Below are 56450 nucleotides of genomic sequence, written 5' to 3'. Positions count from 1 at the left end.
GCAGACGGTCATGATCGTCGACGACGAGCCCACTATCCGCATGCTGGTGTCCGAGGTTCTCGAGGACCAGGGCTATATAGCGATCGAGGCGGGTGAGGGTGCGTCAGCGCTCCGAGTGCTGGAGTCGGACGCACGTATCGACCTGTTGGTTACGGATGTCGGCTTGCCGGGTGGCATGAATGGTCGACAATTGGCCGACGCAGCGCGCGTTCTGCGCCCAGGCTTGAAGGTGCTGTTCATCACCGGTTACGCCGAAAACGCCATTATCGGCAATGGCCATCTGGACCCTGGCATGTGGGTACTGACCAAGCCCTTTACCATGGAAGCGTTCGCCAGCCGCATTTACAAGATGATCGACGCCGAGGACTGACGCGATTGGCGTCGATCAGCGCGCTGGCTGGACCTGGAATTCGCCTTTGGAAAGGGCCTGGACGTCATTGCCCATGCTGTCGCGGATACTCAAGTCAGCACCTTGATCGGCCAGTGCCTTGAGCACTTCGGTGCGTTTGAACAGGGCCGCATACATGGCAGCGGTCTGCCCTGCGTTGTTCGTCAGGTTGGGCCCGCAATCGGCTTGCACCAGGCGTTTGGCAATGCTCAGCTCGCCTTTGAAGATCGCGCCCATCAGCGCAGTATTGCCGCGATTGTCCTTGGCGCAAGGGTCTGCACCGGCATCAATCAGGCGCACGACCGAATCTTCATGGCCGTGATAGGCGGCGAGAATCAGTCCGGTATAGCCCTGTGGGTCTCGAGTGTTGAGGTCGTAGTGAGCCTCGATGAAGGTGTCCAGCATCGGGTTGTTGCCTTCGCGCGATGCGTCAAAGAACAGCGTACGCAATTGGCTGGCGGTCTGTTCGGCGTTGAGTTGCGAAGGTGCTGCAGGGTCGGCAGCGCTGACGACAGTGGCACACAACAGCAACCCATAAAGGAAGGTTCTCACTGGCATTCTCCTGCTCTGGCCCGCCCCGGCAGATGGCCGGAGCGGGACATCAGATCATCAGTCTTTGAGGTTGGCGGCCAATGACTTGACCTTGCTCAGGTCACCCTTGGCCACTTCAGTGACACGGGTGCCATAAGACGGGTCTGCCTTGTAGAGGAACGACAGGATGATGTTTTTGCTCTCAGTGTCGGTGTCGGCCAGTGATTCACCGAAACTCTGCACCAGGTCGGTCTGCTCTTTTGCATTGTAAGAGCGATACAGATCGCCAGCCTGCTTGAAGTTCTGCTCACGCGTGATCTTCGCTTGCTGGGTGGTGCCGCTGACCGGCAGTTGGCTGTAGCGCGCTGTGTCATCGGACGGGCGCGGTTCCAGACGGCTCGGCTCGTAGTTCACACCGCTGGTGGTGTGCCCGGTGTTCAGCGCGCCGTCCTGATTGCCGTTGTTGACAGCCACTCGCGGCTGGTTCACCGGCAGGCTCATGCCGTTGGCACCCAGGCGATACATTTGGGTGTCAGCGTAAGAAAACACTCGGCCCTGCAGCAGGCGGTCTTCGGAGGGTTCGATACCTGGCACCAGGTTGGCGGGTGCCATGGCGACCTGCTCGGTTTCCTGGAAGAAGTTGTCGACGTTCTTGTTCAGGACCATCTGACCGATTTTCTTCTCGGGAACATCAGGCCAGATCTTGGTGGCATCGAGCGGGTCGAATTCGAACTTCGCCAAATCTTCAGGCTTGAGCACCTGCACATACAGGTCCCATTTCGGGAAGTCACCTTTCTTGATTGCGCCGACCAGATCGTTGGTCAGGTGGCTGTAGTCCTTGGACTGGACCTTGGCCACTTCTGCCGGATCAAGGTTCTTGATGCCTTGCAGGGTCTTCCAGTGGAACTTGACGTAATGCACTTCGCCCTTGGCGTTGACCAGTTTGTAGGCGTGAACACCGTTGCCGTCCATGAAGCGATAGCCTGCGGGTGTCCCTTCGTTGGAGTACAGCAGGGTGAGCGTGCGGGTAGCTTCCGGGACATGGGAGAAGAAGTCGAACCGGCGCGAGTCATTGTCCAGGTTGGTGCGTGGGTCAGGCTTGAAGGCGTGCACCATGTCCGGGAATTTGATGGCATCGCGGATGAAGAACGTCGGGAAGTTGTTGCCTACCAGATCCCAGTTGCCATCGGCGGTGTAGAACTTGGTGGCGAACCCGTGCGGGTCACGCAGTGTTTCCGGCGAGTGATTGCCGTGCACCACGGAAGAGAAACGCACGAACACAGGGGTCTTCTCACCTGACTTGAAGACGGTCGCCTTGCTCAGGTCACTGATGTCTGCGGAAGCGGTGAACTCGCCACGTACACCGGTGCCGCGTGCATGCACGACGCGCTCTGGAATACGCTCGCGATCAAAGCGTTGCAGCTTTTGCAGCAATTGTACGTCTTGCAGAAGCACTGGGCCGGTCGGGCCAGCGGTCTGAGAATTCTGATTGTCCCCAACCGCCGCGCCATTGTCGCGGGTCAGGGTATCGGCTGCATGGGCCGTCGGAATTGCTATCAAGCCGACTGCTGTTAAACGAACCATGTGTCTGGACCAGTTTAATAACGGCATTTTGAATCCCTCATATTTTTTTAGTAGGCCCGGTAATCTTATGCGCGTGCGAAAGACGGGATGATTATAAAAATTTATCGCTGCGATTAAGATAAATAGTAGGGGTGAAATGGAACTGAAAAACGAGGGTTCTTATTTTTGCAACCTGTTGAAATTATTGGTTTTGTCTTATATGTTTTGCATCATTCTTCATTATTTGTTAAAGAATTTTTGCTGCGAAATGGCATCATAAATCTGTTATTTTCAGGGGGTTCGTATCCATTTATTTCCACTTTATTTCAGAACGACCGTACTAAATTGGCAGATTTCAAGTGTGGGCAATGGCTAAATGATACTGTCTTTCGGCGCAACTAATGGCTTAGTGCAAGCATGTAGAGAATAAAAACCGGTGGTATTCCTTAGTTGCCATCACCGGCGCAAGTCAGTGCCAGCACCGCTGCCGGATATGCACTCAGGCACCTCGCATGCCGCTATTCGGTCCTCTTCTGCCTGAAGCGTTATCATGTCCGGCCCATGCTCATTCTTCGGAGTCCGACGTTCCATGCCCACCATCATGCTGTTGCAAACCCCGCCGCCGGAATTCATTCGCAGCCAGATCCAGCAGATGATCGTGGACTATGTCACCGACGTCAGCCTGGTCGCCATTGCGCCGAGCAACCCGCTCTACAACCTGTACCAGTACGGTGTCGGCTACGAAGTCCACCTGTACCTCAACGCAATGGATGGCTCGAAAGACCTGGCTGTCGAGCTGATTGTGGCGCTTGACGACGAAGACCCTGAAACGGTGCTGGGGTTTCTCTTGTATTTACCTGTGCAGAACGATCCTGACGCCTGCGCCGTGGCTTACATGGCGGTGCGCCAAAGTCACCGTCGGCAGGGCATCGCGCGCCTGATGATCGAGAAGATGGTCGGCCGTTATCCCCATGCCGAGCTGTATTGCGTAGTTGGCAAGGTGCCGTATTTCACCTCGATGGGCTTTCAAATGCTTGGCGCGCGGGGGCCGCAAGTCATCATGAACACGCGTGACCACGGCACCAATGGCTTGCTGGCTGTCATGGACATCGCCCCGATCTACAGTTCGGTGGAGGTGCGGCAGATTCACGCTTATCTGCTCAAGCAGCATGGTCAGCGCGCAATGGCGGACGCGGAGAAGCAACGCGATCGCCAACTGGACCAGATGACGCGCAAGACCAAGGACTTTGTCGACCAGTGCCTGGGCCAGAATGGGGCGTCTGACGAGGCGAGCGAGCCTGTCCGGATCCACTGACAAGGCGTGGTCAGGCGCTGATTTGAGCGAGCAAGAAAATAAATCGTTGAACGAAGTGGAACGAAGGAAAAGGTGTGAAGTCATTATGACATCACTGATATCTGAAAGACATTTCAGCATAGACCCCAATCCCGGAATTTCAACGAGCACGCCGCATGAATCTTCTCCGTCAGTCCAAGTTTTCGACCAAGCTTCTCTCAGCATTCATCATCTGTGCGCTGATCACCATGGCGGTAGGCGGTCTGGGTATGGTGGGGATCACCCGCCTGGCAAGCGCTCTGGAGCAGACCTTTACCAATAATCTGGTCTCGGTCGGCAATACCAACGAGACACTGACCAGCCTGACTGCCCACAACCGAGGCCTTTATCGTCTGCTGGATGCACAGGACGGTGGCGTCTCCGAAACTGACAAGGAGCGTGTGCGTCAGGCACTGGCTGATGACATGGCGCGCGCTCAAAAGGTGTTTGCAATTTACCGCGCCACTCCGCTTGAGGATGACGAGCGCGTCGCTGGTGACCAGCTTGAGCAATTGCTGCCAGGTTACGTTGCCGGTTCTCAGCAAGTGATCGAGTTGATGAGGGCGGGTGACTACGGCAACGCCCGCAGCCGCTTGAACACGCTCTCCACCGAGATGTTCACCAAGGCCCGTGGTTACCTGCGGACCATGATCGATTCCAACAACCGTCAGATCAAGGAAGGGGCAGCCGCTGCCGCCGAACTCAAGGCGCATTCGATGTGGATGATGGAATTGGGCATCGTGATTGCATTTCTGGTGGCCATCTCGCTGGGTGTGATGATAACCCGCATGATCACCCGTCCTCTGGCTGTTGCAGTGGCAAGCGCGCAGCGCATTGCTGGCGGTGACCTGACACAGCCTATCTCGACTGATCGCGGTGACGAAGCCGGGCAGTTGCTCAACGCGCTGTCGGACATGCAGACCGGACTGAAAAGTACGATCACCCAGATCGCCAGTGCAGCTGATCAACTGGCCTCGGCTGCCGAGGAACTCAGTGCCGTGACAGACGAGAGCACCCGTGGCCTGACCCGTCAGAATGACGAAATTCAGCAGGCGGCGACTGCGGTCAACCAGATGACTGCGGCCGTCGAAGAAGTGGCACGCAATGCCGTGTCCACCTCTGAAGCATCGAAGACTGCTACAGAAGATGCGGTTGACGGTCGTGGACAAGTCGATCATACCGTCAGGGGCATCACCACGATGGTGAATGAAATCACCGAGTCGACGGGCGCGGTATCTGAACTGGCCGGGCATGTGCGTGAAATCAGCAAGGTGCTGGACGTGATTCGCAGCATCGCCGAACAGACCAATCTGCTGGCACTCAACGCTGCCATTGAAGCTGCTCGTGCTGGCGAACAGGGTCGCGGGTTTGCGGTGGTCGCCGACGAGGTTCGCGCACTGGCCCACCGTACCCAGGCGTCGACTGTAGAGATCGAAGGCATGATCAGCACCGTTCAATCGGGCGCCGACGGTGCTGTAGCGGCCATGGGCAAGAGCCTTACGCTGGCCACCAGCACTCAGGAACTGGCTGAGCGTGCCGGTGCTGCGCTGGAGAAAATCACTCAGGGCGTCGCTACCATCAACGAGCGCAACCTGGTCATCGCCTCTGCTTCCGAAGAGCAGGCACAGGTTGCTCGTGAAGTGGACCGCAATCTGTTGAACATTCAGGACCTGTCGACGCAAAGCGCTGCCGGTGCCAACCAGACCAGCGCTTCCAGCCAGGAACTGTCACGTCTGGCGACCTCGTTCAATACGCTGGTGGCGCAATTCCGTATCTGACCCCGTCCATCTTGAGCTGAAACCTGCGTCCCGGGATCCGGCAGATTTTGTGCCGGTACCGGATGCAGTGACCAGGTCTTCTGCATTTCCTACTGAAACCTGTCTCGATGTCAAAAAGGTCTTGCGCTGGACAGGGCGGAATCGCGCATCATAAGTGCACTTGGCCCAGTGGAGTCTTTCATGCGTTTCATCTCATCCGTTTTGCGCTTGACCACCTTGTCATTGGCAATGGTTTTCGCTGGCACGGCGCTGGCGACCGATGAAACGCAATTGGTCGATTCGATCAATGCCTATCGCGGACAGTCGCAGCGTTGCGGCGAGCAGGTCTCGATGGAGCTTCCGCCGCTGGTCAAGGACGCCCGCCTGATATTGCCTGCCAGTGGCGGTGTCGACCTCCAGCAGGCACTGGCGCGCGCTGCCTATCCCATGGTGACTGTACAGGCCATCACTCTCTCCGGGCCGCGTGATGCAGCATCGGCCATGCAGGCTGTGCAGGAAAGTTTCTGCCATGTCGTGCTCGACCCACAATTCACAGATGTTGGCGTGAGCCGGGACGGGCGTGATTGGCGCGTGGTGCTCGCGCGCTCGCTGGTCGCTGCGCGGCTGGGCGATTCGCAGGCAGAAGGACAGAGGATTCTCGAGATGGTCAACACTGCACGAACCCAGGCCCGTCAGTGCGGGGCTCAGTCCTTCACCGCGACGACGCCGCTGGTGTGGAACGCGACATTGGGTACGGCAGCTCAAGGTCATTCACAGTCCATGGCCAACAATAACTTCTTTGACCACAAGGACCGCGATGGACGCACGCCGGGTGATCGCGCCGAACTGGCCGGTTATCTCGGCCAGCAGATCGGTGAGAACATTGCCGCTGGCCAGGATACCGCGCGCAAGGTAGTCGACGGCTGGCTGGCCAGTCCCGGACACTGCGCCAACCTTATGAACGCCGGTTTTCGTGAGCTTGGTGCAGCGTATGCCATTGACCCGAAGAGCGACGCCGGCATTTACTGGACCGCCATGTTCGGCACTCAGGAGTAGCGGCAAGAGTGCCGATGTCCGGGGTGGCTAAGCGGTAACCACTAGAAGCGGAACGCCTGACGGCCGATCAGCAGCCATTGGCCTTTCTGTTTTTGCCAGATCTGGAAATTTTCGATTTCAGTCGGTACGACCTTGCCGCTGTTGACCGCCTGCGCCGAGAAGTGGTTACGCACCAGAGCTACGTCACCGGAAAGAGTGATCTTCTGGTTAAGCATCTTCAGATCGTTGAAGGCGCTCTTGCCCGTTTCGATGTCTGCAATGAACGCCTGCTTGTCCTGAATGTTGCCGCCTGAATGTCCATAGGTCAGGTTCTCGGCGGTCAAGGCGTTGAGTTGCGCTATATCCTTGTGCCACATGGCTTGAGTCAACTTGTCGACCGCCTGCGCGACATCCGCCTCGTCCGTAGTCGCCGCCATTACAGAACCGGTGAACAGGCATACAAAACCCACAAGCAGTTTCAGCTTTTTCATGAGCGTTCCTTTTTTAGGTGCATTGCTGGCGCTATGCATCACAACAGATGATTACATTCGTCTGTCGTCGTACAACATAGCCTGAGGTTGAAGGGCTGACAAGGTGGGCAAGGCTGAAACGGTGAGGGGGGTGATACGCCGGTGATAGCGCCCGGCGTTATCAGACAGGACTCAAACCCTGAATTGCTTGGTCAAGCGGTTCAGGTCAGCGGCGAGGGACGACAGCTCGGCGGTGGCAATAGCGGTCTGGTTCGAGCCTTCCGAAGTCTGGCTCGACAGGTCGCGGATGCTGACCAGGCTTCTGTCCACTTCGCGGGCGACTTGAGCCTGTTCTTCGGCAGCCGTGGCGATCATCAGGTTACGCTCGTTGATCTGGCTGATGGAACGGGTGATTTCGAGCAACGCCTTGCCAGCACCGTTGGCCATTTCCAGAGTCTTGTGTGCCTGAACGCTGGTCTGATCCATGGCTGTCACGGCGTTGCTGGTGCCGGACTGGATCGAGCTGACCATCTGCTCGATCTCGCGCGTGGATTGCTGGGTACGGTGCGCCAGTGCGCGGACTTCATCGGCTACCACGGCGAAACCACGACCCGCTTCACCTGCGCGTGCCGCCTCGATCGCGGCGTTCAAAGCCAGCAGGTTGGTCTGTTCGGCGATGGCGCGGATTACGTCCAGCACTTTGCTTATGTCGGTGGCCATGACTGCCAGGCCCTGCACTTCGGTCGAGGTAATCTGGACTTTCGAAACCATCAGATTGATGGCGGTTACCGTCTCGTCGACCTGCGTGCGTCCCGCCATGGCGGCCGAGCTCGACTGCGAGGTGACCTCCGAAGCCGATGCCGCGTTGCTGGCCACTTCTTCGACAGCCGCGCTCATCTGGTTGACGGCGGTGGCAGCCATCTCGATCTCGTTGGTCTGGCGCTGAATAGTGCGCGAGGCATCCTCGGTCACTGCATGCATCTCTTCGGAGGTCGCCGCCAGTTGCGTGGAGGAGTCGCCAATCAGGCTCAACGCGCTACGCAGATTGGTCTGCATGGTCGCCAATGCGGCAATCAGCTTTGCAGACTCATCGCTCCCTTGAACCGTGATGTTTCTGCTCAGGTCGTTGCTGGCGATTCGTTGCGCGATATCCAGCGATTCGCCTATGGGTACGGTCAGACTGCGGGTGTAGAGCACGGCCAGAAAAAGGGTCGTGGCAACGCCCAGCGCGATGAAGATACCGACCGTCCACAATGTCTCACTGTAGGCTTTCTCGGCACTGTCGCCGGCACGTTGAGCTTTGGCGTCATTGATACCTATCAGCTTTTGAAGGGTCGCCTCTACCTGATCTGCCGCGTTTTTCATTTCGTTGTTGGAAATGGCCACGGCGGCTTCCAGGTTGCCGTCTGCCACAAATGCAAGGTAACGGTCCTGGGCAACCTGATAATTGGCGTTGGCTTTATTGAGGGTTTCGAAAACTGCGCGTCCCTCGTCGGTGACGAGATAGGTGCGCAATGTGTCCGAATATCGGGTAATGAGCGAGCGCGACTGCTGAATATCGCTCAATGCCTTCGTTTTGCGATCCTGAGGCTCTATCGGGTTACGCACACGTGCATTGTTGCCCCGTATGCTGACAAATTCGCGATCAAGCTGACCCAGCACCTTCACGCTGGGCAGCACATTGGTCTCAATAAATTTTTCAGCTTCGTTGAGTATGGCCGCCTGCCTTAATGACAGAAACCCCAGTGCAACGATCATCAAACAGAAAACACCAAAACACAGTGCCGAGCGAGGGGCAAGATTGAGTTTCCGTAGGATCATGGTGTTTCTCCATAGGTGAGTAACAACCTATCGCCTGCGGCTGGCTTTTCTTGATCGGATGGCCGGTTTGACTCGACCGTCCATCTGAAACGTTTCCGTGGTAAGTACGCCGCCCTCGTCTGTATTTCTTGTTCGTGGTCAGCGTTGCGCCATACCCAGCATAAAAGTGTCCACTGCCCGGCTGACCATCAGATGAATGTTCTCGGCGCTTAGCGGCTCGGGTGATTGCTGGTAGAGGCGAATTTCGGTTTCGGCCGTCAGCAACGCAGTCAGCTGAAGTGCGGCGATCTCCGGATCAGCGGCACGCAGTTGTCCGCGCTCCATCGCGAAGGTCATGAGCGTGGCGATCGTCTGCAGGCATTCTCTGGGTCCCGACTCGTAGAACATCATGCCGATGTTCGACCGGCCAGACTCTGCGACGACCATGCGGTAAACGTCCAGGGCGGTGTTGTCGTTGATCAGCACCATCAGCATGCGTTCGCCAAAACGAACGAGAATGTCGCGCAGGTCAACCTCACGCTCGTTGTAAGTTGACAGTTCTGACACTGCGTCGGCCAGGTGCGAAGTGGCATGCCTGTTCACGACGGCGATGAAAAGATCTTCTTTGGAAGGAAAGTAACTGTAGATCGTCGCTTTGGAGCCACCCATTCGTTTGGTGACTTCATTCATCGAAGTACGCTCGTAGCCCATTTCGAGGAAAACGCTTGCCGCCGCATCAATGATGGCTTCACGGCGAGCTTCTGTACGCACCTTCATTTGAATCCTCAATCCTGCAATGAACCAACCCATGCATATTAATGCAAAATCAAATGGACTAAAACTGAACCGTTCGGTACGATTTATTTCGTCTCTGTGGAGCTTACTGGAAATGAGGCTTCAGATAAACGTCGCACGGACGCATTGGCCAGATGGCGAAACGATTTCATGCAGTTTTGCCCTTTTCTCTGCGTTTGAACGAACCCTGGAGTGAGCCGACCGATGAACATTATTGATTTCAAAAAGCCGCGCAGTACCTCCAATCGCGAGGTGGCCACGATCAAGGCGCCTGCGCTGCAAAAGGTATTGACCGTCATTCTGCGGACCGATGCGCCGACATTGATGGGTATCTGCAGCGATGGATTGCGTAGCAACAGTTCGATTCTGGGTGGCGAGTTTCATGGCGAAGATGTCCGAGGTTCGGTGCTTCCCGGCGGCAGTGACCTCTTTGTGGAATTATCTGGCGAACTCGCCTTCTTCAACGCACGTTTTACGCTGCGCACTCAGTTGGGTGAGTTGATCAATGTCGAGAACAGAGGCGTCCTGCTGATGGACGAAATCGGACAGGACCAGCTGCAAAGCGGAGTCTGGCCGATTACCGAAGGGCATTACCAATGCACTTGTACACCGCAGTTCCAGGTGTCACTGGGACCGAACGACTGGCTTGAAAAAAGCGTGTTCATCGGCAAGGTCGAATACGTCTATCCCAATGAAACCCTGATCAATTTCTACCGGATAAAGTTTTAAGCGGATCAGTTGTCCAGATGTCGCGAGCAACAAGCGGATCAAAGATTTCCGGGCTTTGGTGCACACCGCTGACGGACTCAGCGGCGTGAGGTCGAGTTGACTCACTCGGTTGGAAAGGATCTTGTGCGCAGCGCGTCTGGACAGGCAGTCGGCAAAGGGGTTGATCTGATCTTATCGCGCCGCGTTTGCATCGGGTGCCGAAGCAGGCCTGGCAAAGGCTGCTCCGGCGACGTGCGTCAGAACGTGACGCTGGCGCTCAGGCGAGCCGTACGCGGCTCGCCAACGTTGACCTGCAGTTGGCTGCCGGTGCTTGAAGGGTAGTACTGTTTGTCGAACAGGTTGTCGACGTTGAGTTGCAGGCGGGTCTTGTAACCGGCCACAGGCACATCCCAGCGCAGGAAAGCATCGGCCACGGTGTAGCTGCTCATGTAGAACGAGTTGGCGTCATCACCAGCACGCTCGCCGACATATCGCGCACCGCCGCCCGCATGCCAGTCGCCAGGACCGGATGGAATTTCCAGATGATGGGTCAGATACAGGCTTGCGGTGTGTCTGGGTGCTTGGCTCAGACGATTGCCTTTGTTACTGGGGTCGTCCAGCACTTCGGTATGGGTGTAGGCGTAGGTGCCGATCATGTCCCAGCGCTCTGCGATACGGCCCGTTACGTCAAGCTCTATACCTTGTGAGCCGACTTTGCCTGCGGCTTCGCTGACACCCGTCACGCCGGTCGGGGTCACGACGTTTTTCTTCTCGATATCGAACACCGCCAGATTGAAATCCAGGCCTGGTGCGAGCGCATATTTGGCGCCGACTTCATAGCTGCGACCTTCTTCAGGGTCGAACGTTGTGCCGTCGTCATTGACCTCTTCGTTGGGCACAAACGAGCGGCTGTAATTGCCGTACAAAGAAAGGTCTTCAGTGACTTTGAACACCAGACCTGCCATGGGCAGGAATACATCATCACTGGTATCCAGGTTTACGGCACGGTTGCTGCCCAGACCTTGAGCGATGTACTGATCGTAATGCTGATAGCGGCCGCCCAGTATCAGGATCCAGCGTTCATTCAGGTGCCAGTTGTCCTTCAGGTAGAGCGATGACGAGGTCAACTGATTGCTGAGGTTGCTGGTGGTCTGACTCACGACGCTGGGCTCGGGCAGGCTGCCATAAGCCGGGGCAAAAATGTTGAAGCCGTTCTGGGCAGTGTTGCGGTAGGTCTTGCCGCGAAACTTGTCGGACTCCTCCTGTTCTGCCCCTATCAACAGGTCATGTTCCTGGCCCAGGATCGTCTGTTTTCCCATGAAGTCCCAGCTGGCATAGCGGGTTTCATAGTCGTAATGGCCACCGTTGGCCTGACGGCGCAGTACGCCGGTGCTCGACAGTGTGCTCGGTTGAGCTATCGCAAGGCTGTATCGATCGTTGTTCCAGCCGTAGGTCAGGCGGGTTTTCCAGTCGTCACTGAGCTGGTACTCGAAGCGTGCGGTGGCGGTTTCGCTGATACCCACCGTGTCGGCCCATTTTTCATCCAGACGTTTGTCGTAACTGACGTCGGCCGGGTGACCGCCGCTGAACACGGTGCCGCGGTCAAACGGGCTGACGTAATCGTTGTATTCGTAGGCCAGCGTGAGGCTTGCGCGTTCGCCGGTCCATGACAGGGACGGGGCGATCAAGGTGTGTTGGTCAACGCCATAGTTGCGCCAGTAGTCTTCGCTCTGGCGCTCGGCGACCAGCCGATAGGCCAGTCCGGTGTCGCCCAGTGGGCCTGTGGTGTCGATACCGAAGTTGCCGCCACCTTCACTTAATGCCGAGCCGCTGAGCGTAGTGCTTTGCACGTACTGAGGCTGCTTGCTGATGACGTTGATCACGCCGCCCGGTTCCATCGCGCCATAGAGCAGCGAAGCCGGGCCTTTGAGGACCTCGACCCGGTCGGTGGTGGCGCCGAAGTTTTTCGAAACCACCGAACGTACGCCATCGCGCAGGATCGAGCCGTCGTCATTGGTGCCGAAGCCACGCTTGACCAACGAATCCTTGGTATTGCCCAGTGTGTTGCCCTGACTGACCCCGCTGACGAACTTCATGGCGTCGTCCAGTGAGCGCACGTTGTAGTCGGCAATGGTCTGCGGTGTCACGACGTTGACGGATTGCGCTTCTTCCTTGAGCGGCACATCGCTTTTGCTGGCAGTGCTGGCACTTTTTGCGCTGTAGCCTTCCTCGGTTTGAGTGGACGCAGCGGATACCTGCGTCGCGGGCAATGTCGCCGCCTCGACAGCGTAAGCGTTGCCGCTGGACCACATGGCCAGCGACAGCGCAGACAGCAGGAAGGGACCGAAACGGCAAGAGTGCAAGGAGGAGGTGTTCAAGAGGAAGGCTCTGTTGTGACGTTAATAGCAATAATTGTAATTTGATATTAATTCTCATGTAAATGCATGAATTATCCGCCTGCTTGCCCGAACTGAAACATGAGCACGTTTTGACGCGCCATCGGGCTGGTCAAGCGAGGATCAGACGGCTCATTCGACATTCACGTCGAGACGCTTGCCCATGCTGATGTGATGTTCCTGGTTGTAGCCCAGTGTCTGATAAAAAGCTTTTACGCCTTCGTTGGCTGCACGAATCTGCAGATTGATCTTCATGCATCCACGCTCGGTCAATGCTGCCTCGGCGTGCTTCACCAGCGCGCTGCCCAGGCCCTTGCCCCGATGCTCTGGATGTACCGCTACCGAATACAGCCAGCCCCGATGACCGTCATAGCCAGCGATGATCGTACCGGCGACGTCACCCGCTTTGACAGCTATGAAAAACAGCCGATCGGCGACGGCCAGCTTCTTGTCGATTGACAGAGAGGGCCGCTGGTGCGGCAGCGTGTCATTGAACACGGTTTTCCAGAGCTGAATGACCGCCTGGCGATGCTGTGCGTCTGAATACTCGACAATGGTGTTCACGGTGCAACTCCTGATGGGTTACACCAACGCTACTGCCTTGCCATTGCAGTTGTCCAACGTGACACATGAATCCACCCGAAAGGCCTACCCAGCCTGTTTGCTCTGGGCCGGCTTTTGGGAGACTCGAGGCAGCGCGGCGGGGTTCTTGAGCAACATCTGGATCGCTTGACCATAGGCCTGCCTGCCAAGACGCATGCTGTTGTTATGCGTGCCGCCTGGAACGAGCAACAGCTTTTTCGGCTCTTGAGCGGCTTCGAACAACTCCTCGCTGAAACGCGCAGGAACGTAACGGTCGTCGGTGCCATGCACGATCAGGACGGGCATATGAATGTCGGCGATCTTGTCGAGGGAATCGAATTTTTGTGACAGCAACCAGCGCACTGGCAGCGAGGTGTTGGCCACAGCAGTAGCGACATCTGCCAGATTGGTAAAGGTCGATTCGATAATCAGGCCGCGGGCCTGAAGCGGCGCGTTGTCCTTTTCGGCATCCTTGCCCAGTTCGGCAGCAAGGTCTACGGCAACTGCACCGCCGAGCGAGTGCCCATAAATCAGGCGACGTTGAGGATCGGGCTGCAGTTGCTTGAGACGTTCCCAGGCAATTCGCGCATCTTCATAGACCGACTGCTCGGACGGTAACTGGCCCATGCTCTGGCCGAAGCCTCGATAGTCAATTGCCAGGATCGAAAAGCCCAAGGCTCGCAATTGCTCGATGCGAAACAACTGTCCGGTGAGATTCCAGCGCGAACCATGCAGGTAAAGCAGGGCAGGGGCATCCTTGCGTGAAGCAGGCCACCACCACGCGTGAATGTTCTGCGAGGTACCGAAGGATGGGGCCTTGAGTTCGAGTTCCTGCACATCGGCCGGCAACCCGCTGTACCAACTGGCCGTGCCAGGCTCGATACGAAACACCAGCTCGCGCTCTTTATGCTCCAGCACGGCACAGCCTACTGGCAGGCCGACGATGAATGCCGCCAGGCATGCCCAGCGTATTGGGCGGGCCTTGAAACGGGCCAGGGAGAAAATCGGCATGGTGCTGGCGTTCCGGTAAGCAAAGGGAGATAAATGCCGGTTATCGCAAACTGTTGCAAGGCTCTACGGCGATTATCGGTTACAGAATATTGCACGCGAACCAGCAGCTCTGGAGCGCTTGAGGAGGGTTTCAATGAAAAACCGCGTCCTGGATCAGGACGCGGCCTGGACGTGATTGGCGGCCGATCGCCGATCAACCGCGTCAGTGCATGAACAACGCAATCAGGATGATGATCGGGATAGGAATGCCGAGCATCCACAACAGTATCGAGCGCATGGTGTATCTCCTTGTTTGAACGTGGCAATACGTATTGAATGATGTTTCAGGGCTTTAAGCAGGCTCACCGACTGTGACCGCCGCGTCGCGACGACGTCCGCCAAAAATGGCAGCGAGGCTTGCGCAGAATGCTCCACACAGAAGAGTGACGAAGGTCCAGAGTGCTGTCGCAGCGGCAACTTTGGCGGCGGTGTCAGCAGCCTGTTTGGCCTTGACCTTGGCGTCTTCTATCGACTTCAAGGCTTGGCCGTAAACGTCATCGACACGGCGCTCTGCATCCTGCTGGCTGATATTGGTACGTTGCGCTATCAGTTGCGCAAGATAGCTCCGGTCTTCCGGGCTCATCTGACCATCGTTGTCTAGGGTGCGGCTGAAGACACGCAGCACCACTGCATGTACCGATTGGTCATCGCCCGCTACCGGGTTATCGGTGCGAAAAAGTCGGTCGATGTAATAGTGATAGTCCTGACCGTCGCTGTTTCCCGCAGCACTTCCCGCTGCCTGGGAAACTGCACCTGCTGCGCCAGAAGCCACGCTGGCCCCCGCTTTTACGCCGCCTCCGATGACACTGGCTGCCGAACCGGCGATCAAGGTAGCGGCCAGCAGCGTGGCAACGGTCCACGCCAGAAAACCGTGCGCAGTGTCGCGAAAGTAGACTTCGTCATTATGCACGTTGGCCCACTTCACCCGCAGACGACCAGCCAGATAACCACCGATGCCAGACGATAAAATCTGGACGATTATCAGCCAGATGACTGTGGTCACTCCCAGGCTTTTAGCGCTGATGCCTTCGTCGGCCCACGGTGACATCGCCGAAAAGCCCAGCCCCAGGCCAAGCATGAGAAGCAGCATTGAAGCGACTGCCGCCGCCGCTGCACCTGCGAAAATAGCACCCCATGACACGCCCGAGACGTTACCGGCGCTGCTCTCTGCGGCTACATAAGTATTACTGGGTAAGGCCATGGTGTTGACTCCTGCGAAGCGATTCAGGGCTTGTTTGGAGATGTATTGCAGGCTTGGTGCCAGTGTCCTGTTTTTTATAAAAGTATTTTAAAACAATGTGTTGGGTTATTTTTGAGATCCGGAGTATGTGCGTTTTGCACTGCAGGCCTGAGTCAGGGCGGGCGTTCTGCATGAAGGTGTCATCGTTTCATAGGTGTCATTCAGGGCTGCAGAGCAGATCACTGCCAGGCTTTGGAGCGCCGCGGTCAACCGATGTGTCTTTGGTCTGGTTTGTTACAGCGGTAGCTCTTCTTGACACCTGCGGCTTATGCTGTGCATGTGTGACACAGGCAATCGAGCCCTTGGCTATGGGTTGATTCGCCGGTAAGAGGTCATCCTCATCGGCGTTTTCTTCAATTTCTTCAAAAGGTTACCGTTCAATGTTTCTACATCGTCCCCTGGAAGAAAAAGACATCCCCATCGTGTGTGCGCTGCCGCAAAATGCCGACGAACTTTTTTACATGTTTCCACGGGCGACCTACCCGCTATCGCCTGCGCAATTGCTGGACGCATTGGAAACCCGTTATGACTCCACCGTGATTGAAATGAATGGGGAGGTGGTGGGTTACGCCAATTTCATGCGATGTGATTTTCGTGGCCGCTGCTCATTGGGCAATGTGATTATTGCCCCGGCCGCCCGTTCGCGCGGTGTGGGCCGATACATGATTGGCTGCATGATGGAAATCGCCTTTGACAAGCATGAGGCGTCCGAGCTCACGGCCTCCTGCTACAACCACAATGTGCCTGGGCTGTTGTTCTACCCACGTCTGGGGTTTCGTCCTTATGCGATCGAAGAACGGCTTGATAAACAAGGTGCTCGGGTGGCGCTGATCCACTTGCGCTTACCCAAGTCGGTCGATTGACAGATAAACAGGGTGGCCGTCGAGCAATAGCTCAGACCACCCATTGAATTTGCGGCCAAGGTTCAGTTGTCGATCCGCAATGGATCAGAGCTGCTTCATGTGCAACGTTTACGACCGTTCGTCATCTCGCCGCCCGTTTATAAACGGGAATGTCTATACGTATTGATGCAGATCACGATCTTCTTCGCTTGATAACCTACAGTGAAACGATTCTTCTGCTATTAATTACAAATAGTTACGTTTCAGCGCTTTTGGCAGTGCCTTTAAGTGCATTGCTTAATGCGTCAGTGAACGCGTATAAAGGTGAAAAGGTATTCCGGAACTGATGAGAAGTAAGGTCAGGCAAGGATATGCCTGGGCTTAGTTGTAGGGTTTCAATTGTCAGTATTTATCTGCCCGCCTGTGGCAGTGCTTATACAATAAGGAGATGGAAAATGATCGCGTGTGGACTGTCTACGTTAGAATTACGGAATATTATTGAGCGTGCGTTTTTACCGCAGCGTTGCACCTGCACGGTAGGGCCTGATCGTTCAATGACGGTGCAGGTGACTGATCCGGAATCCGGCCGAATAGAACTGTTGGTGACTGGTATTTCCCTGGAACGGCTCAATACCAGCCGAAGTATCTCTGACCTGGTGGCAGAGTTGCGTGTCGAGCTCGAGGAACATCGTTCACCGGCCCCACGCTACCGAACGGCTTGATACCCGTCTTCCGAAAGTCAGACCTCGTTCAGCTGCGTCTGACTTGAGTTATCAACGATCGCGAGGTGCTTCTGCCCAGAAGCACCTCGCGTTTCTTTGTCTGTCGTTCAGGCATGTCGATACGTAAAATGCTGCGCGTGGCCGGCCAGTCAATTTATCGGCGCTGGTTTCCTGCGGTTTTAAAAAAGGACGATGAGAAAATACAAAATGAATGGCGAGCTGGTTTGTAAAGCCCGTTGTTGGAGCAGGCGTAGGATTTAATGGAATAGGTCCGGTTTATCAAGGGTTTGTAAGTCGTGGCGCATTGAGTGCCATAGCCGGGCTGCAATTTGACACTTTGGCGTTTCTTTGCAACTATCCAGTGACTCTTTCTTTTCGAGTACGTTCCGCAAGTTTTCTGATTTCAGACAAACGTGTCAGGTCAACTCTGATCTGGCGGTAGCGTACCTCGCGTTAATTGCAGACTTTGAAAATCTCTTCGCTCGGCCTGTTTAAACAGGCTGTTGTGCTGCTGTTTCGCTGCGCTTTTTTTTGGCAAAGGTCTGCAGGGTGGTTTGTTCAGAATTTATTTCAATTTATTTCAATTACCTCGCTTTTAAACCGTGCATGGACGCTGGTTCGCTTTAACCGCCAGGCATTCGATCATCCAGAACTTCTGGACTGCACCAACGTAGGGAATGACGATGGAGCATCATTATGTTTAAAGACTCTTCGGAAACGGTCTGTAGCTGCGTAGTAGGCGGGGCTGGCCTGGCAGGCATGGGTTTTTTGTTCAATGCCTTGAAAAGTGGAACGATGTCCGAGATTGCCAGCGGCGGGTTGATTGTCATTGATTCAAGCGCTCAGCCGGGCGCGGGCATGCTGGGGCATTACCGAATCACGGCGAATTCGATGGGGGATGTATTCATCGATTGTCTGCGAGACCCGGCGTTGCGTGAGATCTTTGAGCCGCTGGAATATTCGCCCGCTTACTGGCGCATCCGTGGGCAGGCGCAAAGCGCACCACAACTGTCGGATGTCGGCCAACTCATGATGGAAGCGTCGCGGTTGGTTCTGGACCATATCGTCCTCCACTACGGCGCGAAGATCTGGCACAGCACTACCATCACCGAAGTCACCAGCAAGAACGACGAGTTTTACGTCGCGGTAGAAACCGAAGGGTGCGTCAGGCAAGTCAGATGTCAGACATTGGTACTCAATCTGGGCGGTCGTCAGGACAGTCGTCACCTGATCAACAGCCTGGCCCAACAGGAACTGGCGCTTCCAGAGGCGGTGAACATCCAGAGCGCTGACCGGCTGTTGCGTATGAACGCTGTCCAACTGCGTGAAGTGTTCGCTACGGCACTCTCCAGCGACGGTCGAATTGTCGTGGTGGGCGGGTCCCACAGTGCTTTTTCCATGCTTGAAAACCTGGCAGATGCGTTGGAGTTTGCCGGTCTGCAAGCATTGACTCTGGTCCATCGGACCCCGATCCGGTTGTTCTATGAGAGTGCAGAACATGCGCTAGCAGCCGGTTACGCTTTTGATCCACAACTCGATGTCTGCCCGATTTCGGGACGTGTAAACCGCTCTGGCGGCCTGCGCTATCGGGCGCTGGATGTCGGTCGTGAAGCGCTGTTGAATGGCCGTGTCGGTAAAACGGGTGTACGGGTGCAGTTGCTTCAGACAAACGGCGAACGTCCAGGCGAGCTTGAATCGGCACGCCAGGCGCTGGCCGAGGCCAGCGTTGTGGTGCAATGCTCGGGGTATCAACCGAGGTTGCCGACATTGCGTTACGGCGATGGCAGCCTCATCACGTTGCGCGAGACCAAAGGTGGGCTTGATTCGGACCCTGCAGGTTGCCCCTTGGACCAGAGCGGCCGCCGCTTAAAAGGACTCTACCTGTTTGGACTGGGCGCCGGGTTGGCGGCGGATCCGCAGTTGGGCAGCGAACCGTCTTTCGATGGGCGGATCTACGGTGTATGGCAGTTTCACCACGACGCGAGCCGTGCTGTCATTCAGGCGATTATCGCCCGTCTGCGTTATAAGGCCCTCGCTATTGAGGCCCCGCGGTTGCCCGGTTTCGCACAGCTTGAGAACCTGAGTGGTCAGAGCTGGCAGCTCCCATGAGACAGATCGAACGGGTACCCGCCACGAAGGTCGAAAAAAGTTCTGAGCGTCAGGCTGGTGTGGCCTGATGTCCATAGCATCGATCAGGGTTTCCGGGCACGGGAATACAGTGCATTCAGTGAATAATCCCTCGATCGCCTGCCCCGTGGAGCCGCGCTGGAGTATCGAGTCTTCAGGGCGTCCTTTTGATTTCAAGTAGACATTTGGAGGTGCTACTCATGCCCGTCACACACGATTTATTCGCAGACCTGAAAGTGTCCAAGGACGAAGTCATCGAACGCAGCAAGGCAGACGCAACCTTGCAACGTCTGCTGAGCGATTACGATCAGGCCGACGCAAAGGTAGTGGAAGCCGAGAAGGGGCCAGCTGGAGGGGCAGGTGACGATGAGCTCAAGAAACTCAAGGAAGAGCGTTTACTGGTAAAGGACAAGATCGTCCAGCGTCTTTCTTGACCATGGGGGATCTCTCCCGCTGAGTAGTCTGTACCCAGCCAGGAACGGCCCCATCAAGGGGCCGTTTTCATTGTCGGGCCGTCAGCCAAGCCCTGGCGTCGCGCCGAAGGCTGTAGCCGTCGGCGGTGGGCGCAAGGATGGATCGCTGACACTACTGCGTGTTCCGGACGGATTGCCGTGGTCGGCATGTGTCCTGCTCGGGGTGCTCGAAGATTGCGAATGAGCCGAATCGACAGCGCCTGAACGGGTCAGCTTGTCCTTGGCCTGATGGATCAGGCGCTTTTCCTGCTCAGTGGCAGGCAGTGCGGCCCCGATCACGGCACCTATAGCAATACCGATGGCAGCAAGCGCCAGCGGCTGCTCATTCAGCAAGGTGCGAGTGCTGGACTGAACGTATTTTCGCTGCTCGTCACAGGTTTGGCTCAAGGACGAATGCGTGCTGCTGGAGAAGGTATCGCTGATTCGGTCCTTCACATGTGTCGCCTCATCCTTCATATGGCTTGCCTTGCCTTTCAGATGACTTGCGACCTCTTGAACCCTGGCCTTTGCGCTGCTCAGGCCATCAGTCACATCGCCCTTCATTTCGCTGAGGTGCTCACCGGTCTTGTGCAGCGCAGAGGGTCCGGCAGCAGGCGTGCGGTCGCCCATCATCAGCCAGAACACGCCGACGGTTGTCAGTACGGCGGGCACGGGGTTGGCCCTGACCTGGCTTCCCAGGTTGCCGAAAAACTCCCCGCCATTCTCTTTCACGTAACCCAGGGCCTGATCGACCAACTGACCTGGAGACATCTTCTTTTCCAGCGCATCCACGATGCTGCCGATACTTGAACGTTGCTGGTCGATTTCTCGCTCAAGAGTTTCCGGGCTTTTCCGGGATTCCAGTTCACTGTCCTGGGGTGTATCGAAGCGGCTGTCAGTGTTCATGAGACTTTCCTCTGAAGAGCTTCCTTGTCTTTGTGCAGGGTGCTGGCAGTACGTTCAGGCACAAGGTTGGTCGGTTCGAGTCTTTTCTTGCCCGCCTGGACCATGAAAAAACCGATGACCAGAGCCGCAACGCCGACCAGCAGAGCCGCAAGCCACGGTGCCAGCACCTGACTCAGGGCGTACACAGCTGCCAACAGGACCATGACCAGCCCGCCGAGCATGACGATGGCGCCAAGGCCAATGGACATCACGCCTTGTCGGGTCGCCTGAATCGACTCGCGGAGTTCGGCCTTGACCAAGGCGATTTCCTTGGTCATCAATGCGGGCACTTCATGCGCAAGTTGCCTGATCAGGCTGACTACGGACGTATCATTGTCGTTTGAAGGATTGGATTGAGTGCCAGGGGGCGTATTGGGTGAGATAGCCATTACACGTCTCCTTTTGGTAGGCCTGATCTTGGCAGACCGTCCCGGGTCAGATCGCCGCCTATGTCATCGGTGAAACCGTTCGGGGTATCCGGCAGTCGTTGCCCAGACCGCGTACTGTGCGAGAGCGTTTCTTCGTGTGCGTGCGTCGCTGCCAATTCCTCGGCGCCCAGCGCCGCAGGGCTGATTGGATCAGCAGGCTGAGACGAGTCAGTGGCCGACAGGTCCTGATTCTTGGCGGTCGATGACGGTGAGGTGTTCGAGCCGTGAGTACCTGAAGCGGACATGGTCGGGCTGGCAGCGCGCGAATCCTCAGCCCCTGAGGTGCTTGCTGAAGTACCGGATGCTTTCAGAAGACGCGACAACCCAAGGCCAATCGCCACGCTTGCGCTGATGAACAACACAGGATTTTCCTTGGCCAGTCGGCCTGCGTCCTGCAACAGTTGTTCAGCGTTCTTGTTGCGCAGGTTTTCCGCCAGTGTGGTCATGCTTTGTGCGATGTCATTCACGTAATGCGATACGCCAAGCGTATCGTTGCTGTCGATTTGCTCTGCCGCTGACTGGGCGTTCTGTGCAAGGTCCTCGATGGTCTGCGCTGCGCCTTCACGGTACTGCTCAAACTGCGCGGCTTCGTGCTGTCCGACATTTTCGGATGACGCGCTGGTGCGGTCCGTTGACCCCTGATAAGGATCCCGGCCCGGCTGGCCGTTGGTGTGGGTACTACCGCTCATGGATGCTTCGTGGGTGATTGCCATCTGTGTTCACCATTTTGTCTTTCACCAAGTAGAAAAATGCTCGGCTCACTGCTTACTACGGGCTGGCATCGGAAAAGGTTGCCGGTACGCACAGGGCGCGTTAACCGACAGTAACCTCTTGGTGGACGTCTGGTTTTTTGGGGACGTTCCGAAAGAATGACAAATGGCTCATGTCAACCGATGGGGAGGGGGGAGAGGGCGGGAATGGACGCGCATAAAAAACGGCGCCATGGAGGCGCCGTACGACCGATCCGCCGGAACGGCGGCAGATCAGCATTGAATAAGGGACGTTGTGTCGGTGTTATTGTGGGTCCTGGTTCGGAGCCAGCTCTGCCTGGATGCGTTTGTAGATTTCTTCACGATGTACAGAGACGTTTTTCGGTGCATTGATGCCCAAACGAACCTGCAGCCCTTGAACGCCAAGAATTGTCACGGTGATCTCGTCACCGATGTTTATGCTTTCGCCGACTTTGCGAGTGAGTATCAACATAATCTTTTCCTTGATGGCCTCTTGAAAACGCCTCTCTCAAGAGGCTGGCGTTTGCCTTTGCGTGGTGATTGTTGCCGAGTGCATCCAATTACATCCGTCATGAGACGTTGCGGTGGTGAATTTAATTCCCTCGGTTCATTTTCTTGTCATCGAGATTTGCATCAGCGATACGACGAGTGCGCCAATTCTGCCCGTTTTGACGTGAAAATACCCGTATTTACTGGTGCAGCTTAAAAGTAACGTAATCAAAGGCAAATACCTGTTTCGCTATCGACGTGATAGAGAACGCCGACCTGTCCGTCCTCAAGGTGTTTGTAAGCGTAGGCATGACTTCGAGACCTTGCCTCTGCTTTCTGAAAATTCAATTGAAAGTGCGTTACATGACGTAGGAAATTGCGCGCATGGAGCTTTGAAGCGCGGCGGCGGGGACGTGTGTATTGCGTTTGAAGCGTCAGTGGGCGGGGTGCGGGGGAGGGGGATTTAAACGCGGCGGATGAAGCGGGATAAACCTGTGCGGGCCAATGGACCCGCACAGGTATCAACAGTCAATACGTCAGAGCGCCATCGACAGCAACATGATAAAGATCAGGCCAACGACCGACAGAATGGTTTCCATGACGGTCCAGGTCTTGAAGGTTTCAGCGACCGTCATGTTGAAGTACTGCTTCACCAGCCAGAAACCAGCGTCGTTCACGTGAGACAGAATCAAAGAGCCTGCACCGGTCGCCAGTACCAGCAGCTCGCGATTCACGCCCGGGATCAGGCCAACCACCGGAGCCACGATACCTGCGCCGGTGATGGTGGCGACGGTCGCTGAACCTGTCGCCACGCGGATCACCGCTGCTACCAGCCAGGCCAGCATGATCGGGTTGATCTGCGCTTGCACTGCCATATGACCGATTACATCGCCCACACCGCTGGCCACCAGCATTTGCTTGAAGCCGCCACCTGCGCCCACGATCAGCACGATGGCCGCGACTGGCGCGAGACTCTGGTCCAGCAATTTCATGATTTTTGCGCGATCAAAGCCACGTGCCGCACCGAAGGTGTAGAACGCCAGCAACAGGGCCGCGAGCAGGGCAGTGATCGGGTGACCGATCAGGTCCATCCAGATGCGGAACACGTTGGTGTCTGGCAGTACCACGTCAGCGAATGTCTTGAGCAACATCAGGAACACAGGCAGCAGGATAGTCACCAGCGTGATGCCAAAGCCCGGCAGGTTCTCGGAGCTGGACTCCTTGGCGATCTGGTCCATCAATTCCTGGGAAGGAGTGCCCGGGATGTACTTGGAGATCCATTTGCCATAGATCGGACCGGCAATGATCGCGGTAGGCAGAGCGATGATCAGGCCATAGAAAATGGTCTTGCCGATGTCTGCGCCAAAAATACCGATGGCCAGCAACGGACCCGGATGTGGCGGAACCAGACCATGAACCGCAGACAGGCCGGCGAGCAGTGGGATACCGATCTTGACGATGGAAACACCGGTGCGACGGGCAACGATGAACACCAGCGGGATGAGCAGCACGAAGCCGATCTCGAAGAACAGCGGAATGCCCACCAGGAACGCGGCGAACATCATCGCCCAGTGCACTTTCTGCTTGCCGAACGCGCGAATCAGGGTTTGTGCGATCTGATCAGCGCCACCCGAGTCTGCCATCAGTTTGCCGAGCATGGTGCCCAGACCAAGGATGATGCCGACAAAGCCCAGTACGCCGCCGAAGCCGTCCTGGAAGGATTTCATGACCTTTTCAACGGGCATCCCGGACGTCAGACCGAGAAAGCCTGCGGCCAGAGTCAGCGCTACAAAAGGGTGAACTTTGAACTGGGTGATCAGCAGCACAAGGCCGATGATGGTCACCAGGGCGTCGACGAGCAAAAACGTCTCATGGGTCATACCGAACATGGGTGTCTCTCCGGTTATTATTTTTCAGCCGCTACTGCGAGCGCTGTCCTTCTTTTCTCGTGCGTGATTGCCAAAGACAGCGCTGTCTTTGGCGGTCACGCCTTTAACGGATCAGGCTTTGGAGTCTTCCCACCATTGCGAGGCTTGCAGGCCGATTTCCTCGATGGACTGGGTAGCATCGACCACCAGGGTCAACGGTTCGCCTTCAGGCGATTCAAGCGTTGCGAATTGGCTGTCCACCAGGCTGGCAGGCATGAAATGCCCAGGCCGATGTGAGCAGCGATCCACCGCCACTTCCTTGGTCAGCTCCAGAAAGACAAAGCCCAGGCCCGGTACAGCGTCACGCAGACGCTGTCGGTAGATGAGCTTCAGGGCAGAGCAGGTCAGGATGGGCCGCTCGCCTCGGGCCAGTGCCGCGGCCAGTTCTTCACCCAGACGGGTCAGCCAACCGGCACGGTCGTTGTCGTCGAGTGGGTTTCCGGCGCTCATCTTGTCGATGTTCGCCTGAGGGTGAAACGCGTCACCTTCTATCAGGCGTCCGCCAGTATTGAGCGCGATCTGGGCACCGATTGCACTTTTGCCGCAGCCGGAAACACCCATTACCACGATGGCAGAAATAGCAGGATTCGCAGTTGTCACAGTAGGCACCTCATCTGGAGACAGCGCTGTCTTCGTCCGGTGGACATAAAGCTCAGCCTGGGCTGTTCCAGTTCTTGTCGTTGTTTTGAGTTCAACACTTAACATCGGAGGCTGTTCTCCGTAGCAACCTGGCAATGGGTGCGAATGTGAAACCCGCGATAAAGCATTGTCACGGTCCGTGAGACAGCGCTACCTTATTGGTCATTCGACACATTTGGCAACCCCTATGTTAGTTGGCAACGCATGATGCGCATTGGTTCCCGCTCTACCGGCCGTCCGACCCTTAACGAAGTTGCACGTCTTGCTGCTGTTTCGCCGATTACTGCCTCACGTGCGCTGCGTGGTATCAGCACCGTCTCGCCAGAGCTGGTGGAAAAGGTTCGAGCGGCGGCCCAGAGCCTTGGCTATGTCGCCAACGCGGCTGCTCGGGCGTTGGCGTCGTCATGCAGCCAGACCGTCGTGGTGCTGGTGCCTTCGTTGTCGAACCAGTTGTTCATCGAAACCCTGGAAGCGATTCAGGATGTGTTACGCGTCCGGGGGCTCGACGTGGTGATCGGCAACTACCACTACTCCCCCGACGAAGAAGAAAAGTTACTGCGCAACCACCTGGTCAATCGTCCGCGGGGCATCCTGCTGACCGGGTTTGACCATACTGCGGCGTCGTTGCAATTGCTGGAAGCCAGCGGCTTGCCCTGCGTGCACATGATGGAGCTCGACACCCGGCGCGGCGCCTATTGTGTCGGGTTCTCCCAGGAGCAGGCAGGCGCAGCGGCGGCGACGCACCTGTTGGGCCGCGGTCGCAAGCGTCTGGCGTACATGGCTGCTCAACTCGATCCGCGCGTACTGCAGCGAGGAGCGGGGTTTCGCCGGGTTCTGGAAGAAGCCGATCTGTTCGATCCGCAGTTGCAGGTCATGTCGCCGTTGCCGTCGTCGATTGGCCTGGGCAGCGAACTGTTTGCCCGTTTACTGCGCGAGCATCCGGATGTCGACGGGGTGTTTTTCTGCAACGACGACCTGGCTCAGGGCGCTGCCCTTGAAGCACTCCGTTTGGGTGTCAGCATTCCGGAGCGGGTATCGCTGATGGGTTTCAATGACCTGCCAGGCTCGGCTCACATGGTGCCGCGCCTGACCTCCATCCGCACTCCGCGGCAGGAGGTTGGCCAGCGCGCGGCGCAACTGCTGCTTGGGCTGCTGGATGGCCTCACTCAGCATCCGCAAGTGGATCTGGGTTTCGAGCTCGTGGTGCGGGAAAGCTCCTGAAAGCCGCTTTCATCACGCTGACCAGTGGTTGCCACTCACGATCAGGTCCGGCCTGCTCATCCGCAGGCCGTGACGGGTCTGCATCTGCGTGTTTTCATGTCCTCTTCCAGCGGGTCCTGCGGGGTTCTGACTGTCATTTCTGACAGTACCCAAGCGGTGTCGTCGAGTATTCAATGGGATCACGTTTTTGGATCCGAGCGGCATAAGAGCCTTGGTCGCATCGTTCGTGGGTGGGGTTGCATCTTGTTATCTGTGCCCCACCGTGGCGGTCTTGCAGACCTATTCATTGGTGAGTGACATGCACAAAAAAGCACCCCAGTACGTCAGAGCTCAGAGTCAGATGGCAGATGCGATTGGTATGGAGGTCCCGCTGGATATCGCCTGGCTGACAAGCATCATTCCGCTTGATTTCGTTCCTCGGGAAATCGAAGTAAGCACGGACGAGAAAACCCTCTACGTGGCGCATGAAACCGGCAACGAAATCAGTGTGTTCAGCCTCGTCGAGCCTTTTTACGTGCGCTCCATCAAAGGCGCGGGCGCGGGGGATATCACGCTCAGCCCGGACGGGAAGCGCCTGTACTCGGTGGGCAGCAAGAAGTGTTATGTGATCGATACCGAAAACCTTACCGTGATCCGGACTCTCGCGTCCGCCAAGGTAAACAGGATCGTCTGCAGCCCGGATGGCTGCTTCATCTGCCTGTCGTTTCAGGACATGCCGGGTGGGTTGATCCGGGTGATCAGGACCGATGACTATCAGGTCGAAAACGATTTTGATCTTGGCGCCTTGTCCAAAGCCTCGCTCGCGCTGGCCGTCAGCCCGCAAAGTGACCGGATCTTTGCATCGGTACTGGCGGACGGTATTGCGCTCAGTGCGGTGTCTGTGATCGACCCGGTCGGCTATGGGCAGGACGACATTCCGGGTTTTGCCGACCCTCGTTCGATGGCGATCAGCAGTGACGGCTTGCGGCTTTACGTGGGCGGGATCGATGAGGTGTACATCGCTGACGGGACCAGCGGCAGAATGTATTACCGTGAAAAAATCGGTTGTCAGGGATATCCGGTCAAGATCATTGGCATCACCCCGGATGATCGCTATGTCTACGTCGTCTACACCTGCAACTTCGATGTGTACCGGGTCGATACGGTCAAGGGTACGGTAAGCTGCATTGCCTATTTTCCGTCGGTAGGCGGGTCGGTGCTGAGCAAGGCGGGTACGCGTCTGTACACCACTCATTCGGACATGAGTTGGGTGTCGATCTATCAGTTGTAAGTTCTTTCGTCCGGTTCGGACGCTCCTCTCGCATGTTCTCTGAAGCCTGGCAATCAACGGCGTCCCGCATGACGAATTGCCGTTGATGCCTGCTTTCTTCCGCGCGCTGAACAAAAGGCTTGTTGGGTGCCGGTTACTGTTTGTCCTTGAACGTCAGGCGAAACTCATGCAGCAAGGGTTCGGTATAGCCTGCCGGTTGCTCGCAGCCCTTGAACACCAGCGCACACGCCGCCTGAAACGCCACAGAGTGTTTGAAGTCCCTGGCCATGGGCCGATAGTGGGCGTCACCGGCGTTCTGCTTGTCCACCACCTTGGCCATGCGCTCCAGCACGCTGCTGACGTACTCCCTGTCGACCACCCGATGTTGCAACCAGTTGGCCATGTGCTGGCTGGAAATACGCAGTGTCGCCCGGTCTTCCATCAAACCGACGTCGTGAATGTCCGGAACCTTGGAACACCCCACACCTTGTTCGACCCAGCGCACCACGTAGCCGAGCAGGCCTTGTGAGTTGTTTTCGAGCTCTTCGCGAATCTGCTCCAGGGTCCACTGCGGTTCGCTGACCACCGGGATGGTCAAGAGATCGTTGAGCAACTGCTCGCTGACGTCGGACAGCTTTTCCTGTTGCAGTTTCTCCTGCACGGCCTGTACATCGACCCGATGGTAATGCAGTGCGTGCAGCGTAGCGGCGGTGGGCGAGGGTACCCAGGCGGTTGTCGCGCCGGATTGTGGATGAGTGATTTTCTGCTCGAGCATATCGGCCATGCGGTCCGGCATGGCCCACATGCCCTTGCCAATCTGCGCCCGCCCGCGCAAGCCGCAGGCCAGGCCGACCAGCACGTTGCTGCGTTCGTAGGCTTTGATCCACGGCGCGTTTTTCATGTCGCCCTTGCGTAACACCGGCCCGGCCTGCATGGCGCTGTGAATCTCGTCGCCGGTGCGATCCAGAAAACCGGTGTTGATAAACGCGACCCGCGCAGAAGCGGCGTTGATGCAGGCCATGAGGTTGACGCTGGTGCGACGCTCCTCATCCATGATGCCCATTTTCAGGGTGTGCCTTGGCAGCTTGAGCAGGTCCTCGATGCGGCCGAACAACTGATCGGCAAAGGCGACTTCGTCGGGGCCGTGCATCTTGGGTTTGACGATGTACACATTGCCCGCGCGTGAATTGCCACGGCGTTTACGGTCGTGCAGGGCGATCAGGCTGGTGAGCACACCGTCGAGTATTCCTTCGGGTATTTCGTGGTCGTCCTTGTCGACGATCGCCGGGTTGGTCATCAGATGGCCGACGTTGCGGATGAGCAGCAGCGAACGCCCGCGCAGTGTCAGCTCGCCGCCACTTGCAGCCTTGTACGTGCGGTCAGGATTGAGGCGACGGGTGATCGCCTTGCCGCCCTTGTCCAGCGTTTCGGTCAGGTCGCCCTTCATCAGGCCGAGCCAGTTGCGATACACCGCTACCTTGTCATCGGCGTCCACGGCCGCCACCGAGTCTTCGCAGTCGACGATGGTTGAGAGCGCTGATTCGATCAACAGGTCCTTGATGCCGGCGGCGTCGGTGCTACCGACCGGGTGTTTCGGGTCGATCTGGATCTCGATGTGCAGCCCGTTGTGCTTGAGCAGGATTGCGTCCGGCTGACCAGGCTCGCCCTGGAAGCCGATGTACTTTTCCGGCTGCTGAAGGCCGGTGTGGGTGCCGTCGGCCAGCGCGATGTGCAACTGGCCGTCTTCGATGCGATAGCTGCGGGCATTGACATGGCTGCCCTTGGCGAGCGGCGCGCTGCTGTCCAGCAGTTCGCGTGCAAAGGCGATCACTTTGGCGCCGCGCAACGGGTTGTAGCCAGCGCTGATCTCTGCGCCGTTAGAGCTTGATATTGCGTCTGTTCCATACAGCGCGTCGTACAACGAGCCCCAGCGCGCGTTGGCAGCATTGAGCGCATATCGCGCGTTGATCGCGGGCACGACCAGTTGCGGCCCGGCCTGTTCGCTGATTTCCAGGTCAACGTTGGCAGTGGTGGCGCTGACATGATCCGGCACGGGTTGCAGATAGCCTATCGAGTGCAGGAAATCGCGATACGCAGGCATATCCTTGATTGGGCCTGGATGCGCCTTGTGCCATTTGTCCAGTTCGTGTTGCAGGCGCTCCCGCTCGGCCAGCAGGTCGCGGTTGCGTGGGCCTAGTTCGTGCACCAGTGCATCGAAGCCTTCCCAGAAGCTTTCCGGGTCCAGGTCTGTGCCCGGCAGGACTTCATCCTCGACAAAACGCTGCAGGTTGACGGCGACCTTGAGACGGTGACATTTGACGAAATCGGTCATGAAAAGCGGCTCCTGTGAGTTCTTTAAGGCTGTGACACTGAGGGATCAGTCGGCATTCAGCGCAGCAATACCGGCCTTGGCCACTTGAGCGTCCTGATCGGCCTTGACGCCGGATACACCCACCGCGCCGATCACTTGACCGTCAACAATGACGGGTACGCCCCCTTCAAGAGACGTCAGCAGTGGGGCGCTGAGGAATGCGGTGCGACCGCCGTTGACCATTTCTTCGTAACCCTTGGATTCACGCTTGCCCAGCGCCGAGGTGCGCGCTTTTTCAATCGAGATATAGCTGCTGATCGGTGACGCATCGTCCAGACGTTCGAAGGCCAGCAAGTGACCACCGTCGTCGACGATAGCAATGGCAACCGCCCAGCCGTTGGCGTGGGCCTCATCGCGAGCGGCGGCGAGCATCAGGCTGACTTCGGTCTGGGTCAGAACGGCTTTGATTTTCATGAAGTGCTCCATTGAGTGTCTGGTGGATAAATATTCAGTTGTGAGGCGTCAATCAGGATCAGTCTTGACCAGGCGCACTCAGCGCCTGGTCAACCAGCTCGATCCAGTGCCTCACGGGCGTCCTGTTGGCGCCTGAGAGGTGGGTCTGGCAGCCGATATTTGCGGTGGCGATCACCTCGGGTTTGTCGCTTTCCAGTGCGTTCATCCGGTTGTCCCGTAACTGCCGCGCAAGCTCGGGTTGGGTAATAGAGTAGATGCCTGCCGAGCCGCAACACAGATGCCCGTCCGGCACGCTGGTCAGGTTGAAGCCCAGACGAGACAGTACCCGTTCGACCTCGCCACCCAGCTTTTGTGCGTGTTGCAACGTGCACGGGCAGTGGAACGCCAATCGTGTTTCGCTCTTGATGCCCAGCGTTTCAAGGGGTTCATCACGCATTACTTCGACCAGATCCCGGGTGCAGGCGCTGACGTAGGCCGCTTTCGAGGCGTAGTCGGGATCATCGCGCAGCAGGTGGCAGTAATCCTTGACGAATGCCCCGCAACCGCTGGCGGTTTGAATCAGGGCGTCGGCTCCGCTCTGCAAGGCGGGCCACCATGCATCAATGTTGCGTCGGGCACGATCCAGCCCCGCCTCCTGTGCGTTCAGGTGGTAATCCACTGCGCCGCAACAACCGGCTTCGGAGATCGGGCTGATGCTGATACCCAGGCGGTCGAGTACACGTGCAGTTGCAGCGTTGGTATTGGGCGAAAGGCCCGGCTGCACGCAACCTTCAAGCATCAGCATCTGACGCGCATGCCGACGGTCCGGACGAACCCCGGCCGGGTGAATGGTCGTCGGCAACTTGCTTTTCAGCATACTCGGCAGCAAGGGGCGAAAGGTGGTGCCAAGCCGGGTCAGAGACGTAAACAGCCCTGCATTGGGAACGATACTGCGCAAGCCCTCACGCAACAGCCGTTGACCCAGCGGGCGGGGAACTGCGGCATCGACGGCGGCACGGCCAATGTCCAGCAGGTTGTGATAATCCACTCCCGAGGGGCAGGTGGTTTCGCAGTTGCGACAGCTCAGGCAACGGTCCAGGTGCAGTTGGGTCTTTTCGGTGACTTCGTTGCCTTCCAGCACTTGTTTGATCAGGTAGATCCGGCCGCGTGGGCCGTCCAATTCGTCGCCCAGCAACTGATAGGTCGGACAGGTCGCGTTGCAGAAACCGCAATGCACGCAACTGCGCAGGATGCGCTCGGCTTCTTCGGCGCGGGGCAATTGTCTGGCGTGTTCGCTCAACGTGGTCTGCATGGTTCAAAGCTCCGCGTACATTCGGCCAGGGTTGAAAATACCCTGCGGGTCGAGCCCTGACTTGAGCTGCTGGTGGTAACGCAGCAACGGTTCGGCCAGCGGCTGGAAAGGGCTTTGCGCACAACCGGGGCCATAGCAGGTCGCGTGGCCGCCTGCCGCTACGACAGCGGCCCGAATGACCTCGCCGTCAGCGTCGGACTTCAACCAGCGCTGCGCGCCGCCCCAGTCGATCAGTGGATCACCGGGCAGGTCCAGCGTCGGGGTATTGGCCGGTACGCAGATTCGCCAGAGCGCGCGCTTGTCGTCGAAAAACGGCAGGCGCTGTTCATTCAACTGCTGCCAGTAGGCCGGGTCCAGCGCATCGCCACCCAGCCGCTCATGCGCCGACGCCACCGAGCCTTCACCGCCCTCCAGGCGCAGGTGCAACACCCGGCCATCATGGCTGGCGGCACTGATCGGAATCGGTTGCTGGCCCCATTCCGCCAGGCAGATCAACGCGCGGGCCGGGCTCATCTCCAGCGCAATACTGCTGCACAGCCGTGGCTTGGGCAGCACTTTGAGTGACACCTCGGTCAATACGCCGAGGCAGCCAAAACTGCCTGCCATCAGACGGGAAACATCGTAACCGGCAACGTTCTTCATCACTTCGCCACCGAAACGCAGATGTTTGCCGTGACCGGTAATGAGCCGCGTGCCGAGCACGAAATCGCGTACCGAACCACTCCACGGCCGACGTGGGCCGGACAGCCCGGCGGCGACCATGCCGCCCAGGGTTGCATGACCAAATGTTGGCGGCTCGCAAGGCAGCATCTGTCCCGCATCGTCGAGCGCCTGCATCAACTCGTTCAGTGGCGTACCGGCGCGAGCGGTGATTACCAGTTCAGTCGGGTCATAGCTGACGATGCCGCGATGGCTACGGGTGTCGAGTACTTCACCGCTCACATCACGACCGAGAAAGTCCTTGCTGTTGCCGCCCTGAATGCGCAGCGGGGTCGCTTGCTGCAACGCCTGATTGACCTGTTCGAGCAATGCCTCGCTGGTGTCCCTGTCCGCTGTGGTCATCAAAAGCGCTCCAGTTCAGGGAAGGACAATTGCCCGGCGTGTACATGCATGGCGCCGAATTCTGCACAGCGGTGCAAGGTTGGAATGTTCTTGCCCGGATTGAGCATGCCGCTGGCGTCGAAGGCAGCCTTGATCGCGTGGAAAAAAGTCAGTTCATCGCTGTTGAACTGCGCGCACATCTGATTGATTTTTTCGCGCCCAACGCCGTGTTCACCGGTGATGCTGCCGCCGACCTTGACGCACAGTTCAAGGATTTTGCCGCCCAGCGTCTCGGCGCGCTCCAGTTCGCCGGGCTGATTGGCATCGAACAGGATCAACGGGTGCATGTTGCCGTCTCCGGCATGAAATACATTGGCGACGCGCAAACCGTACTGCTCGGACAACTCGTTGATACCGCGCAGCACTCCCGGCAATTCGCGGCGCGGGATGGTCCCGTCCATGCAGTAGTAGTCGGGTGACAGGCGGCCGACTGCCGGGAACGCGTTCTTGCGCCCGGCCCAGAAGCGAACCCGCTCGGCTTCGTCCCGCGCCTGGCGCACTTCGGTCGCCCCGGCAAGCGTCAGTACCTCACGAACCGTTGCGCAATCGTCGTGCACATCGGCTTCCACGCCGTCCAGTTCGCACAGCAGAATGGCCTCGGCGTCGACCGGGTAACCCGCATGAATAAAGTCTTCCGCCGCGCGGATCGCCAGGTTGTCCATCATTTCCAGCCCGCCGGGGATAATGCCTGCGGCAATAATGTCGCCGACGGCACGACCGGCTTTTTCGACCGAATCAAACGCCGCCAGCAAGACCTTGGCTACTTGTGGCTTGGGCAGCAGTTTGACCGTGACTTCGGTAATGATGCCGAGCATGCCTTCGGAGCCGGTGAACAGGGCGAGCAGGTCGAAACCGGGCGAATCCAGTGCATCGCTGCCCAGCACCATGTGCTCGCCTTCGACAGTGAGAATGTCGACGCGCAGCAGGTTGTGCACCGTCAGGCCGTACTTGAGGCAGTGCACACCGCCAGCGTTTTCAGCCACGTTGCCGCCAATGGAACAGGCAATTTGAGAGGAGGGATCTGGCGCGTAATACAGACCGTGCGGTGCGGCGGCCTGGGAAATAGCAAGGTTGCGTACGCCTGGCTGGACGCGCGCGAGGCGGGCGGCAGGGGCGATGTGCAGAATCTGGTTGAAGCGCGCCATGACCAGCAGCACGCCTTTTTCCAGCGGCAGGGCGCCGCCGGAAAGCCCGGTGCCTGCGCCGCGAGCGACCACCGGCACGTGCCGTTCATGGCACAGCTTGAGCAGCGTCTGGACCTCTTCCATATGACGCGGCAATACCACCAGCATCGGTGTGGTGCGGTAGGCCGACAGCCCGTCGCACTCGTAAGGCCGAAGTTCTTCCGGGCGGTGCAGGATATCCAGGTCTGGCAACTGCCGTTGCAGGTCTTGCAGCAGTTGCTGCTTATCGACGGCAGGAAGCACGCCGTCGAGACGTTCGTCGTACAGAATATTCATGTGCAACCCAGTCTTGTTGTTATCGGGCCAGCGGTTGGCTTGCATCATTGGGTCTGGCGGCCTTACTGTCCATGTATGGATGTGCTGGTCGAACCAGTTTTTTCAGGGAGTAAAACAAAATTGGATTTATAAATATATTTAAATCAATGACTTATTTTATTTGTGATCTGGGTTGCTGAGTCGTCTTCTGTCTGGTCATACCAGTGATATTGATGTTTGCAGAGCTGTTGGCGTCGTATGGGTCTTCTGGGAGAGTGCCATCATCAATGAATCGAACGTGCGCCCGTCTCAGGTCGCGGACGTGGTGTGTGAACGCATCGAGCGCCTGATCGTCGACGGCGTCCTCAAGGTTGGCCAGTTGTTGCCCTCTGAGCGGCGTCTCACGGAGAAACTGGGCGTATCGCGCACGGCGTTGCGCGAGGGTCTGAAGCTGTTGCGGGCGCGGGGTATCATCGAAACCCGGCAGGGCAAAGGCTCATTCGTCGCGCAGATGAACGCGCCTCAGCACACCTCGGCGCTTATGCACCTGTTCGGCTCGCAGCCCCGCACGCTGTATGACCTGTTCGAAGTGCGCAGCCTGCTGGAAGGCGAGTCTGCACGACTGGCCGCGTTGCGTGGCACGGACGCAGATTTTGTGCTCATTACCCGTAGCTATGACGCCCTGATCGCGGCCCAGAGCAGTGAACTGACAGCCGGTGAGCATGCGCGGCTCGACCACGCGTTTCATCTGGCCATCTGCGAGGCGTCGCATAATCCGGTCCTGGTGCAGACCCTGCGCTCGCTGACCGATCTGCTGTTGAACACGGTGTTTGCTTCGGTCAACAACCTCTATCACCGTGAACCGCAGAAGCGGCAGATCGACCGGCAGCATGCGCGGCTGTACAACGCCGTCACGGGTCGCCTGCCCGAACAGGCGCGCAAGGCCGCGCTGGCGCACATCCAGAGCATTTGCGAAAACCTGCGGGAAATCGAAAACGAAGAGCAACGGCTGGTGCGTTCAACGCTGCGCCTGGAAGGCTGGGCCTGAATGGCCTGCGGCCCGTATTGACAGACGAGGGCTGATCGCTCAAGTTACGCATTACGTAAGTCAATTACGAAAAACATTGAGCATAACGATCATAACAACAAGCGACGCCGTTAGCGTTCCAGCAGGCAGCCTCCGTGGATCTATTCACCTACTACCGCTCGACCTCCAGTTACCGCGTGCGTATTGCGCTGGCGCTCAAGGGGCTGAGTTACGCTGCGATCCCGGTCAACCTGGTGATCAACGGTGGCGAACAACTGATGCCTGAATACAGGCGCATCAATCCGCAGGGAAGAGTCCCCACGTTGAGGCTGGACAACGGCGATTCATTGACCCAGTCGCCAGCCATCATCGAATACCTTGAAGAGCGCTACCCGCAACCAGCATTGCTGGCAAATGATCTGATGCTGCGCGCCCGCCAGCGGGCGGTCGCGTCCCTGATCGGTTGCGACATTCATCCGCTGCACAACGTGTCAGTGCTCAATCGCCTGCGCAGTCTTGGCCACGACGAAACAAGCGTTTCAGCGTGGATCGGCCACTGGATCACCGAAGGCTTCAGCGCTGTCGAGCGATTGATTGAAGGCCAGCGTTTCTGTTTTGGCGACACGCCCAGTGTGGCGGACGTTTACCTGTTGCCGCAGCTTTATGCGGCTCGTCGATTCAATGTCGACCTGCAGCCTTTCCCGCTGATTCAGCGCGTTGAGCAGCAGGCGATGCAGCACAGTGCGTTTCAACATGCGCACCCGGATGCACAATCGGACAAGCCGGAGTAGGCTGCCCTCATGAAGATTCTTGGTCTGCAACTGATATTCGGTGACTTCCTTGCCCGCAGCGTGCGAGGGATTCCTTGTGCCCCGCCCGCTGGACAGTGATTCGGTCGATTGTTCAACCTCACTTTCCTGCAAGGAGCCAACCATGGCTGATCTCTACGAAAACCCGATGGGCCTGATGGGCTTTGAATTCATTGAATTCGCCGCGCCCACACCCAATACACTTGAGCCCGTGTTTCAGATGATGGGCTTTACCAAGGTCGCGACTCACCGTTCCAAGGACGTGACGCTGTATCGCCAGGGTGCGATCAACCTGATTCTCAATAATGAGCCCCACAGCCTGGCGTCCTACTTCGCCGCCGAACACGGTCCATCGGTGTGCGGGATGGCCTTCCGGGTCAAGGATGCGCAGAAAGCCTACAACCGCGCGCTGGAACTCGGGGCGCAACCGCTGGAAATTGCCACCGGGCCCATGGAGCTGCGTCTGCCGGCCATCAAGGGGATCGGTGGCGCGCCGCTGTACCTGATTGACCGTTTTGGCGAAGGCACCTCGATCTACGACATCGATTTCAACTTCATCGAAGGTGTGGATCGTCACCCGGAAGGCGCAGGCCTGAAGTTCATCGATCACCTGACGCATAACGTGTATCGCGGCCGCATGGCGTACTGGGCGAATTTCTACGAGAAGCTGTTCAACTTTCGTGAAATCCGCTACTTCGACATCAAGGGCGAATACACCGGTCTGACGTCCAAGGCCATGACCGCTCCGGACGGCATGATCCGGATCCCGCTGAACGAAGAGTCTTCCAAGGGCGCCGGGCAGATTGAAGAGTTCCTGATGCAGTTCAATGGTGAAGGCATACAGCACGTGGCGTTCTTCACCGATGACCTGATCAAGACCTGGGACGCGCTGAAGTCCATCGGCATGCGTTTCATGACCGCGCCGCCCGACACCTATTACGAAATGCTGCAAGGACGTTTGCCGAATCATGGCGAGCCGGAAGGCGAGTTGAAATCACGCGGGATTCTGCTCGATGGCTCGTCCGACAGTGGCGAGCGCCGCCTGTTGTTGCAGATATTCTCCGAAACCCTGATGGGGCCGGTGTTCTTCGAGTTCATCCAGCGCAAGGGTGATGACGGCTTCGGCGAAGGCAACTTCAAGGCGCTGTTCGAGTCGATCGAGCGGGATCAGATCAAGCGTGGCGTGCTGACCACCGACTGATCTGTCGGTAACATCCGAGCCGATGCACGTCGCGTCGGCTCAGCTTGTTACGCAACCGGCATCGAGCCGCCCATACGCTCACTGATCGCGGTTGCGGTTTCCTGCAGGCGCTGGGCCGCCAGGTTCTGCGCGCGATCAACAAGTACTGCCCCTGAGCCCACAACCGTAATGACGCCCACCAGTTTGCCGCCCATGGCAAACAGGGGTGAGGAAGCTGCGTTGACGCCTTGCATCAGCATCCCCTGAATCTGGTGGACGCCCTGGCTGCGGATCTGCTGCACGTGCTGATCGATTTCAGCCAGCTGTCCAGCGTTCAGGTCAGCCCCTTCAAGCTCGCGCAAAGGCCCGGTTTCACGGGACGTCAGGAAACTGTCGAAAACCAGTCCGGTGGACGAACTGAGCAGTGGCAGCACCGAACCGATTTGAGTCACCAGCGTGATAGCACCGATTGACGGCTCGACATACACCACGGTTGGCCCATGATTGCCCCATACCGCGAGAAAGCAGGTCTGATTGAGCTCGTCACGCAGGTTGGCCAGCCATGGCGCCGACACCTTCAGCACGTCGAGTTTGCCCAGTGACGCCAACCCGACCTGCAAGGCTTCACGGCCCAGACCGTAGTGGTTGGTGACCGCGTCCTGCTCGGCGAAACCACTGGAGATCAGAGCCTGTAGATAACGGTGAACCTTGCTGGCAGGCATGCTCAGGTGTTCGGCAAGTCTGGACAACGACGTGGAAGGCGATAGCTGTGCGAGGGCCTTGAGCACGCCAAAGCCTACCTCGGCAGCCTGTACCTTTTGCTGGCGTCCACCAGCGGGAATTTCGATGTCATCGGTCATGGGCGGGCATCAGTACGTAAAGGCAGCTTTATAGCTTGACCGGCTGTCAAACTCAAATTACGTTATGCGTAATCGAGTTACGAATAACGCAGTTGTTGACGCGTGACCCATAACAACAAGAGGTCCAGATGCCTACCCCATCCCGTTCCGATCCGCTCGCGTATCAGTCAGGTTTCGGCAATCAGTTCAGCAGTGAGGCATTGCCCGGTGCGTTGCCGGTCGGGCAGAACTCTCCGCAGCGACACCCGCTGGGCCTCTATGCCGAGCAGTTCTCTGGCACCGCGTTCACGGTATCCCGGGCAGAAGCCCGCCGAAGCTGGCTGTACCGCATCAAGCCCTCGGCTGCGCATCCTGCCTTTCAGCGCCTGACCCGACAGATAACCGGTGTTCAGCAAGGCCCGGTTACCCCCAACCGGCTGCGCTGGAACGCATTTGACGTGCCTGGCGAAGCCACCGATTTCCTGGATGGCCTGATTGCGCTGGCCAGCACGTCGGCGGCTGATCAGGCGCAAGGCGTAAGCGTTTATGTGTACGCCGCCAATGCATCCATGCAGCGTGCTTTTTTCAGTGCCGACGGAGAATGGCTGGTGGTGCCGCAACGGGGACGGTTGCGCATTGTCACGGAACTGGGCGTGCTGGAACTTGAACCGCAGGAAATCGCCGTGTTGCCGCGAGGTCTGAAATTCAGCGTGCACCTGCTCGACGACGGCGCGCGGGGTTATGTCTGTGAAAACCATGGCTGCCCGCTGCGTCTTCCGGATCTCGGGCCGATAGGCAGCAATGGCCTGGCCAACCCGCGTGACTTCCTGACGCCGGTCGCCTGGTTTGAAGAGCGTGATGAGCCAGTCCAATTGGTGCAGAAATTTCTGGGTGAGCTGTGGTCGACGCAATTGGACCACTCGCCGTTCGATGTGGTGGGCTGGCACGGCAATAACGCGCCGTACAAGTACGATCTGCGCCGGTTCAACACCCTCGGTGCAGTCAGTTATGACCATCCGGACCCGTCGATCTTTACCGTGCTGACTTCGCCGGGCGCTGTGCACGGCCAGGCCAATATCGATTTCGTGATCTTCCCGCCTCGCTGGATGGTCGCGGAAAACACCTTCCGACCGCCGTGGTTTCACCGCAACCTCATGAACGAGTTCATGGGGCTGATCACTGGTGCTTACGATGCCAAGGCCGAGGGATTCATGCCCGGAGGTGCGTCGCTGCACAATTGCATGAGCGCGCACGGGCCCGACAATGCCACTGCAGAGAAGGCCGTCGCCGCTGACCTGGGCCCGCACAAGATCGAAAACACCATGGCCTTCATGTTTGAAACCGGCAAGGTGCTGCGCCCGAGCAGCCATGCGCTGTCGTGCCCGCAGTTGCAGGCTGATTACGATGGATGCTGGAACGGCCTTGCCAGAACCTTCACTCAGGAACCGCGCTGATGACTTTGCCTGATACCCCTCTGAGCTGGGTGGCTTCTGCCAACGGCCACCCGGACTTTCCTTTGCAAAACCTGCCGCTGGGTGTGTTCAGCCACGGCGACAGCGAACCTCGTGGCGGTGTCGCCATTGGTGATCTGATCTTCGATCTGCGCACCGCAGTAGACGGTTATTTCTTTCAAGGGCTGGCTGCGCAGGCCGCCGAGGTTGCCAGTCGTGGCCTGCTCAATGATTTCTTTGCGCTTGGCGCCAGCGCCCGTCAGGCGCTGCGTACCGCCTTGCTGCAACTGCTCGACGCTGACTGTCCCCAGCGCGAGACCCTGCAAGCGACCGCACACCTGCTGCTTCCCATGAGCGAGTGCCGCATGCACTTGCCAGCGCGGGTGGGCGATTACACCGATTTTTACGTGGGCATCCACCATGCCTTGAACGTCGGCAAGCTGTTTCGCCCAGATAACCCGTTGCTGCCCAATTACAAATACGTGCCCATTGGCTATCACGGCCGCGCTTCGACGCTGTGCACCTCCGGTACGCCAATCCGACGTCCGAATGGCCAGACGCTCGCGCCCGGACAGGAGGTTCCGACTTTTGGTCCTTGCAAGCGTCTGGACTACGAGTTGGAGCTTGGGGTGTGGATCGGCCCCGGTAACCCGCAGGGTGAAGCCATAGGTATTGATCAGGCGGCTGAGCACATTGCCGGTTTCTGCCTGCTCAACGACTGGTCGGCCCGCGATATTCAGGCCTGGGAATATCAGCCACTGGGACCGTTTTTGTCGAAAAGCTTTGCGACTACGATCTCTGCCTGGGTGGTTACGGCCGAAGCGCTGGCGCCTTTTCGCAGCGCCCAGCCGGCAAGGCCTGACGGCGATCCGCAGCCGCTGCCTTATCTACTGGACACTGCGGACCAGCAGGGCGGCGCGCTGGACATCGAGCTGGAAGCCCTGCTGCTCACCGAGCAGATGAAAGCCCAAGGTCTGGCACCGCACCGGCTTGGGCTGAGCAATTCGCTGAATATGTACTGGACGGTGGCGCAGATGGTCGCGCACCACAGCGCCAACGGCTGCGCTCTCAAGCCGGGTGACCTGTTCGGCACCGGCACTCTGTCCGGTCCGCAGCCAGGCCAGTTCGGCAGCCTGCTGGAGATGACCGAAGGTGGCAAGCAAGCGGTCATGCTACCCAATGGTGAAGAGCGTCGATTTCTGGAAAACGGTGACGAGATCATTCTGCGTGCCCGCTGTCATCGTGACGGGCAGGTGTCGATCGGTTTTGGCGAGTGCCGTGGCACGGTGATCGGCCATATGCTGGTCTGACGTAATCAGCTCAGTGTGAAGCCTTCCTTCAGCGAGCCCGAGCGCGGCAGGAACTGACCGCGTCCGGGGCCTTGCGCCTCGCCGTTGGCATAACTCAAATGGCCGTTGACCCACACGCTGTCGATGCCTTCGGCAGCCTGTTGCGGTTGCTTGAAGTCAGCGATGTCGCGGATGCGCTCAGGGTCAAACAGCACCAGATCCGCCCAATAGCCTTCCCGGATCAAGCCGCGATCATGCAGGCCAAAACGTTTGGCAGAAAGGCCGGTCATCTTGTGTACGGCGGTAGGCAGATCGAACAGTTTGCGGTCCCGGCTGAAATGTCCCAGCACCCTGGGGAACGCACCCCACAAACGCGGGTGAGGGAAGGGGTCTTCTGGCAGACCGTCAGAGCCGATCATGGTCAAGGGATGGCTCAGGATGCGCTCCACATCCGCCTCGTCCATGCCGTAATACACCGCGCCTGCCGGTTGCAACCGGCGGGCGGCTTCATGCAGCGAGAGGTTCCAGTCGGTCGCGATGTCCGCCAGATCGCGCCCACTCTCATCCGGGTGCGGCGTGGACCAGGTAATAGTGATCCGGAAGGCATCGGTGACCTGTTTGAGATCGAGGGTCGATGAACTGGCCGCATAGGGATAGCAATCGCAACCCACCGGGTGCGTCAGCGCGGCTTTTTCCAGCGCCGCCAACAATTCAGGGCTTCTGCCCCAGTTACCGGCTCCTGCGCATTTGAGGTGCGAGATCACGACAGGCACCTGAGCGTGCCGGCCAATCTGGAACGCCTCGTCCATGGCCTCCAGCACCGGTTCGAATTCACTGCGCAGGTGCGTGGTGTAAACCGCGCCTGCTGCGGTCAGTTCTTGCGCCAGTTGCATGACTTCGTCGGTGTCGGCGCTGAATGCCGAGGCGTAGGCCAGCCCGGTAGACAGCCCCAGCGCGCCATCTGCCAGGCTGTCACGAAGTTGCTCGCGCATGGACCGGATCTCGTCAGGGCTTGCGGTGCGGCTCAGGTCATCCATGTGATTGCTGCGCAGCGCGGTGTGGCCGATCAATGCGGCGACATTGACCGCTGGCTGAGCGGCTTCTACGGCGGCGCGGTAATCGGCAAAGCGGGGGTACACAAAGTCGGTGGCCGCACCCAGCAGGTTCATCGGGTCCGGCGGCTCGCCGGTAAGGCTGACCGGCGATGCGCTGATGCCGCAATTGCCGACGATGACGGTGGTCACGCCCTGAGTAATCTTGGGCAGCATGCCCGGCTTGCGAATCACCATGGTGTCGTCATGGGTGTGCACATCGATGAAGCCTGGCGCGAGCACTCGGCCCCTGGCGTCGACTTCCTGATGTGCCGAGACGCCGTGCAGCTTGCCCACCTTGTCGATACGACCGTCCTTGATCGCAAGGTCGGCGCTGTAGCCCGGCATACCGCTGCCGTCGATTATCCACGCGTTACGAATCAGCAGGTCATAGAGCATGTCAGCCTCTCGAGCGTCTTTCACAGGCAGGCACAGTGCCGGTCCGTCAGTGTTCAGGCGGTGATCTGATACCAGCCCAGAAACAGGTCAAGGGTCGACTCGACGACGTCCTGCTGCTGCTTGTCACTGAGCAGGTCGGCACTGAAGGTGACCTGAGGCCAGAATGCAAACGACTTGAGCAATGCATGCACCTGCGTTGCAGCAAAGCCGGGGTCGACGATCTTCAGCCGCCCGTCCTTTTGCGCGGCGCGGATCCAGGCGCTGAACGTTTCTTCTCGCTCGTTGATACGCGCCAGCCATACTTGAGCCCGTTCGGGGGAGTGGATAGTGGCGCCTACCACGACGCGGGCGAGGTCCAGAAAGCTGCTGTCGTTGAGCGTGCGCATCTTGCCCCACAGCAAATCACGCAGTTGTTCGCGCAGGTCTACACCGGGGTGATAAACCACTTCCGACTGCGGGGGAGAGCAGTTCCACAATCGCTGCAGTATTTCGGCAAACAGTTCTTCCTTGCTCGGGAAATGGTTGTACACCGTGCGTTTCGAAACTTCGGCGCGTGCGGCTATGCGATCCATGCTGGTGACCTCGAACCCACGGTCGCCGAATTCGGCAATGGCCGCCTGGACAATGGATTCACGTTTCTGATCGGTGAGGCGCATGGGAGCAGTCATAGGTTCGCTTCAAACGGGCGTTTAGAGAAAAATTACACTCAGAAGTTTACTTGTCGCGAGCGATCATGCAAGCTTAAAACTACACCGTGTAGTGTAAAACACTGTTACATATTTTTCATCGGACATCCTGCAACGGGATCACGTACAAAGTATGCACGGCTGGAGCCTCAACCTGTCCCCAGGAGTCAGCACACCATGGCCTCGACACATCAGAAAGCGAATGCCTCTCCATTGCCCGTTCTGTCTCGTCACGATGGGCGTTACAGCAACCATGCGCCGACCACACCGTTCAGTCTGGTCAGAACGCTGGGCATTTTCTGGGACCAGGCATTCAACAAGCCCAGCAACACCCGACCCGCCGGTGAAATCCCGGTTGAGCCACTGTCACGTCAGCAGTTGCTGGCCGCGCCGGACAATACGGTTTATCGCCTGGGGCATTCAACCGTGCTGCTCAAGTTGCGCAACCAGTTCTGGCTGACCGACCCGGTGTTCGCCGAACGTGCCTCGCCCGTGCAATGGGCCGGCCCGCAACGTTTCCATCAGCCGCCGATAAGCCTTGAAGATTTGCCGCCGATCACTGCCGTGATCCTGTCGCATAATCACTATGACCACCTCGACCGCAAAGCGATCCTGTCGTTGATGGCCAAGACCGAACATTTCCTCGCGCCTTTGGGTGTGGGCGATACGCTGATCGAGTGGGGCGTGCCCGCGAACAAAGTGCGGCAACTGGATTGGTGGCAGTCCACTGAAGTGGCCGGCATCGAATTCACCGCCACGCCGTCGCAGCATTTTTCCGGCCGCACGCTGTTCGACAACAACCGCACACTCTGGGCATCTTGGGTCATGGTCAACGGTGATCAGCGCATCTTCTTCAGCGGCGACAGCGGCTATTTCGACGGCTTCAAGGTGATCGGCGAGCAGTATGGACCGTTTGATCTGACGCTGATGGAAACCGGTGCCTACAACGTCGAATGGCCCCATGTGCACATGCAACCCGAAGAGACACTGCAAGCCCACATTGACCTGCGCGGTCGCTGGTTGCTGCCGATCCATAACGGCACATTCGACCTGTCGATGCATGCCTGGCACGAGCCGTTCGACAGGATCCTGGCATTGGCCTGGGAGCAGAATATTGCCATTACCACGCCGATGATGGGGCAGCCGTTCTATATGCAGTACCCGTGCCGCGGGTCAACCTGGTGGCTGGGTGTCGACGGTACGGAGCAGGAAGAGCCTGAACCGGCCTGCTCTGTGTCGTGCAAGTGCCCTCGCCAGAACGCCTGAATCGGAGCGGCTCCGGTCCGACTCTGATTTTTCGATAGCCCTGCCCATTTTTTGATTTGCCGCTTGCCGACAGCCCCGGCCTAATCGTCACCCCAGCACAGGAGGTGACGGTATGCAGATTCGGGGTTCGGCGGTTCAAAGTGTGGTGTTAATGGTCAGCGTGGTTATCGTGGCGCTCAATCTGCGGCCATCAATGGCAGCGGTTGGCCCGTTGTTGTCAGCCATTCGTCTTGAGTTGCCGCTGGGCTTCGGCATGGCCTCGCTGCTGACCATGCTGCCGGTTACGGCCATGGGGCTGGCGATGTTTTTCGGCATGGGTATTGCGCGCCGTCTCGGTTCTCATCGCACGGTCACGCTGTCGCTGTGCCTGATCGGGCTTGCATCCTTTGCCCGCCTGTTCGTGGACAGTGCCTCGGAGCTGATTCTGAGCGCCGTGCTCGCAGGGTTGGGGATTGCCCTGATTCAGGCACTGATGCCGACCCTGATCAAAACCCGTTTCAAGACCAGTGTTTCGCTGTGCATGGGGCTGTACGTCACTGCCATTATGGGCGGTGCGGCAATCGCGGCGTCGTTCAGCCCGTGGGTGCTCAGCAGCAGTGGCAGTTGGCGTGTCGGGCTGGCCATCTGGGCGGTGCTGGCGGTGGTCGCGCTGTGCCTGTGGCTGACTCAGCGAGGCGCAATGAACGTCCAGACGACGCAAGGCCCCGCCAGTGGCAGCGCAGGGCAAGACGCTTTTGCGCACCTGCCCAGAGCCTGGATGCTCGGGGTTTTCTTCGGCCTGGGCACCGCTGCATACACCTGCGTGCTGGCCTGGCTTGCGCCTTATTACGTTGAGCATGGCTGGAGTGAGCAGGACGCTGGTTTGCTGCTTGGCTTTTTGACGGTGATGGAGGTTGTCTCCGGCTTGTTGATTCCTGCGCTGGCCAACCGCAGCCGCGACAAGCGTCTTGCACTGAGCGTGCTGCTCGTACTGATGATGGTGGGGTTCGTGGGCCTGATCCTCATGCCGCAGTCGTTGAGCCTGTTGTGGGCCTGTCTGTTGGGGCTGGGCATTGGCGGTCTGTTCCCGATGAGCCTGATCGTGTCCATGGACCATCTCGAAGACCCGCAGCGCGCAGGCAGCCTGACCGCTTTCGTCCAGGGCGTGGGTTATTTGATCGCAGGTCTGTCGCCATTGCTGGCAGGTGTGATCCGCGACCTTTCGGGCAGCTTCACTGGCGCATGGTGGTCGCTGACCGGGCTGGTCGCGCTGATGTTGATCATGGTCCTGCAGCTCGACCCCCGGCGCTATGCAGATGCGCTGTCCCGCAGAGTGCTCACGGCCTCTGCGCGGGGTTCCGCAAGCGCTGGTCATGGGTGACAGAACGACTGCCTGATCGCGTTTTGATGCTATCTTGCTTGCGCTGACCTGACGTCCGGTCGCAGCGCCAACGAGATCAATCGATGCTCAACAGTAACGCCCTCAGAAAGCTGGACATGCAGGACCTGATGGTCTTTGTCTCGGTGTACGAACAGCGCAACCTGACGCTGGTCGCCGAAGCGCTGCATGTCAGTCAGTCGACGGTCAGCTACTGCTTGAAAAAGCTGCGCGCCAATTTCGAGGACGACCTGTTCATCAGTACCCGCAATGGTATGCGGCCGACGCGCAAGGCGCTGGCCATGCTCACCCATGTGCAGCAGATTCTGCACAAGGTCAACCTGTGTCACGACGGCCTGAACCTGTTCGACCCTACGCGCAGGCAAACCACGTTCAACGTCTGCGCGCCGGAATACTTCGAGCTGCTGGTATTGCCTCACCTGATGCGCGGCTTTATCGATGCGGGCTTTTCGGTGGCAGTCAACGTTCAAAAGCTGGAAAAGGACCTGCCTGTCGAACAACTGAAAGATGGCCGTTTCGATCTGGCGCTGTGCTTCGGTCCAGGCTTTCATCGGGTGCCGGAAGGTCTGGTGACTCAGGTGCTGCTCGAAGATGACCTGGTGTGCGTGATGGACGCCGCCTTTGCGCCCTTGACGGCATGCGTTGATCTCGAGGTTTTCACTGAACGTCGTCACGTCTATCCAACGCCCTGGACATCCGACACCAACATGGTGGATGGCTGGCTGCAGCGCCAGGGGCGCGAGCGCACTATCGTCGCGCGCGCCAACAGCTACAGCGCAGCGCTGCAACTGCTGGAAGGCACTGACTTCATGCTGGTTCTGCCTCGCCGCATTCAGACACTGCTCGGCAATGAACCCTGGATATCGGTGTTCGAGTTGCCAGCCGATCTGCAGGGGTTCACCCTGAACATGGCATGGAGCACGCAGGCCGATCAGGATGAAGCCAATGGCTGGTTTCGCGAACAGGTGGTGAAAGTCTGCGCCGAGCGAGGGTTGCTCTGATTCAGCTTTTGCCTACCGATCTGTCTTTCTGAGGATCAGGCGAGGTCGCAGGTCTGGGTTGTTCACCCTGTTCATTCAATTGCTTGTTCTTCTCGCCCACCTTGCCTGCGTTCTCAGGCTTGTGATCGAGGTCTTCGCGTTCGGATTCTTCAGCCATGACCATTCTCCAGATTGAGGGGCTCTCTCTGTATTGGTCAGCACTTTGCGGGCAAGATTCGATTTATATGAAGCACTTCCCGGTTCGATATCCTGATGTGAGCGGATAACGAACCGGGCATGCCGATCAGCTCAGCAGCGTGAGCAAGTCCTTGGCCGCCTGAGTTGAGCTGGCAGGGTTCTGGCCGGTCACCAGGTGGCCGTCAGTCAACACGTGCACGCCCCAATCATCGCCCTTGGAGTAGTCGGCGCCGAGGCGTTTGAGCTCATCCTCGACCAGGAACGGCACAACATCGGTCAGGCCGACAGCTTCTTCTTCGCTGTTGGTAAAGCCGGTTACACGACGACCTTTGACCAGCGGCTCGCCGTTGGATGCGCGCACGTGGCGCAGAACGCCCGGTGCATGGCAAACCATGCCGTGTGGCTTGTTGGCAGCGGCGAAGGCTTCGATCAGTGCGATCGACTGTTTGTCTTCGGCCAGGTCCCACAGTGGGCCATGACCGCCTGGGTAGAAGACAGCGTCGAAGTCAGCGGCGTTGACATCAGCCAGTCGGCCGGTCGTGGCCAGTGCTTGCTGCGCCTGGGAGTCTTCGCGAAAGCGCTGGGTTTCGGCAGTCTGTGCGTCGGCTTCATCGCTCTTCGGGTCCAGCGGTGGTTGACCGCCGGCTGGCGATACCAGTGTCACCTCGGCGCCTGCGTCCTTGAACACGTAGTAAGGCGCTGCAAATTCTTCGAGCCAGAAACCGGTCTTCTTGCCGGTATCGCCCAGTTGGTCGTGGGACGTCAACACCATCAGAATTTTCATATTCATGCTCGTCGTTGAAGGATTGAGTGGGTGTAGACAGGCAAAAGCGCCAAGTGTCACCCACGGTTCGCTTTAAATGAATCAAGGCCGGAGTTCGACGAGAGTATGCGTGTCGAATCCGGCCTTGTTGTTTGCAGGATCGCCTGACCAGCGTCAGGCAGGAGGTCTTATTCCTTGGTCAGGTCCACCAGCGGCTCTTTGCGCACCTCGGTCTCACGGCCTGCCTGGATGGTCTTGATCTGCCCAAGAGCCTTGTCGACCGCGCCTTTATCAGCCAACAGGCTGTAGCTGATCTGGAACTGGCGTTGTTCTTTCGGCGCAATGGTCGGCACCAGGTTCAGCGGACGCTGGAAGCGGCGGTTATAAGAGAAACTGGTACCCGGCTCCAGCCCGGTCACATAACCCTGGCCCTTGGTGTCAGTGTTCTTCCACAGCGAGAACACCGGCAACTGCTGGGTGTTGAAGCCCACTGCGACGCCCAGGCTGCCGGCCTTGTTGTGCAGCACCGTCACGGTGTCGCCCTTGGCATCGCCGTACGGCACGATGTTGTAGACGGTTTCGTCATAGTCAGGCGTCGGCGCACGATAGGTCTGCCAGTCGCCCAGGTCGCCCTTGGCTTTCTCATTGAACGGCGACACCTGCTTGACCGGTGCTTCGAAGCGCGCACCCTGTTCCAGGAACGGGGTGCTGAAGTTGCTGTGGTACAGCGCCTGATATTCTTTCGGGTAATCGCCGTTATTGGTCAGCGTATCGTTGAGCGAGAAGCTTGTACTGCCGGGCTCGGTGACCAGCTCGGTCTGCATCGAGAAGTCGACCTTCTTGAACGCCTGTTCTTTCAATTCGCCCTTGAGGCGGATCGCGTACGGCGGTTTTTCATCAATGTGCAGCGTCACTTTGCTGGCCGGGATGTTGGCGGCGCGACCGTGCAGGGTCAGCAATTCGCCGTTGTCCATGCCCGGATGGCCGACCCATTCGTAGCCGCACCGGGTGACCAGTTCATTGAAACCTTCCAGCCAGCCCAGGCCGCCGCGTCCATTGAGCTCGATGAACGCCGGGTTGACCACATCCTTGACCGGTGAATCCCAGCCCATGCGCACGTCGCCCACCGAGGCCTGCAATACATTCATGCCGCGGGTCGGCACCACTGACAGTTTCATCGTGCCGTTATCGATATCAATGATGCTCACGCCTTCCTGACGACCGCCATGCAGGGTCCGCATCGTGACAGTGAACGGCTTGCCGGTCTTGACCCCCAGTTGCTGACTGGTGATCTGCTGGTTCTGCGCAGCCTTGTCGGTATCGAGCAGAACGTAGTCCCAGGCGAAGGCACTGGAAGCGAGGGTCAGGGCACTCAGGCCCACGAGCAGGGGAAGGGATTTCATGGCGGTGGTCCTTCTGGAATTATTGGAATTATGAGTTTGCAAAACCTAGTTAAACGATTCAGCAACCGATGGAGTCTAGCCAAACCTGATCCTGCTGTGGAGCAAAATTTCGATGTGCCCAGCAACCCGTGCCGTTCCAGCACGCAGAGCTGCTAACGATTGTTGCGCCTGACCATAGCGACGATCGTTTCAAACAGTTCTGCTCTGGCGTCATCAGCCTTGATCTCCCCAGCCGCCGCGGCGGCGGACAGGGCTTCAGCAGCGCCGAGCATTGCCCGCAAACCTGCTTGGGAAAGTGTGCTGGCCGTCGCGAACCCGGCGAGGGCGTGCTGGCACCTGGCGAGAAAAATCACGTCGTACTCGCGTTTGATGCGTTCCAGTTCCGGCGAACTGGCGAGTGCTGCAATAACGCCTGTGATCTCGCGCCCTTGAGTCAGCACGCAATCAATGTATGAAGTGGCAATCACCTTGGCCTGGCCTTCAAGCGTCGGTTCGCTGGTGGAAAGGGCGGCGTCCATCAGCGCTGTCTGGCGTTGGTCATAATCCTGATAAAGCACGGCCAGCAGGCCCGCGCGGGTTCCAAAATGATCGTAGACCACCGGTTTGGTAACCCCTGCCAGCTCGGCGAGCCGCCCAAGGGTCAGTGCTTCTGTCCCTTCAAGACTGATGAGCTGCCAGGCAATGTCCAGCAACTGTCGTTGTCGTTCACCGCGCGTCAATCGGCGGCGGGGCTGTGCAGACGGCGAATCATCGATGGCCGGGTTGCTTGACATGCTTACCTACCAAAAGTAACTTGAGTGTATTAACTTACTTAAAGTATATAAGCCGTTTTCCCTTGCAATCAATCAGGAGTGTCGTCCATGCACGTACTTATTGTCGTCGCCCACTACGACAGGCAGTCGCTGACCCAAGGCATTGCCAAACAGCTCGCCAAGGGCATAGAGAGCGCAGGCTCGGGCCACCGCGCGGAAATCGTTGATCTGTATGCCGAAGGCTTCAATCCAGTGTTCACCGCCGCCGATCACGCGGTGCACCGTAAAGACGGCATGATCCCGCCGGACGTGGCCGCCGAGCACACGCGTATCAATCGTGCCGACGCGCTGGTGCTGGTTTATCCGGTCTACTGGTGGTCGATGCCTGCGCTGATGAAAGGCTGGATCGACCGGGTCTTTGTCAACGGCTGGGCGTTCGACTTCAGTCCCAAGGGCGGTCTTGAGAAAAAGCTGGGCCACCTGAATGTGCACTTGGTGGGCGTCGGTGGCGCGGACGCCGACACCTATGCGCGCCATGGCTACAGCGACGCCATGAAGGCGCAGATTGACCACGGGATTTTCGATTACTGTGGTGCACCCGTTCGCCAGTCCGTGCTGTTGCTGGATTCTGAAACCCAGGACCCAGGTGAGCATCTGGAAGCTGCACGCGCGTTGGGTCGAAAAGTACTCACGCTGAGCGCTCGGGTCTGATCCTGGATATGGAAGCAGGTGCGCTAGCCGTCAGTCCGGCCCAGTAGCTGTTCGATCTGTGCCTGTTCCCAGGCGCTCAGCAGGCTGAACGGATCGGTGCGCAGCCAGCTGTCGAATGAGCCCTCGCGCCCCTCTGGGCTGCGGCAGTGCCTGCAATGGCCAAGCTGGTTGTCGGTCATTTCCAGGGTTATCCGCCACCCTTCGATGTCGACTTGTCGTTGCCCATCACTGGCAGCGGGATCGTCGACAGGCCTTAGCGAACGAGTGCCCATGGCAGCGTCTCGCAGTTGTTGGTAGACCTCGCGGGCGGACAGGGCGCTTGGCTGCTTCACGTAATGGTAATCCTTGGGCAAAGAAATCCAGGTTCGATTCATCCGGGTAGTGGCTCAGACTTTGGGCGCTGCGCCAAACAACGTTTCGACGTCATCATGGGTCTGGTTGATCGCGCCGAGCTGATTGATCAGATCTGCCTGTCGGCTGCCACGTACGCCTGCGGTGGTCATGATCGCATCGCGCACGTAGGTGTAAACCCCGCTGACGCCGAATGGGGTGATGTAACGCACATGCTTGCTGATGCCACGGGTGATCGATTTGAAAGACTCGCTGGCGTAATAACTGCGGCGCGTCCAGGCAGACTCGAATGCCAGTTCCATGACCACGATGTTCAAGCGTGGCTCGCTGGCATGATGGTCAACGTCGGGCGCGGGCGGTGCCGGTTGTTGATTGTCGTAGGGTTCAGCCATGTGCAGCCGTAGCTTGAGCACAGCCGACGCGCTGGCCATTTCAGCGGCCAGCTTCTTGATCGCGTCGCGGGCAGCATTCTGATTCCCGTCAGCCAGATGAAAGTGAACATGCATCCGGTCCAGAACCGACGTTTCATTGGGAATCGGGTCGGGCAGGCGATCCACCAGCGTGTTCGAACCGTCCGGCACGTCGTAGGCAAGGGTTTCTTCGAACATGTTCTGCTCATCCGAAAACAGGATGGCGCTGGCCTTCTTGAAGCGTTGTTGATCGACTTCGCTCATGAAACCGATCTCCACGCCACCGTCCAGCACATAGCCATCCAACGGCTTTACTTCGTCGATGATCGGCCACAAGTGAGCGTCCTGTTCACGCGATAGATGATGCTGAACGTACCAGCCAAGGCCTTCAAGGCGGGCGCACAGCGGACCGTGCACGTCGCGCCAGTAAGTGGCGAACAGATGGTGAGGCACGCCCGTCCTGCGCAGAACGGTGGTGTAGGAATTGATGGCGATTCGTGAGTCACGGGCGCTGAAGTCACCGGCGAATTCTGACGTATGCATGGCGGTTCTCTTCTGAAAGACGTGTATGTCAGGTGCCTGAGCGTCGCGCTAAGTTCCAGAAATATGGCACGCAAGCGCATTAATGGTCCGCTGTCGTCCTGCCCCTTCGCGGTATGATCCGCCCGCCACGATGATGCCTCTATGATGGATATGCCCCATGCAACTGCCTGACCTGAACCTGTTGATCGCCCTGGATGCCTTGCTCGCCGAAGGCAGTGTTGTGGGCGCGGCTCGGCGCATGCACCTGAGCCCGGCTGCCATGAGCCGCACCCTGACCCGTATTCGTGAGGCCATGGGTGATCCGGTGCTGGTGCGTGCCGGGCGCGGCCTGGTGCCGACCCCTCGTGCGCTGGCGATGCAGGCGCAGGTTCGTGAACTGGTCGAGCAGGCTGCACAGGTTTTTCAGACGCCGGACGAAGTGGACATGAGCACGCTGGAGCGCTGTTTCAACGTGCGCTCCAACGATGTGTTTTTCGGCTCGTTCGGTGCGATGTTGCTGGAGGCGATAAGGCTCGACGCACCGCAGTGCACGTTGCGCTTTGTACCGGAAGGCCCTGACGATGATGATTCGTTGCGCGAGGGCAAGATCGACCTTTATATCGCCACGCGGCGTAACTATGGGCCGGAGATCAAGGTTCAGGGGCTGTTTGACACGCGTGCATGCGGGCTGGTCCGGGAAGGGCACCCCATTTTTGATGAACCCATTACGCCTGAGCGATTCGCGATGTTCGATCAGGTCAGCGTGTCACGAAGAGGCCGTGCACGTGGGCCGATCGATCCTGCACTGGCCGCGCTGGGGCTTGAACGGCGCATTGGGCTGATCACGCCGCATTTTCACTCGGCCATCTTCGGCGTAGCCGAGTCTGACCTCATCCTTACCCTGCCTGAACCCATGGTGTGGGGCATGAAGACCCTCGGCTTGCGCATGCGACCGTTCGCGATACCGTTGCGGTTGGAACCTATTTCTGTGACCCAGGCCTGGCACCCGCGGTTTGATCAGGATCAGGCGCATCGCTGGCTGCGCCAGACCGTCAAGCGGATCTGCGCTACGTATACGCCGATGGACCTCTGATCAAGATTCGTCAGCACGCCAGGGCTTCAACCATAACACCAGGCCGATCAGCAATGCTGCACCGTAAGCGCAGCTCAGGGCCAGCTGCAGCCAAGTGTCCTGCAGCGGATGCAACAACAGGGCAGCGATGATCATCAGCGCACTGGCCAGCAACCAATGGCTACGCCACGGCAAGGCCGACAGCAGTGCCTGCCGACGCATCAACAGCACGCCTGTCACCAGCGCGCCGCCCAGCGCGGCAATCGCGATGCCGGTGAGGCCGAAAAGAAAAGGCAGCGTCCCCAGCAACACGGCGTTGCACAAGCTGCCGATCAATTCGCAGTTGAGCGGCAAACGGGTGTCGCCCGCCGCGTAGGCATAACGCGCCAACAAGGCGTTCCACGCGCCGAACATCAGCGGTACAGCGAACCACGCGAGCAATTCTGGTAGCGGACCACCGCCCGCCTGATTGGGCAACAAGAGTACGACCAGCGCGCTGGCCGCGCCAATCAGGCCTGCCACGGCGGGCAAGGTCAGCAGAGTGGCACTGGCCAGGCCTCGACGCAGCAAGGCCAGTCGTTGGTCGCCCGCACTGCCGCTCATCAGCCCCAGCAACACCTGGTTCAGGCTCATCAAGGCAATCAACGGCAGGTTGATCAACTTGCGCGCCAGATTGACCCAGGTCACCGCGCCTTCGCCCAGCAGTGAGGCGACCATGCGTTCCAGCAACGCAAGGCCCTGGCTGGCCAGGTTGCTGCTCAACAGCGGGCCGATGCGCTGTAACAATTCGCGCATGGCACCGGTCTCCAGTCGCCACTGCCAGGGTCGCCAGCCGGAGCGATACAGCGTCGGCAACAGCACGCCTGGCATCAGTACGCTGCCCAGCAGGCAGGTCATTGCCAGTCCTGTGGGGGTGGCGTCGTGACCGAGCAATGCGAGATAGAGAACTGGCGGCAAGTTGAACAGCAGCGAGCCCAAACCTGCCAGTACGAAACGCGAACGCGCCTGCAAGGGGATGCAGAACAGGGCATGGAGCAGAAATCCTGGCGCCGACCACGCCAGCCAGCGCAGACCATTGGCAGCCTGCGCAAAGCCATCACTGTCCAGGCCGGGACCGATCAGGCGCACGAGAACATCCGCGCCCAGCATCAATACAGCGCTCAATACCACCCCTGAAAGAATCAGGCGCGGCGCCATCCCACCCAGCCACCGCTGTTGTCGATCAGCGTCGCGTTGCTGGTAAAGCGGCAGCGCGGCGGCGCTGAGCAGCCCGGCAGCCAGCGACATTCGAAGCGCTTCCGGCAGAAACATCGAGACCAGAAAAGCGTCACTCTGGCCACCGGCGCCCCAGGACGCGACCAGCAGCCATTCACGGGCAAAACCGGCCGCCAGGCCGGTCAGGGTGGCGAGGGTCAGCCATAGGGTCGATCCAAGCATCGGCTTCGCTTCTGATCAGTGGAACAAGGTGAACAGGCCTTTGCCGCCCACCTTGTAGTTGAGGTTGCGGGCGCGTTCGCCTTTGATCTCTGCATTCGGCCCACTGACAATGGCATACGCCGGAATCGGTTTTGACACGACGCTGTTGCCGCCGACCACCGCGCCCTCACCGATATCGGCGCCGAAGGAGAGCAGGGCGCGGCTGCAGATCCAGGCGTAGTCGCGAATATAGACCGGGCCACCCACCGCCCAGAACTCGGGCTCATTGAGGTCGTGGCCGCCGGCAATGATCAGCACATGAGACGCAATGGTCACATGATCGCCGATCACCAGGCCGCCGCGGGCATCCAGCTGGCAATGCCAGCCGACGGTGGTGTCGTTGCCGATGCGCAGGCTGTCCACGCCCAGAATCTCGGTGTTGCGCCAGACGGTCGAACCCTTGCCGATCTTTGCTCCGCCCATGCGCAGCCACAGCAGGCGCAAGGTATGGCTGGGGATTTTGCAGATGATCATGTTGTAGAACTGCTCCCAGGTGCGCAGCATACGGTCGCGCAACGTGGGCCAGTTGATGCCGTAAAAGGGTATCAGTGCGCCCAGTGTCTCGTCGGCCAGCACTCGATAGAAACGCCTGGCCAGCGGTGGTTCGATCCGGGGCTCGATGTTCAGATAGCAGATGAACGACAGGGTGGTGTCCTTGATGCGTGTTTCAAAACACACTTCGTTGTCCAGCATCCACTGATACGTGCTCTGCAACTCTTCAAGCGGGACACCCATCTTGCGAGCGTAGTCAGGCAGCGCCTCTCTGAGGTTGTGCGAGTGCAACATGCGGTGTTTCATGAGGAGGCTCTCTGCTCGGGTAGGTCAACGTGAGGGTGGCGGGATACGATAGCCGCTGCGCGCAGGCGTCTGCTTTCATGCAGGCTGATGCCTACCAACAGCCAGAACAGCGCCACCAGTACGTTGGTGAAACTGAAGTAGTGGTCGAAGATACCGCTGAACAGCGCGGCAAGCACGCCAGTGATGCAGCCCAGGCTGATCGCGTTGTCAGGAGTCAGGACGATGCGGCCAGGCGCGGGGCGTACTTCCTTCCACCAACTGACCGTCACCGCGATGAACAGCAGCATGCCGGGCAGGCCCATTTTGTAGATGAAATTCAGCCACAGGTTGGAAATCCCGAAATCGGTGTAGCCAGGTACCGGTGGGTCGGTCTTGAAGCCGATTCCGAACGGGAACGTGGCCATCGCGTCGGGAAAGTGGGTGTACTCCAGAAAGCGAATGGCGGTACTGGTGTCGTCATCGGAAAACAGCCCCATCAGCCTGTCCTGCAATGGCGGTGACAGCATCACCAGCACCAGGCCTGCCGCGATGCCGCCCATCAACATTCGGCCCAGGTGAGGAATCCGCCGACGGGTCATCCACAGCATGACGGCGACCAGACTGATCAGTGCGCCGCGTGAGCCGGTCAGTAACAGACCGATGGCCCCCAGCGCTGCGACGGCGAGGCCGAGCTTGCGGGAGGAACCGGTGCGAGTGATGCCAAAGCAGAACGCCAGTGGTACGAGCATTGCCAGCGCACCGCCTGCCACGTTGGGGTGCATCCACGGCGAGCCCATGCGACTGGCCAGCGATATCAGCGCTTCGCTCAGCACGTCCGCGCCGCTGTAGCCCATCACCCTCAGAACAGGCGTGATGGCGAGTGCCGAGCCGCTGATCAGATAAATCGGAATGGACAGTAACAGCAACAGGAGCGTGCCGCTGAGCAGGGCGATGATCAGGCTTTCCAGGGTTTTCAAGTCGGTCAGCAACCTCGGTACCAGAAACAGCACTGACAGGTTGAACAGCCAGCGGACCCAGTTGATGGGGCCATTGCCCTCGACCACGATGGTCAGTTGGCCGACCAGAAAAGGGAAGGCACTGAATATCATCAGCGCCACCAGCAGGCGTTCAGTGCGCAGCATGTTCGGGATCCGAGCCTGCTGATTCACGACAGCCTGGAACAGATAACTTGCCCACGTCAGCATGATCAGCGCTTCAGACACCGTGGTGCGGATGCCGATCTGCACCGTCGAATACGGGATGAATGTGCCAATCACGCAGAACAGCAACAACCCACGCACCGGGCGTCGAATCACCGTGATGATCGAGGCAACCCCGACAATCGCCAGCAACACAAACGGCATGGGCAACAGCCACAGCATCACGCCGAACAGCAGACTGAAAAACAGTCCTATGGGCATGGCCAGCGACATTAGCGTAACTCCTCAAGCCTGGCCTGCACGTGCTTGCAGAAGGCGTCCAGGTTGTAGCGAGCCGCCCAGGCTTTGGCCACCAGTCGATCTTCTTCGGGCGCATTCGACAAAGCGCCCATCAGGTGGATAAGGCTGGCGCTGTCAGTCGGC

54 protein-coding genes and 1 pseudogene (2 of these 55 running past the window's edge) are annotated in these 56450 nt (G+C 58.4%); 22 read left to right on the top strand and 33 right to left on the bottom strand.

Going from position 1 to position 56450, the window contains the following annotated elements; genetic code table 11:
• Positions 1–370: the 3' end of a hybrid sensor histidine kinase/response regulator gene (locus tag KDX37_RS04430; protein ID WP_231651464.1), read on the top strand. It extends 1724 nt beyond the left edge of the window; the window shows 370 of its 2094 coding nt (coding positions 1725–2094); its start codon lies off the left edge, out of view; its stop codon occupies positions 368–370.
• Between the two features lie 15 nt (positions 371–385).
• Here the strand turns inward: KDX37_RS04430 and KDX37_RS04425 are convergent, their stop codons facing one another.
• Together KDX37_RS04425 and katB are read right to left on the bottom strand one after the other, a co-directional pair.
• A complete protein-coding gene (locus KDX37_RS04425) occupies positions 386–946 on the bottom strand; it encodes an ankyrin repeat domain-containing protein (RefSeq protein ID WP_264759135.1) in 561 nt (186 codons plus the stop codon).
• A 51-nt stretch (positions 947–997) separates the two neighbouring features.
• On the bottom strand, positions 998–2503 hold the full coding sequence (katB, locus tag KDX37_RS04420; RefSeq protein ID WP_231651462.1) for a catalase KatB: 1506 nt from the start codon (positions 2501–2503) through the stop codon (positions 998–1000).
• 568 nt (positions 2504–3071) lie between these two features.
• Here katB and KDX37_RS04415 point away from each other — a divergent pair.
• The 4 genes and pseudogenes from KDX37_RS04415 to KDX37_RS04405 all read left to right on the top strand — a co-directional run bounded on the left by KDX37_RS04415 (position 3072) and on the right by KDX37_RS04405 (position 6628).
• Entirely contained in the window at positions 3072–3797 is a 726-nt protein-coding gene (locus KDX37_RS04415) for a GNAT family N-acetyltransferase (protein ID WP_231651461.1), read from the top strand.
• A gap of 155 nt (positions 3798–3952) precedes the next feature.
• Positions 3953–4894: pseudogene (locus tag KDX37_RS29670) on the top strand (methyl-accepting chemotaxis protein); the annotation flags it as partial.
• A complete protein-coding gene (locus KDX37_RS29665; protein ID WP_406641506.1) occupies positions 4889–5593 on the top strand; it encodes a methyl-accepting chemotaxis protein in 705 nt (234 codons plus the stop codon). The pseudogene KDX37_RS29670 and the gene KDX37_RS29665, both read left to right, overlap by 6 nt.
• 180 nt (positions 5594–5773) lie before the next feature.
• A complete protein-coding gene (locus tag KDX37_RS04405; RefSeq protein WP_231651459.1) occupies positions 5774–6628 on the top strand; it encodes a CAP domain-containing protein in 855 nt (284 codons plus the stop codon).
• A gap of 41 nt (positions 6629–6669) precedes the next feature.
• Here the strand turns inward: KDX37_RS04405 and KDX37_RS04400 are convergent, their stop codons facing one another.
• The 3 genes from KDX37_RS04400 to KDX37_RS04390 all read right to left on the bottom strand — a co-directional run bounded on the left by KDX37_RS04400 (position 6670) and on the right by KDX37_RS04390 (position 9654).
• The gene (locus KDX37_RS04400) at positions 6670–7098 is read right to left on the bottom strand and encodes a nuclear transport factor 2 family protein (RefSeq protein ID WP_231651458.1); all 429 of its coding nucleotides are present in this window, start codon (positions 7096–7098) and stop codon (positions 6670–6672) included.
• A gap of 171 nt (positions 7099–7269) precedes the next feature.
• Positions 7270–8835, bottom strand: coding sequence for a methyl-accepting chemotaxis protein (locus KDX37_RS04395; RefSeq protein ID WP_406641503.1), 1566 nt, complete (start codon positions 8833–8835; stop codon positions 7270–7272).
• A 201-nt stretch (positions 8836–9036) separates the two neighbouring features.
• Positions 9037–9654, bottom strand: a complete 618-nt coding sequence (locus KDX37_RS04390; protein ID WP_231651456.1) for a TetR/AcrR family transcriptional regulator — start codon at positions 9652–9654, stop codon at positions 9037–9039.
• Positions 9655–9876: 222 nt separating this feature from the next.
• Here KDX37_RS04390 and KDX37_RS04385 point away from each other — a divergent pair, with 222 nt between their 5' ends.
• Positions 9877–10401 (top strand): DUF3237 domain-containing protein, encoded by a 525-nt coding sequence (locus KDX37_RS04385; RefSeq protein ID WP_231651455.1) that lies wholly within the window; start codon positions 9877–9879, stop codon positions 10399–10401.
• Between the two features lie 236 nt (positions 10402–10637).
• Here the strand turns inward: KDX37_RS04385 and KDX37_RS04380 are convergent, their stop codons facing one another.
• The 4 genes from KDX37_RS04380 to KDX37_RS04365 form a co-directional block, all read right to left on the bottom strand.
• The gene (locus tag KDX37_RS04380; protein ID WP_231651581.1) at positions 10638–12692 is read right to left on the bottom strand and encodes a TonB-dependent siderophore receptor; all 2055 of its coding nucleotides are present in this window, start codon (positions 12690–12692) and stop codon (positions 10638–10640) included.
• Between the two features lie 216 nt (positions 12693–12908).
• Positions 12909–13340, bottom strand: coding sequence for a GNAT family acetyltransferase (locus KDX37_RS04375; RefSeq protein WP_231651454.1), 432 nt, complete (start codon positions 13338–13340; stop codon positions 12909–12911).
• Positions 13341–13424: 84 nt separating this feature from the next.
• Complete coding sequence (locus tag KDX37_RS04370) at positions 13425–14369, bottom strand: alpha/beta hydrolase (RefSeq protein WP_231651453.1); 945 nt, start codon at positions 14367–14369, stop codon at positions 13425–13427.
• Between the two features lie 331 nt (positions 14370–14700).
• Positions 14701–15609: a hypothetical protein gene (locus KDX37_RS04365; protein WP_231651452.1), complete on the bottom strand. Its 909-nt coding sequence runs from the start codon at positions 15607–15609 to the stop codon at positions 14701–14703.
• Positions 15610–16028: 419 nt separating this feature from the next.
• On the opposite strand from KDX37_RS04365, the gene KDX37_RS04360 reads away from it, so the two are divergent.
• From KDX37_RS04360 to KDX37_RS04345, 4 genes are all read left to right on the top strand, one after another.
• Positions 16029–16511, top strand: coding sequence for a GNAT family N-acetyltransferase (locus KDX37_RS04360; RefSeq protein ID WP_231651451.1), 483 nt, complete (start codon positions 16029–16031; stop codon positions 16509–16511).
• Positions 16512–16945: 434 nt separating this feature from the next.
• A complete protein-coding gene (locus KDX37_RS04355) occupies positions 16946–17212 on the top strand; it encodes a DUF1652 domain-containing protein (protein WP_231651450.1) in 267 nt (88 codons plus the stop codon).
• Between the two features lie 696 nt (positions 17213–17908).
• Positions 17909–19321, top strand: a complete 1413-nt coding sequence (locus KDX37_RS04350; protein WP_231651449.1) for a pyridine nucleotide-disulfide oxidoreductase — start codon at positions 17909–17911, stop codon at positions 19319–19321.
• 218 nt (positions 19322–19539) lie between these two features.
• On the top strand, positions 19540–19773 hold the full coding sequence (locus KDX37_RS04345; protein ID WP_231651448.1) for a YdcH family protein: 234 nt from the start codon (positions 19540–19542) through the stop codon (positions 19771–19773).
• A gap of 81 nt (positions 19774–19854) precedes the next feature.
• On the opposite strand, the gene KDX37_RS04340 is transcribed toward KDX37_RS04345, so the two are convergent.
• The 6 genes from KDX37_RS04340 to KDX37_RS04315 all read right to left on the bottom strand — a co-directional run bounded on the left by KDX37_RS04340 (position 19855) and on the right by KDX37_RS04315 (position 24873).
• On the bottom strand, positions 19855–20697 hold the full coding sequence (locus KDX37_RS04340) for a DUF3618 domain-containing protein (RefSeq protein WP_231651447.1): 843 nt from the start codon (positions 20695–20697) through the stop codon (positions 19855–19857).
• Entirely contained in the window at positions 20694–21125 is a 432-nt protein-coding gene (locus KDX37_RS04335; RefSeq protein WP_231651446.1) for a phage holin family protein, read from the bottom strand. Before KDX37_RS04335 ends, KDX37_RS04340 begins: the two co-directional genes overlap by 4 nt.
• Complete coding sequence (locus tag KDX37_RS04330) at positions 21125–21853, bottom strand: hypothetical protein (RefSeq protein WP_231651445.1); 729 nt, start codon at positions 21851–21853, stop codon at positions 21125–21127. The genes KDX37_RS04335 and KDX37_RS04330 overlap by 1 nt, the downstream gene beginning before the upstream one ends.
• A 325-nt stretch (positions 21854–22178) precedes the next feature.
• Positions 22179–22367, bottom strand: a complete 189-nt coding sequence (gene csrA, locus KDX37_RS04325) for a carbon storage regulator CsrA (RefSeq protein WP_002554157.1) — start codon at positions 22365–22367, stop codon at positions 22179–22181.
• Between the two features lie 553 nt (positions 22368–22920).
• Positions 22921–24273 (bottom strand): GntP family permease, encoded by a 1353-nt coding sequence (locus KDX37_RS04320; RefSeq protein WP_231651444.1) that lies wholly within the window; start codon positions 24271–24273, stop codon positions 22921–22923.
• A 111-nt stretch (positions 24274–24384) separates the two neighbouring features.
• Entirely contained in the window at positions 24385–24873 is a 489-nt protein-coding gene (locus KDX37_RS04315) for a gluconokinase (protein WP_231651580.1), read from the bottom strand.
• A gap of 282 nt (positions 24874–25155) precedes the next feature.
• On the opposite strand from KDX37_RS04315, the gene KDX37_RS04310 reads away from it, so the two are divergent.
• On the top strand, positions 25156–26172 hold the full coding sequence (locus KDX37_RS04310; protein ID WP_231651443.1) for an HTH-type transcriptional regulator GntR: 1017 nt from the start codon (positions 25156–25158) through the stop codon (positions 26170–26172).
• A 340-nt stretch (positions 26173–26512) separates the two neighbouring features.
• On the top strand, positions 26513–27442 hold the full coding sequence (locus tag KDX37_RS04305) for a YncE family protein (protein ID WP_231651579.1): 930 nt from the start codon (positions 26513–26515) through the stop codon (positions 27440–27442).
• Positions 27443–27575: 133 nt separating this feature from the next.
• On the opposite strand, the gene KDX37_RS04300 is transcribed toward KDX37_RS04305, so the two are convergent.
• The 5 genes from KDX37_RS04300 to glcD are packed head-to-tail and all read right to left on the bottom strand — an operon-like array spanning position 27576 to position 34058.
• Complete coding sequence (locus KDX37_RS04300; RefSeq protein ID WP_231651442.1) at positions 27576–29753, bottom strand: malate synthase G; 2178 nt, start codon at positions 29751–29753, stop codon at positions 27576–27578.
• 45 nt (positions 29754–29798) lie between these two features.
• A complete protein-coding gene (locus KDX37_RS04295) occupies positions 29799–30206 on the bottom strand; it encodes a heme-binding protein (RefSeq protein WP_231651441.1) in 408 nt (135 codons plus the stop codon).
• A gap of 58 nt (positions 30207–30264) precedes the next feature.
• Positions 30265–31497 carry a glycolate oxidase subunit GlcF gene (gene glcF / locus KDX37_RS04290; protein ID WP_231651440.1) on the bottom strand — a complete coding sequence of 411 codons (1233 nt, stop codon included), beginning with the start codon at positions 31495–31497 and terminating at the stop codon, positions 30265–30267.
• A 3-nt stretch (positions 31498–31500) separates the two neighbouring features.
• The gene (gene glcE, locus KDX37_RS04285; protein ID WP_231651439.1) at positions 31501–32559 is read right to left on the bottom strand and encodes a glycolate oxidase subunit GlcE; all 1059 of its coding nucleotides are present in this window, start codon (positions 32557–32559) and stop codon (positions 31501–31503) included.
• A complete protein-coding gene (gene glcD, locus KDX37_RS04280; RefSeq protein WP_231651438.1) occupies positions 32559–34058 on the bottom strand; it encodes a glycolate oxidase subunit GlcD in 1500 nt (499 codons plus the stop codon). The genes glcE and glcD overlap by 1 nt, the downstream gene beginning before the upstream one ends.
• 277 nt (positions 34059–34335) lie before the next feature.
• Here glcD and glcC point away from each other — a divergent pair, with 277 nt between their 5' ends.
• The 3 genes from glcC to hppD all read left to right on the top strand — a co-directional run bounded on the left by glcC (position 34336) and on the right by hppD (position 37074).
• Positions 34336–35085: a transcriptional regulator GlcC gene (glcC, locus tag KDX37_RS04275; protein WP_231651437.1), complete on the top strand. Its 750-nt coding sequence runs from the start codon at positions 34336–34338 to the stop codon at positions 35083–35085.
• A 134-nt stretch (positions 35086–35219) separates the two neighbouring features.
• The gene (gene maiA / locus KDX37_RS04270; protein WP_231651436.1) at positions 35220–35855 is read left to right on the top strand and encodes a maleylacetoacetate isomerase; all 636 of its coding nucleotides are present in this window, start codon (positions 35220–35222) and stop codon (positions 35853–35855) included.
• A 142-nt stretch (positions 35856–35997) separates the two neighbouring features.
• Positions 35998–37074, top strand: a complete 1077-nt coding sequence (gene hppD / locus KDX37_RS04265; protein ID WP_231651435.1) for a 4-hydroxyphenylpyruvate dioxygenase — start codon at positions 35998–36000, stop codon at positions 37072–37074.
• Positions 37075–37121: 47 nt separating this feature from the next.
• Here the strand turns inward: hppD and KDX37_RS04260 are convergent, their stop codons facing one another.
• The gene (locus KDX37_RS04260) at positions 37122–37913 is read right to left on the bottom strand and encodes an IclR family transcriptional regulator (RefSeq protein ID WP_231651434.1); all 792 of its coding nucleotides are present in this window, start codon (positions 37911–37913) and stop codon (positions 37122–37124) included.
• 128 nt (positions 37914–38041) lie between these two features.
• Between KDX37_RS04260 and hmgA the strand changes: the two genes are divergently transcribed.
• Together hmgA and fahA are read left to right on the top strand one after the other, a co-directional pair.
• Positions 38042–39346: a homogentisate 1,2-dioxygenase gene (hmgA, locus tag KDX37_RS04255; RefSeq protein ID WP_231651433.1), complete on the top strand. Its 1305-nt coding sequence runs from the start codon at positions 38042–38044 to the stop codon at positions 39344–39346.
• Positions 39346–40653, top strand: a complete 1308-nt coding sequence (gene fahA / locus KDX37_RS04250) for a fumarylacetoacetase (RefSeq protein WP_231651432.1) — start codon at positions 39346–39348, stop codon at positions 40651–40653. The genes hmgA and fahA overlap by 1 nt, the downstream gene beginning before the upstream one ends.
• Positions 40654–40658: 5 nt before the next feature.
• On the opposite strand, the gene KDX37_RS04245 is transcribed toward fahA, so the two are convergent.
• Together KDX37_RS04245 and KDX37_RS04240 are read right to left on the bottom strand one after the other, a co-directional pair.
• Complete coding sequence (locus tag KDX37_RS04245) at positions 40659–42122, bottom strand: N-acyl-D-amino-acid deacylase family protein (protein ID WP_231651431.1); 1464 nt, start codon at positions 42120–42122, stop codon at positions 40659–40661.
• A 53-nt stretch (positions 42123–42175) separates the two neighbouring features.
• Positions 42176–42790, bottom strand: a complete 615-nt coding sequence (locus KDX37_RS04240; protein ID WP_231651430.1) for a TetR/AcrR family transcriptional regulator — start codon at positions 42788–42790, stop codon at positions 42176–42178.
• 195 nt (positions 42791–42985) lie between these two features.
• Here KDX37_RS04240 and KDX37_RS04235 point away from each other — a divergent pair, with 195 nt between their 5' ends.
• The 3 genes from KDX37_RS04235 to KDX37_RS04225 all read left to right on the top strand — a co-directional run bounded on the left by KDX37_RS04235 (position 42986) and on the right by KDX37_RS04225 (position 46453).
• Positions 42986–44074, top strand: coding sequence for an MBL fold metallo-hydrolase (locus KDX37_RS04235; protein ID WP_231651429.1), 1089 nt, complete (start codon positions 42986–42988; stop codon positions 44072–44074).
• Positions 44075–44186: 112 nt separating this feature from the next.
• Positions 44187–45434 carry a cyanate transporter gene (locus KDX37_RS04230; RefSeq protein ID WP_231651428.1) on the top strand — a complete coding sequence of 416 codons (1248 nt, stop codon included), beginning with the start codon at positions 44187–44189 and terminating at the stop codon, positions 45432–45434.
• A gap of 83 nt (positions 45435–45517) precedes the next feature.
• Complete coding sequence (locus tag KDX37_RS04225) at positions 45518–46453, top strand: LysR family transcriptional regulator (RefSeq protein WP_231651427.1); 936 nt, start codon at positions 45518–45520, stop codon at positions 46451–46453.
• Position 46454: 1 nt separating this feature from the next.
• On the opposite strand, the gene KDX37_RS04220 is transcribed toward KDX37_RS04225, so the two are convergent.
• The 4 genes from KDX37_RS04220 to KDX37_RS04205 form a co-directional block, all read right to left on the bottom strand.
• Positions 46455–46610, bottom strand: a complete 156-nt coding sequence (locus KDX37_RS04220; RefSeq protein ID WP_231651426.1) for a hypothetical protein — start codon at positions 46608–46610, stop codon at positions 46455–46457.
• A 126-nt stretch (positions 46611–46736) separates the two neighbouring features.
• Positions 46737–47414 (bottom strand): type 1 glutamine amidotransferase domain-containing protein, encoded by a 678-nt coding sequence (locus KDX37_RS04215; protein WP_231651425.1) that lies wholly within the window; start codon positions 47412–47414, stop codon positions 46737–46739.
• Positions 47415–47581: 167 nt separating this feature from the next.
• Complete coding sequence (locus tag KDX37_RS04210) at positions 47582–48796, bottom strand: aldose 1-epimerase family protein (protein WP_231651424.1); 1215 nt, start codon at positions 48794–48796, stop codon at positions 47582–47584.
• A 152-nt stretch (positions 48797–48948) separates the two neighbouring features.
• Positions 48949–49569 carry a TetR/AcrR family transcriptional regulator gene (locus KDX37_RS04205; protein WP_231651423.1) on the bottom strand — a complete coding sequence of 207 codons (621 nt, stop codon included), beginning with the start codon at positions 49567–49569 and terminating at the stop codon, positions 48949–48951.
• Between the two features lie 87 nt (positions 49570–49656).
• Between KDX37_RS04205 and KDX37_RS04200 the strand changes: the two genes are divergently transcribed.
• Positions 49657–50259: an NAD(P)H-dependent oxidoreductase gene (locus KDX37_RS04200; RefSeq protein WP_231651422.1), complete on the top strand. Its 603-nt coding sequence runs from the start codon at positions 49657–49659 to the stop codon at positions 50257–50259.
• A gap of 23 nt (positions 50260–50282) precedes the next feature.
• Here KDX37_RS04200 and KDX37_RS04195 read toward each other — a convergent pair whose 3' ends face one another.
• The gene (locus KDX37_RS04195) at positions 50283–50591 is read right to left on the bottom strand and encodes a DUF7693 family protein (protein WP_455127249.1); all 309 of its coding nucleotides are present in this window, start codon (positions 50589–50591) and stop codon (positions 50283–50285) included.
• A gap of 54 nt (positions 50592–50645) precedes the next feature.
• Positions 50646–51563, bottom strand: a complete 918-nt coding sequence (locus KDX37_RS04190) for a hypothetical protein (protein ID WP_231651421.1) — start codon at positions 51561–51563, stop codon at positions 50646–50648.
• A 157-nt stretch (positions 51564–51720) separates the two neighbouring features.
• Between KDX37_RS04190 and KDX37_RS04185 the strand changes: the two genes are divergently transcribed.
• Positions 51721–52635 carry a LysR family transcriptional regulator gene (locus tag KDX37_RS04185; protein ID WP_231651420.1) on the top strand — a complete coding sequence of 305 codons (915 nt, stop codon included), beginning with the start codon at positions 51721–51723 and terminating at the stop codon, positions 52633–52635.
• On the opposite strand, the gene murJ is transcribed toward KDX37_RS04185, so the two are convergent.
• The 4 genes in view from murJ to KDX37_RS04165 are tightly spaced (at most 15 nt apart) and all read right to left on the bottom strand, a layout consistent with a single transcriptional unit that may run on beyond the window.
• Positions 52636–54051, bottom strand: coding sequence for a murein biosynthesis integral membrane protein MurJ (gene murJ, locus KDX37_RS04180; RefSeq protein ID WP_231651419.1), 1416 nt, complete (start codon positions 54049–54051; stop codon positions 52636–52638).
• 15 nt (positions 54052–54066) lie between these two features.
• The gene (locus tag KDX37_RS04175) at positions 54067–54888 is read right to left on the bottom strand and encodes an acyltransferase (RefSeq protein WP_231651418.1); all 822 of its coding nucleotides are present in this window, start codon (positions 54886–54888) and stop codon (positions 54067–54069) included.
• Complete coding sequence (locus KDX37_RS04170; protein WP_231651417.1) at positions 54885–56300, bottom strand: O-antigen ligase family protein; 1416 nt, start codon at positions 56298–56300, stop codon at positions 54885–54887. The genes KDX37_RS04175 and KDX37_RS04170 overlap by 4 nt, the downstream gene beginning before the upstream one ends.
• On the bottom strand, positions 56300–56450 hold the end of the coding sequence (locus KDX37_RS04165) for a glycosyltransferase family 4 protein (RefSeq protein ID WP_231651416.1). It continues 950 nt past the right edge of the window; the window shows 151 of its 1101 coding nt (coding positions 951–1101); its start codon lies beyond the right edge, outside the window; it ends in the stop codon at positions 56300–56302. The genes KDX37_RS04170 and KDX37_RS04165 overlap by 1 nt, the downstream gene beginning before the upstream one ends.

This window comes from Pseudomonas californiensis (assembly GCF_021147775.1).
GTDB lineage: Bacteria > Pseudomonadota > Gammaproteobacteria > Pseudomonadales > Pseudomonadaceae > Aquipseudomonas > Aquipseudomonas californiensis.
This window is presented reverse-complemented; position numbering and strand designations above follow the sequence as displayed.

Excerpts from the sequence above, each read along its gene's own strand:
- KDX37_RS04380 (WP_231651581.1), bottom strand. The coding sequence starts at position 12,692 with ATGTGGTCCAGCGGCAACGCTTACGCTGTCGAGGCGGCGACATTGCCC.
- hmgA (WP_231651433.1), top strand. The coding sequence starts at position 38,042 with ATGCCTACCCCATCCCGTTCCGATCCGCTCGCGTATCAGTCAGGTTTC.
- KDX37_RS04170 (WP_231651417.1), bottom strand. The coding sequence starts at position 56,300 with ATGTCGCTGGCCATGCCCATAGGACTGTTTTTCAGTCTGCTGTTCGGC.
- KDX37_RS04310 (WP_231651443.1), top strand. The coding sequence starts at position 25,156 with ATGATGCGCATTGGTTCCCGCTCTACCGGCCGTCCGACCCTTAACGAA.
- KDX37_RS04300 (WP_231651442.1), bottom strand. The coding sequence starts at position 29,753 with ATGACCGATTTCGTCAAATGTCACCGTCTCAAGGTCGCCGTCAACCTG.
- KDX37_RS04315 (WP_231651580.1), bottom strand. The coding sequence starts at position 24,873 with ATGGGTGTTTCCGGCTGCGGCAAAAGTGCAATCGGTGCCCAGATCGCG.
- KDX37_RS04200 (WP_231651422.1), top strand. The coding sequence starts at position 49,657 with ATGCACGTACTTATTGTCGTCGCCCACTACGACAGGCAGTCGCTGACC.
- glcD (WP_231651438.1), bottom strand. The coding sequence starts at position 34,058 with ATGAATATTCTGTACGACGAACGTCTCGACGGCGTGCTTCCTGCCGTC.
- KDX37_RS04260 (WP_231651434.1), bottom strand. The coding sequence starts at position 37,913 with ATGACCGATGACATCGAAATTCCCGCTGGTGGACGCCAGCAAAAGGTA.
- KDX37_RS04390 (WP_231651456.1), bottom strand. The coding sequence starts at position 9,654 with ATGAAGGTGCGTACAGAAGCTCGCCGTGAAGCCATCATTGATGCGGCG.
- KDX37_RS04305 (WP_231651579.1), top strand. The coding sequence starts at position 26,513 with ATGGCAGATGCGATTGGTATGGAGGTCCCGCTGGATATCGCCTGGCTG.
- glcF (WP_231651440.1), bottom strand. The coding sequence starts at position 31,497 with ATGCAGACCACGTTGAGCGAACACGCCAGACAATTGCCCCGCGCCGAA.
- KDX37_RS04385 (WP_231651455.1), top strand. The coding sequence starts at position 9,877 with ATGAACATTATTGATTTCAAAAAGCCGCGCAGTACCTCCAATCGCGAG.
- katB (WP_231651462.1), bottom strand. The coding sequence starts at position 2,503 with ATGGTTCGTTTAACAGCAGTCGGCTTGATAGCAATTCCGACGGCCCAT.
- KDX37_RS04365 (WP_231651452.1), bottom strand. The coding sequence starts at position 15,609 with ATGGCCTTACCCAGTAATACTTATGTAGCCGCAGAGAGCAGCGCCGGT.
- KDX37_RS04335 (WP_231651446.1), bottom strand. The coding sequence starts at position 21,125 with ATGGCTATCTCACCCAATACGCCCCCTGGCACTCAATCCAATCCTTCA.
- KDX37_RS04320 (WP_231651444.1), bottom strand. The coding sequence starts at position 24,273 with ATGTTCGGTATGACCCATGAGACGTTTTTGCTCGTCGACGCCCTGGTG.
- KDX37_RS04425 (WP_264759135.1), bottom strand. The coding sequence starts at position 946 with ATGCCAGTGAGAACCTTCCTTTATGGGTTGCTGTTGTGTGCCACTGTC.
- csrA (WP_002554157.1), bottom strand. The coding sequence starts at position 22,367 with ATGTTGATACTCACTCGCAAAGTCGGCGAAAGCATAAACATCGGTGAC.
- KDX37_RS04295 (WP_231651441.1), bottom strand. The coding sequence starts at position 30,206 with ATGAAAATCAAAGCCGTTCTGACCCAGACCGAAGTCAGCCTGATGCTC.
- KDX37_RS04415 (WP_231651461.1), top strand. The coding sequence starts at position 3,072 with ATGCCCACCATCATGCTGTTGCAAACCCCGCCGCCGGAATTCATTCGC.
- KDX37_RS04175 (WP_231651418.1), bottom strand. The coding sequence starts at position 54,888 with ATGAAACACCGCATGTTGCACTCGCACAACCTCAGAGAGGCGCTGCCT.
- KDX37_RS04350 (WP_231651449.1), top strand. The coding sequence starts at position 17,909 with ATGTTTAAAGACTCTTCGGAAACGGTCTGTAGCTGCGTAGTAGGCGGG.
- KDX37_RS04220 (WP_231651426.1), bottom strand. The coding sequence starts at position 46,610 with ATGGCTGAAGAATCCGAACGCGAAGACCTCGATCACAAGCCTGAGAAC.
- KDX37_RS04330 (WP_231651445.1), bottom strand. The coding sequence starts at position 21,853 with ATGAGCGGTAGTACCCACACCAACGGCCAGCCGGGCCGGGATCCTTAT.
- KDX37_RS04230 (WP_231651428.1), top strand. The coding sequence starts at position 44,187 with ATGCAGATTCGGGGTTCGGCGGTTCAAAGTGTGGTGTTAATGGTCAGC.
- KDX37_RS29665 (WP_406641506.1), top strand. The coding sequence starts at position 4,889 with ATGACTGCGGCCGTCGAAGAAGTGGCACGCAATGCCGTGTCCACCTCT.
- KDX37_RS04360 (WP_231651451.1), top strand. The coding sequence starts at position 16,029 with ATGTTTCTACATCGTCCCCTGGAAGAAAAAGACATCCCCATCGTGTGT.
- KDX37_RS04395 (WP_406641503.1), bottom strand. The coding sequence starts at position 8,835 with ATGATCGTTGCACTGGGGTTTCTGTCATTAAGGCAGGCGGCCATACTC.
- murJ (WP_231651419.1), bottom strand. The coding sequence starts at position 54,051 with ATGCTTGGATCGACCCTATGGCTGACCCTCGCCACCCTGACCGGCCTG.
- KDX37_RS04400 (WP_231651458.1), bottom strand. The coding sequence starts at position 7,098 with ATGAAAAAGCTGAAACTGCTTGTGGGTTTTGTATGCCTGTTCACCGGT.
- KDX37_RS04405 (WP_231651459.1), top strand. The coding sequence starts at position 5,774 with ATGCGTTTCATCTCATCCGTTTTGCGCTTGACCACCTTGTCATTGGCA.
- KDX37_RS04355 (WP_231651450.1), top strand. The coding sequence starts at position 16,946 with ATGATCGCGTGTGGACTGTCTACGTTAGAATTACGGAATATTATTGAG.
- KDX37_RS04225 (WP_231651427.1), top strand. The coding sequence starts at position 45,518 with ATGCTCAACAGTAACGCCCTCAGAAAGCTGGACATGCAGGACCTGATG.
- glcE (WP_231651439.1), bottom strand. The coding sequence starts at position 32,559 with ATGACCACAGCGGACAGGGACACCAGCGAGGCATTGCTCGAACAGGTC.
- KDX37_RS04340 (WP_231651447.1), bottom strand. The coding sequence starts at position 20,697 with ATGAACACTGACAGCCGCTTCGATACACCCCAGGACAGTGAACTGGAA.
- KDX37_RS04235 (WP_231651429.1), top strand. The coding sequence starts at position 42,986 with ATGGCCTCGACACATCAGAAAGCGAATGCCTCTCCATTGCCCGTTCTG.
- KDX37_RS04370 (WP_231651453.1), bottom strand. The coding sequence starts at position 14,369 with ATGCCGATTTTCTCCCTGGCCCGTTTCAAGGCCCGCCCAATACGCTGG.
- KDX37_RS04210 (WP_231651424.1), bottom strand. The coding sequence starts at position 48,796 with ATGAAATCCCTTCCCCTGCTCGTGGGCCTGAGTGCCCTGACCCTCGCT.
- KDX37_RS04240 (WP_231651430.1), bottom strand. The coding sequence starts at position 42,790 with ATGACTGCTCCCATGCGCCTCACCGATCAGAAACGTGAATCCATTGTC.
- KDX37_RS04185 (WP_231651420.1), top strand. The coding sequence starts at position 51,721 with ATGCAACTGCCTGACCTGAACCTGTTGATCGCCCTGGATGCCTTGCTC.
- KDX37_RS04205 (WP_231651423.1), bottom strand. The coding sequence starts at position 49,569 with ATGTCAAGCAACCCGGCCATCGATGATTCGCCGTCTGCACAGCCCCGC.
- KDX37_RS04345 (WP_231651448.1), top strand. The coding sequence starts at position 19,540 with ATGCCCGTCACACACGATTTATTCGCAGACCTGAAAGTGTCCAAGGAC.
- fahA (WP_231651432.1), top strand. The coding sequence starts at position 39,346 with ATGACTTTGCCTGATACCCCTCTGAGCTGGGTGGCTTCTGCCAACGGC.
- KDX37_RS04190 (WP_231651421.1), bottom strand. The coding sequence starts at position 51,563 with ATGCATACGTCAGAATTCGCCGGTGACTTCAGCGCCCGTGACTCACGA.
- hppD (WP_231651435.1), top strand. The coding sequence starts at position 35,998 with ATGGCTGATCTCTACGAAAACCCGATGGGCCTGATGGGCTTTGAATTC.
- KDX37_RS04215 (WP_231651425.1), bottom strand. The coding sequence starts at position 47,414 with ATGAAAATTCTGATGGTGTTGACGTCCCACGACCAACTGGGCGATACC.
- KDX37_RS04245 (WP_231651431.1), bottom strand. The coding sequence starts at position 42,122 with ATGCTCTATGACCTGCTGATTCGTAACGCGTGGATAATCGACGGCAGC.